Source organism: Neobacillus sp. S1115, from assembly GCF_055385565.1.
Genome location: NZ_AP038275.1, coordinates 6,061,387 through 6,119,057, shown reverse-complemented (window position 1 = coordinate 6,119,057; position 57,671 = coordinate 6,061,387). Strand labels below are relative to the sequence as shown.

Sequence of the window (57,671 nt, the reverse complement as noted above, 5' to 3'; positions counted from 1 at the left end):
AATCATCGAAACCGACGGAACCGGTGATGATTTGGCGGACCTTGCCAGCATATTGGCGGCCAATCATGCCGTGGCTTCGCATTAGATTGCGGCGCTCCTCCATCGGCAGCATGTACCAGTTATCATTGCCCTGGCGGCGCTTATCCATTGGATAGAAGCAGACATACTGTGTTTTTGGCAGAGTAGGATACAGGCGTGCCAAAATTTGCGGGTTCTGGTACGGATCCTCTCCGGCAGGCAGGTAGTTGCTGAGCTCGACAACGGACACATAAGAATGAGCCGGCACGAGGAATTCAGCAAATTTGGTTTTGTTGAATTCGGTTTCAATTTGGTTCAGTTCTTCCATTGTCGGGCGCAGGATCATCATCATGAAATCTGCCTTTTGGCCTACGATTGTATATAAAGCATGGCTGCCTTCTTTGCGTTCTTGGGTGGTGTTCCATTTTTCAATCAGACTTAAAAACTCGTGAATCGCCGCTTGGCGCTCATCTTCAGAAAGCATCTTCCAGGTGGTCCAGTCCACAGTGCGGAAATCATGCAGGCAGTACCAGCCGTCAAGCGTTTGTGCTGCTTCACTCATTAAAATCACTCCTATGTAATCATTCTTCTTAAACAACCATAACTATACCATAGTTTGACCAAGGTTTCCCCAAATAAACCTTTAGTGGATATTTTTATGAAAAAAAGAGAATAGTAAAAAGTAGAGTGTCATTTTTTGAAAAAATAAACTTCTCAGTGAAAACGCTGTCTGTGATGAACATCGCTTGAAAAATTAATTTGGTAAAGTATCCTGATTTAAAGGAGTTTTTTTAAAGGAGTGTTTGGTGTGGATTTGTTTGAAGGATTGAAGAAAAAAATTTCCGGACGTGGCTTGAAAATTGTTTTCCCTGAAGGATTGGATGAGCGGATTGTCAGAGCGGCCAGCCGTTTGGCGGAGGAAAACCTGCTTACGCCAATCTTGGTTGGGAATATTGAGCAGGTTCAGGCAAAAGCGCAGGAGCTTGACGTATCCTTGGATGCTGCGGAAATTTATGACCCGGCGAACTACGCGGGAATGGATGAACTTGTGGCAGCGTTTGTGGAACGCCGCAATGGAAAAGCAACCGAAGAGGATGCCCGCAAGATTTTATTAGATGAAAACTACTTTGGCACGATGCTGGTATATACAAATAAAGCACATGGGCTTGTCAGCGGTGCTGCCCACTCAACTGCCGATACCGTCCGCCCGGCCTTGCAGATCATCAAGACAAAGGCTGGCGTGAAGAAAACCTCAGGCGTGTTCATTATGGTCCGCGAGGACGAGAAATATGTGTTTGCGGATTGCGCGATTAACATTGCACCTGACAGTATGGATTTAGCGGAAATCGCGATTGAAAGCGCGAAAACGGCGGAGAAGTTTGATCTTGAGCCGCGTGTTGCGATGCTATCGTTCTCAACGAAGGGCTCTGCGAAGTCGGAAGAAACGGAGCGGGTTGTGGCCGCTGTTGAAGAGGCGAAGCGCCGTGAACCGTCGCTTGTGCTCGACGGGGAATTCCAGTTTGACGCTGCCTTTGTTCCTTCTGTGGCAAAAAGCAAAGCGCCTGGCTCCGTGCTGCAGGGCGACGCGAATGTATTTATCTTCCCTAGTTTGGAAGCGGGAAATATCGGCTATAAAATTGCCCAGCGCTTAGGCGGCTTTGAAGCCGTCGGCCCGATTCTTCAGGGCTTGAACGCACCGGTGAACGACCTCTCCCGCGGCTGTAACGAAGAGGACGTTTATAAGCTGGCGTTGATTACGGCGGCACAGGGATTGTAATGATATTTTGAGGGCTGGTCCGAGGCTGGACTGGCTCTTTTTTTCGGGCCCGATTAGAATTTGTAGATATCTTGCGAAATTGTGTAGATATATCGTGAAAATTGTAGATATCTGAAAAATTTTTGTAGATAAGTTGCAGAAATTTGTTGATATAAGACAGAAACGTGTCGATATCCTCCTTTAAGAGAGCCCAAACTATTTTTTCCTGTAGCATTTTGATAAAATAACCCCATCATACCGTACAAGGAGCAACCAAAATGGAAGGTTTATTGCGACAAACACAGTGGCGGATTATTGACCAGTCCTCGGTCGGGCCGCATTTTCAGGCGCTTCAGTCTTTTGGCATTGATGACACACTGTGTGCCTCGGTCGGAGCGGAACAGGCCCCGGCAACAGCGCGCACGTGGGTGCATTACAACACGATCGTCCTCGGCATACAAGATACAAAACTGCCATTCTTACAGGAGGGCATTCAATTTTTACAAGAAAAGGGCTATCAGTCTATCGTCAGGAATTCCGGCGGACTTGCCGTGGTTCTCGATGAAGGAGTCCTTAACATCTCGTTGATTCTTCCGGAGGCGGAAAAAGGAATCGACATCAACCGCGGCTATGATGCGATGTGGGTGCTAATCCAGCGGATGTTTGCTGATTACACGCAGCAAATTGAAGCGAGGGAAATCGTCGGTTCCTACTGCCCGGGCAGCTATGACCTCAGCATCGGCGGGAAAAAATTTGCCGGCATCTCGCAGCGCCGTTTGAAAAAAGGGGTGGCAGTCCAGATTTATCTTTGTGTAAACGGGAGAGGGTCGGAGCGTGCCGAACTCGTTCGCGAATTTTATCAGATTGCCAAACGGGATGAGCAAACTAGGTTTGCATATCCGGAAATCGTCCCGGAAGTCATGGCCTCACTGTCAGAACTGCTCGGAGTTGAACTTAGCATAGGAGATGTCATGCTCAGGCTCTTAACGGAGTTGAAAAATAACAGTGACAGGCTGTTTGCCGGCACGTTAAATGAATACGAGCTGGAGCTTTTGCCTGGCTACCACCAGAGAATTGTCGAGCGGAATGAAAAGCTGGCGGAGATGTAGCGAATCCGGCAAAGCCTGCTGCCGTTACAGCTTTCCGCCAATGGTGGGCCTTATCCGCAAGTTGGAAGGCTCTATCCGCAAGTCAGCGCGCTTTATCTGCAAGTTGGCAGGCCCTATCCGCAAGTTGGAACTGGCGTGGAGTGGATTCACGGAGCTTATTTTTCAAACCAAGCAAAAAAGCCGTCACATCTTTTGTTAAAGAATGTACGGCTTTTTTTGATAAAGATGCTGTGCGTCTCTCTCCCAGTGCTTTCTGTCTAGAGAATTATTCGGCTACCTTTTCGAGGTTCCCGTTGCGGTCCATTTTGAACTTTGTTGCCGGACGTTCCTCTTCCTCAAAAAGAACAAGCTTGCGGGCGCGGTTCATGATCTTCATGAGGGTCTCGTAATCTTCCTGCATCGTTTCGCGGTTATCCTCAAGATCCCTGACTTTCGAGCTCAATTCCTCATTCTGCTGTCTCAGGTCAGCAATTTCTCTTTTTAATCTTTCATTCTCAGTTTTTAATACATCATTTTGCAGATTGGAATGTTTAAAGTTTTCCAAGAAAGCAATGATGGTATCCATTGTGAGACCTGATGCGGATGTTGTCACGGCTGGCCTGTAGGTCTGTACCGGCGCTGTTTGCGCTTGCGTCTGCACCAATGCTTCTACTGCCATTTCAACCGTCATGTCCTGCATTTCAGCAGGGGCCTCAGGCATCACTTCACTCTGAACGTTTAAAACTCCTAAATCTTCGGAGACTGGAACCGGCGGATTGTAGAGAAGCTTTTTCTTGCCGCCCTGATCCTTTCCTAGGATTCTTTGTCTTTGTTTGCGCTGTTTTTTCGCTAATTGCAACGCTTTTTCATAGCGATGGCGGACAACGGCGTTCCATCTGAAACCGCAGGCTGCGGAGGTCCGGTTCAATTTGTCTCCTACCTCTTCAAATGCGTTCAGCTGGGTGCTGCCCTCCCTCACGTGTCTGAGGACGGTTTCAGCCAATAGCAAATCGTCTTCATCTGTCCATGCATCTTGACGAACTTTCATATGTTTTCATCTCCCTAACATAATTTCCAAATGATTTGCCGGGCAAATTCCGGCGAAATTATAAAAAGTTCTAGTCTTATGATGGACAAGTTTTCTAGGCTTTATACCAAAATGGTTAAAAGGATAATAGATTTTTTTGCTAATAGGTAAATATAAAGCAGCGATTTGGGTGATTGCTTTAGTTATGCCGATTAGCGGCTGTTGTGTGGCGGTTTATTGAGAAGTAGAACCCTAATTGCTAAACTTTGCAACTTGCATTGAAAACAGAGAAAATGTAAAATACGTTAGTAGTTCAATGTGCGGAACTGAGGTTTTAAATTTTTTTCAAAATGTGATTTTTCTCATTGTAATTTCAATATGGTAGTTGGTTAAACTATTATTTATAGATTGTTTTTGTAGAAAGGGTTGTAATAAATGTCCAATGAATTTCGCGTGTGCGACGATTGTCAAGCCGTAAATTTAAAGACATTGATCCCTCGTCTGAAAGAGATTGACCCGAATGCCGAAATCAAAATCGGCTGCCAGTCTTACTGCGGACCCGGCCGAAAAAAGACGTTCGCCTTTGTCAATAACCGCCCGCTCGCGGCCCTGACAGAAGAGGAATTAATGGAGAAAATCAATAAAAAGCTAAAATAATCACCTTTGAACACTGGGCTAAGGTGATTTTTCTTTGTGTGAACGGCAGATGTCCACCCGACGGACAATGTCCATGGGCGGTACCTGACACCACAGCCTTGTCGAAAAATACTGAAGAAAATTGTTGAATTTTGGATGATTTACCCTTTTAGTGGGGATATAATAGAAGCAAGAATATCAGGAAGAGGGAAATCAATGGTGTATTCGGCGGAAAAATTGAGCGAAGAAAAAGTGTTTAAGGACCCCGTCCATCGCTATGTCCACGTCCGCGACCGGGCAATTTGGGATTTGGTCGGGACGAAGGAGTTTCAGCGTTTAAGACGCATTAAGCAGCTGGGGACGACCTTTTTGACCTTTCACGGTGCAGAGCACAGCCGATTCAACCATTCCCTTGGCGTTTACGAAATTGTCCGCCGGATTATCGATGACGTGTTCGAAGGAAGACCGGAATGGAACGACGATGACCGACTTCTCACGCTTTGCGCGGCCTTGCTGCACGACCTCGGCCACGGTCCGTTTTCCCACGCCTTTGAGAAAGTGTTCGGCTTTGACCATGAGGACTTCACCCGTGCGATTATCCTCGGAAGCACAGAGGTAAACAGGGTCCTCCAAAGAGTCAGCCCGGAGTTTCCTGAGCAGGTAGCCGAAGTAATCGCGAAAACCTCGGAAAAGAAGATGGTCGTCAGCCTGATTTCCAGTCAAATAGACGCCGACCGGATGGATTATCTACAGCGCGATGCCTACTTTACCGGGGTAAGTTATGGGCAGTTTGACATGGAGCGGATTTTAAGGGTGATGCGCCCGCGCGAGGACCAGGTCGTCATTAAAAAGAGCGGCATGCATGCGGTCGAGGATTATATCATGAGCCGCTACCAAATGTACTGGCAGGTTTACTTCCACCCCGTCTCGCGCAGTGCGGAGGTTATTTTGACAAAAATCCTCCACCGCGCCAAGGAATTATTTAAGAAAAACTATTCTTTTAAACATGAACCGATTCACTTTATCTCTTTTTTCACGGAGCAAGTGACGTTAGAAGACTATTTAAAATTAGATGAATCTGTGATTATGTACTATTTTCAGATGTGGCAGGAGGAGGCCGACCCCATTATAAGCGACCTCTGCCGCCGTTTTGTCAATCGGAATTTATTTAAGTATGCCGAATTTGATCCTGCCAAGGAATATAAAAAGCTCGCCGAATTAACGTTGCTTTTTGAAAAAGCAGGCATTGATCCCGAATATTACTTGGTGGTCGATTCTTCATCAGATCTGCCATATGACTTTTACCGTCCAGGTGAGGAAGAGGAACGGCTGCCGATTCATCTGTTGATGAAAAATGGGGACTTGCGGGAGCTTTCACGTGAATCGGAAATCGTCGATGCAATTTCGGGAAAACGCAGAACGGACCACAAGCTTTACTATCCGGCTGATTTTCTTGAGGACACTGCCATTGGTGCAGAGTGGAAAAAGAAAATTCGCGCCCTTTTACAATAAGTATTGTTAAATGGAGTAGGAGATGACGAACATTGCTGAAAGATCATGCCAAACTGATGCAGGCAATTCTAGTTTCCGGTGAAATAATCGGAAGAAAAAAGCTGCAGAAGATGATATATATTGCTAAAAAAATTGATTTTCCGTTTCAAGACCGCTTCCAATTTCACTTTTACGGCCCATACTCTGAGGAATTGACCACTCGTGTGGAGGAGCTTTGCAATATGGGGTTTCTTAATGAAGTGAAGGAGAAAAAGGGCGGATATTATCAATATCGCTATACATTGACCGATTCAGGCAAGGAGTTTTTGAGTCTAAACGAAGTGGACATGCCTTGCTTGGAGGATTGCCTGACCGATATGAATGACCAGAATGCTAGATTCCTTGAACTGGTTTCGACGGTTTTATATTTTGATAATCTTCCAAAGGAAGAGGTTGCCCAGAAGGTGTTCACTTTAAAAAGCAGCCAGCGCTACACTGAGGAAGAAGTCGATGAGGCTTATCGGTATATTGAAGTATTGAAAAAAAAAGTAATCGAATAAGGATTGTAGGTTGAAGCGCTTGGACCCGTTTAGGATGTCCAGGCGTTTTTTGTAGGGAATTTTTATCTTGTCCATATCCATTTTTGTTAAAATTTGTTATGATTTGACTATCAGAATGGGTGATGGAGGAATGGAACGTGGGTGATTTTACAGGATTGGTGGCAATTATAATGTCACTGGGGATCCCAATTGTAGCGATTGTTGGGGCATTTTCAATAAAGAAAACAAAATTGCACGCCGAGATGGTAAAGGATCAGTTGGAACTTGAAAAGGTTAAGCACCAAAACTACTTAATTGAAACGGAAAAAATGAGGCTCGAACTCGAAAAAATACAGCTGGAAAGCCCAAAAAACGACTTTAAACTATAAGTATAAAAAATAAAGTGTGAATCCAAAGCAAGACTTAGCGGATTCACACTTTATTGATTTTATTCGGGGTAGTGTCCACCCAAGGCGGACAAAAGTCAGCAAGCGGTGCCTGAAACCCTATTTGTCGCTGAAGCGAACTCCTGCTCTTGCGTAGTGGTTTTTGCTCATTTCTTCGATGAAGATGGTGATGTTTTCTTTTGGTGCGCCGGTGGTTTCGCTGACAGCGTCGGTTACTTTTTCAACGAGCGCTTTCTTTTGATCCTCAGTGCGACCTTCAAGCATTTTAACAGTTACATATGGCATACTAACTTCCTCCTTTTAATGGGTCATGATTGTAGTGTTCCACAAACAGCCAAAATGTGCAAGAATCGTCGGCACATTTGGTTTTCTTTTTCCATGCGGTTTCATGTATACTTAAAGGAAACTAGAGAGATACCAAGCTGTTTTTTCACGAGAGAGGAGAAACCCATTTGGAAGGTTTTAGTCGCTTTTTCGCATACCCGTTGGAGCTGGTTCCCTACGTCGCGATTACGCTCGTGTTTGCCTTTACATTTCACGAATTTGCCCATGCTTATGTTGCCTATAAATTCGGCGACCACACTGCCCAAAAGCAAGGCCGCCTGACGTTAAACCCGCTGCAGCATCTTGATCCATTCGGGACCATTTTAATTTTTATCGCTGGCTTTGGCTGGGCCCGTCCTGTTCCGGTCAATCGCTTTTTCTTTAAAAAGCCGCGCCTTGCCGGAGTGCTTGTGTCAGTCGCCGGGCCGCTAAGCAATTTGGTGCTGGCTTGCCTCGGCTTTATCATCGCCTATGGGCTGAACCGGTTTGGGGTCAATGCACCAGATCGTTTATATGATTTTTTTGAAATCTTTATTCAGCTCAATGTGGTATTGTTTATTTTTAATCTGCTTCCCCTGCCGCCGCTTGACGGCTACCGGATTGTCGAAGATTTGGCGCCCAATGAAGTCCGGGCCAAAATGACACAATATGAACAGTATGGGATATTAATTTTTCTGATATTAGTCATCACACCGCTCGACAGCTATACGATTCAGCCGATTTTTAATGTTGTCGTCCCGTGGGTGGCTGGTGGATTAAGCAATTTCTTTTATGGTTTGTTTTTTTAAAGGAGGTTTATAGCATCAATGGAAGAAAACAAGAAAAAACTAGGTTTTAATATTATTAAAAATGACCCGACGGACGGGCACAAGGGCTATGGCAAGGGTGCGTTGAGCCTTGATAATGTATCGCCGGTCATTATTGACGTCAATGCCGGAGAAGCAGAGATTGATGTCGGTGCGATGCATGCCCGCAGCGTCGTTGAAAAAGGGATCAAATTCCTCCCGAATCAGGACGATGTGCCAAACGGCAAGCCCTATTGGCTTGTGTGGGTGACAGTTGACCGCAAGCCTGAAGGTCCTTATTATGCTGGAGTGACGGCCTGTTATATGACTGTTGACCGTGAAATCCGCCGCGGCTACAAGTCGCTGCCAGAGCACGTTAACCGCATGGATAAATCGCTGAAGCGCCACATTATCGTCGACCATATGGACGACAAATCGAAAAAGGTGCTAGCCGATTTCTTGCGCGGCCATAACGAAGATTTATGGAAGAATTCGACCGATGAATTGAAAAACGGCTTGCAGGCAGAATAGTATATTTTGGAAAAATCAAGCCCCTTTTGAACACTAATTATGAACATTTTTTTACAAAAATAAATGATGTCAAACTCTTGTAGTTTTTTTCAAAAATGGGTAGTATTATAAGAAGTGTGAAAACACTGTAAGACTAGGACAGGAAAAAGCTCCGGGGCTGAACCCGGAGCTTTTTCCGTTCATTTAGCTAATATGAAGGTATAAATTCAACTACGCCTCATGAACAGTCCTATCGGACTCGCCAATCGGCAAGTTTTCATTTAACTCCATGGAAGAATGCGTTTGTACCATGGGGTTTTTTGGTCATCGCCATTCTTATCATGCTTTTTCGAACCGCCCTTGCCGATATGCTCGGTACAATATTCGGTTGGTTCCGTGCCAGTCACGTAGTAGGTGAAGCGGCGGACTGGACAATCCCTGGTCGCCAGCTTGCCGTTCGTCGGGTCGACGTAAAGCCCGATGACACCCTCTTTTGGCGGCTTGAATGCTTTGACGGGCTTGCCGTCCAAAGCCTCCTCCATGAAATTCGCCCAAACGTTCTTCGCATACGTTTTTTCGGCAGTAACATCAAGCGGTTTGCCGATATCATAGCCTGCCCAAACGGCGGTCACCAGCTGTGGCGAGAAGCCGATCATCCAGCTGTCCGTTTCCGTCGAACCGGATTTTCCGGCATAGGGGCGGGTCAAGTCGTTGATGATAGTGCTTCCCGTAACCCTGGCATAGCCGCTTAGCTTTGGATCGAACACGCCGGTCATCATTTGCGTCATGACGAATGCTTTGGCTGGGTCCAACACCTTTTCCTCTTTATTTTCCTTTTCATAAATGACATTGCCATTAAAGTCTTCCACTCTCGTAATCAAGTTCGGGCTGACCTTTTTGCCGCCATTGGCGAACATGCTGTAGGCGTTCGCCATTTCAATCACCCGGACGCCTGAGGTGCCAAGCGCAAGTGACGGCACTTTCGACATTTTGGTCGACAGGCCGAATTTCTTCGCTGTATCAATTAACGTTTCTTCCCCTAAAAAGAGGTGGGTTTTTACGGCAAAAATATTATCAGAAACCGCAAGGGCCTGGGCAAGGGTAATCTCGCCGTCGGCATACTTATTGTTAAAATTATGCGGCGTATAATCGGCCTGGCCGTCGTCAAATTGGAATTTTGTAAACTCGCTCCGCATCGTTGACGATGGCGTGAAACCGTGCTCAAGGGCAGCGTAATACAGGAGCGGCTTGATGGTCGAGCCAGGCTGGCGGACCGCCTGAACGGCCCGGTTGAACGGACTTTTTTCATAATCCCGGCCGCCTACCATCGCCTTAACATTGCCGTTTTTCGGGTCCATTGCGACAAGGCCGATTTGAATTTCCGAAGACTTCGATACATATTTATTGACTTGCTGCTCTGCCGCCTCTTGCTGCTTCATGTTCAGTGTCGTATAGACCTTTAGGCCGCCGAGGGCGATCGTCCGGTCATCAAGATGAAGCTGATTTTTCAAGGCCTTTTTGACCGCATCTTGAAAATAAGGGGCGGTCCTGGCTTTGTGCGTCGGGTATTCTCCCACAAAAATAAGGCGCTGCCCGGCCGCAATTTGGGCTGCATCTTTCTTGATGTATCCGTTTTTCACCATGCTTTGCAAAATAATGTTTTGCCGAGCTTTCGCGTTTTCGATAGACCGGAGCGGTGAATAGATGCCCGGCCCCTTCGGAATGCCGGCGAGCAGGCTTGCTTCTGCCAGCGAGAGGTCGGCTGCTTTTTTACCATAATAATATTGGCTTGCTGCTTCGACCCCATAAGCGCCGTTGCCGTAATAAATCGTATTTAAATAGCCTTCGAGAATTTGTTGTTTAGAATAGTTCATCTCGAGGCGGATCGCATAAAAGGCTTCAGTCAGCTTTCGTGTCCAAGTTTTGTCATGCTCGAGGAAAAGGTTCCGAGCGTATTGCTGGGTGATGGTACTTGCCCCCTGAACCTTGGCGAAGGCCTTGATATCGGCGAGAACTGCCCCGGCAATCCGCTTATAATCAAACCCATGATGCTCGTAAAAATTTTTATCCTCAATCGCGATGGTCGCATTGACGAGATCGGGAGAGATATCGTTAAGCTTTGCCCAGTAGCGCTTCTGGCCGTTATTGCTTTCGCCGATCAGCGTTCCGTCGTCAGCGAAGAATAAAGTCGACTGCGGAACGGCGAGCGGCGGCGGTCCTAGTATTTTCGCATAGGCGAGGACGCCGAGGAAAAGTACAAGCATACAAATCATGCCAATCAAGCTGATGATGATTAGAGCACGCAAATATTTAACTGTTTTTCGAAAACCGTGATTCGTCATGACTTCCATGCTAACTTCACCCCCTGTTTGTTTGTAATACCGTTCTGACGGGAAATTTTGGATTTTGGAAAAAACCGATAGTAATAGTATTGAAAAAATAGACTCTTTTTAAACAATTTTTTGCAGGAATTTGAAACATTTTTGCTAGACTTTTTCATGTGTTTGTAATTCAATAGTTTGGGTAGTATAAATTTGAAGTGTTTATTAGAAAAAAGAGGAAAGGAAGATGGTTAGATGGGCGGACTTTGGTTTACGGAAAAGCAGACCGAGAACTTTGGGATTACGATGAAAGTGAATCAAACTTTACATACAGAACAAACCGAGTTTCAAATGCTGGAAATGGTAGAAACAGCCGAGTGGGGCAACATGCTCTTGCTAGACGGCATGGTCATGACTTCGGTAAAAGATGAGTTCGTTTACCATGAGATGGTCGCACATGTGCCGTTATTTACGCATCCGAATCCGGAGAATGTGCTGGTGGTCGGCGGCGGTGATGGCGGTGTCATTCGCGAGGTGTTGAAGCACCCAAGTGTGAAAAAGGCGACGCTTGTCGATATCGACGGGAAAGTAATCGAGTATTCGAAGAAGTTCCTGCCTGAGATTGCCGGCTGGCTGGACGATCCTCGTGTCGATGTCCGCGTTGATGATGGGTTTATGCACATTGCCAATAGTGAAAATGAATACGATGTCATTATGGTAGACTCGACTGAACCGGTTGGACCCGCCGTGAACCTGTTTACAAAGGGCTTCTATGCCGGGATTTCTAAGGCATTGAAAGAAGACGGAATCTTCGTGGCCCAGTCAGACAACCCGTGGTTTAAAGCGGATCTGATTCGCAATGTGCAGCGTGACGTCCGTGAAATTTTCCCGCTGACCAACCTTTATATTGCCAACATCCCAACCTATCCAAGCGGCCTGTGGGCATTTACCATCGGATCGAAAAAATACGATCCGCTCGCAGTCAGCGACGACCGCTTCCACGACATTGAAACACGATACTACACAAAAGAACTTCACAAGGCAGCCTTTGTTCTGCCGAAATTTGTGGGGGATTTGTTGAAATAAAATGATCCGGTGATGTATTGGGGGGCGTACCCCCGTTAGAAAGGGGAATAAATGATGCGTTTTGATGAAGCGTATTCGGGGAATGTGTACATTAAGAGCCACCCGAATTTTGAGGAGAGTCAGGTTGTATTATATGGAATGCCGATGGACTGGACGGTAAGCTACCGCCCGGGTTCCCGTTTCGGCCCGGCACGGATTCGCGAGGTGTCGATTGGGCTTGAGGAGTACAGCCCGTACCTCGACCGCGAGCTTGATGAAGTAAAATATTTCGATGCGGGCGATATTCCGCTTCCGTTTGGGAATGCCCAGAAGAGCCTTGATATTATTGAAGATTTCATTGACCAGGTATTGGCTGCCGAGAAGTTCCCGTTTGGCATGGGCGGGGAGCACCTAGTTTCCTGGCCGGTTATGAAGGCTGTTTTTAAAAAATATCCGGATTTGGCGATTATCCATATGGATGCCCATACCGACCTGCGTGAAAATTATGAGGGTGAGCCGTTATCGCACTCTACACCAATTCGTAAAATCGCTGAGCATATTGGGCCGCACAACGTGTATTCTTTCGGCATCCGTTCCGGGATGAAGGAAGAATTCGAGTGGGCCAAACAAAACGGCATGCATATTTCCAAGTTTGAAGTGCTTGAGCCGTTAAAGGAAATCCTGCCGAAGCTTGCAGGTCGTCCGGTTTATGTCACAATCGATATCGACGTCCTCGATCCGGCGCATGCGCCAGGAACTGGTACCGTCGATGCGGGCGGAATCACCTCAAAAGAGCTGCTTGCTTCAATTCATGCGATTGCCCGTTCCGAGGTAAATGTGGTCGGCTGCGACCTTGTTGAAGTGGCGCCAATCTACGATGTATCCGAGCAAACAGCGAACACAGCGAGCAAATTGATTCGCGAAATGCTGCTTGGCTGGGTGAAATAAGTAGTGGGGGTCATCTGGCTCCGATGAAGTAACGCGAAAAAATAAAGGGGAACTGACCCCTACAAGATGCCTGCCCTAGTTTTGGGTAGGCTTCTTTTGATTTGCAGGCTTTCCAAGTTTATAATAGGAAAAGTATGCGAAACGGCGTGTAAGTCAATGTTATAGACATGGACAGAGAAAAATGAGCTTATCAAAGTTCCTTTTTAAAAAGAAAAAGGAAGTGCAACATGGAGATTCCGGTAAAGGTTAATGTAAAGACGACGATTGATGAACAGGAGACGTTTGAACTGACGGTGTTTGGCCGCTACTTTCAAAAAGATCAGGCATCCTACCTGCAGTATGAGGAAGTGCTGGAGGAGGGGACGGTGCGCACGATTGTGAAAACATCTCAAGACGAGGCCCTGATCCTAAGAAGCGGCCCTTTGAAGATGCGCCTGCCCTTTCAACTGAATCGGAAGCTTCGCGGCAGTTATGAGCTGGCGTTTGGGACATTTGAGACAACGACAAAGGCGCGGAAGCTGGACTATTCATACGACAATGGCAACGGACAAATTAGCATCCTATATGATTTTGCCATGCAGGGGACGCCTGCCGGTACATACCATTTAGAAATAAGTTTTCAGGAGGAACAAAAATGAATATTGTGGGACAAGTGCAGCAAAAGATTAAGGAGGAAATTCGGGCGGCGGTGCTGAAGGCAGGGCTTGCGTCCGAAGAGCAGATTCCGGATGTGATTCTCGAAACCCCGAAGGAAAAGGCGCATGGCGATTATTCGACCAACATGGCGATGCAGCTGGCACGGGTGGCGAAGAAAGCGCCGCGGATGATTGCCGAGGCCCTTGTAGAGAACTTCGACCGTTCCAAGGCTTCTATTGAAAAAATGGAAATTGCCGGGCCGGGGTTTATTAATTTTTACATGAATAATTCGTATTTGACTGAGCTGATTCCGACGATTTTGCAGGCTGGGGACAAGTATGGCGAGACGACAGTTGGCGGCGGCCAGAAAATCCAAGTGGAATTCGTGTCGGCGAATCCAACGGGCGACCTTCACTTAGGACATGCACGCGGTGCGGCGGTCGGTGATTCTTTAAGCAACATTTTGGCCAAGGCTGGCTATAATGTGTCCCGCGAATACTATATCAATGATGCGGGAAATCAGATTAACAACCTGGCGCTTTCTGTTGAAGCGCGCTATTTCCAAGCGCTTGGTCTGGAAAAAGAAATGCCGGAGGACGGCTACCATGGTGCGGACATTGTGGGGATCGGCAAGCAGCTTGCGGAAGAGTTTGGCGATAAATATGTAAATGTCTCGGAAGAGGAGCGGTTTGAATTTTTCCGGGAGTATGGCTTGAAATATGAAATGAAAAAGCTTCAAAGGGACCTCGAGGACTTCCGTGTCCGCTTTGATGTGTGGTACTCGGAAACATCCCTTTATAAAAATGGAAAAATTGACACGGCGCTGGCGGCATTGCGGGAGAGCGGCTATATCTATGAGCAGGACGGGGCAACCTGGCTGCGTTCCACCGAACTTGGCGACGACAAGGACCGCGTGTTGATTAAGCAGGACGGCTCTTACACGTATTTGACGCCGGATATTGCTTATCATAAGGACAAACTAGAGCGCGGCTTTGAAAAATTGATCAATATTTGGGGAGCGGACCATCACGGTTATATACCAAGGATGAAGGCGGCGATTCAGGCGCTCGGCTATGACCGCGAAGCGCTCGAGGTTGAGATCATCCAGCTTGTTCATTTGTATAAAAACGGCGAGAAGATGAAGATGTCGAAGCGGACCGGAAAGGCTGTCACGATGCGGGATCTGGTCGATGAGGTCGGCCTCGATGCGACGCGTTATTTCTTTGCGATGCGCAGCTCGGATACGCATATGGATTTTGATTTGGATTTGGCGGTGTCGCAGTCCAATGAAAATCCGGTGTATTATGCGCAGTATGCTCACGCGCGGATTTGTTCAATTTTGCGGTCTGGCGAGGAGCAGGGATTTGCAGTTGATTCCGGCGCTGATTTTTCAATGGTGGCTTCTGAAAAGGAAATCGAATTGTTGAAAAAGTTGGGCGAGTTCCCGCATGCGGTTGGCGAAGCGGCGTTGAAGCGCGTGCCGCACCGAGTTACCAATTACATTTTTGAATTGGCTTCGACGTTCCACAGCTTTTACAATGCGGAAAAGGTGCTCGAGGCTGGTGAGCCTGAGCGGACTAAGGCACGCCTTGGATTGGTGAACGCTGTGCAGATTACGTTACGGAATGCGCTGGCGTTGATTGGGGTAAGCGCTCCGGAGAAGATGTAAGGTTTGTGAATATTCGAATTGCCTCCTTTTTTGAAAAGGGGGCCTTTTTATTGGGGCTGGCGAGTAAATGGGGGATTTTGGCGAGTAAATGCCAGAAACTGACGAGTAAGCAAAAAATGACGCACAAAATTAGATTAACGGCCCTTGATTTTTATTAAATAGTCCCTAAAAATATGAATACCCTCCAAAAAAATGCAAATAGTAATAGTGTACTTATTTGTGAGGAGTGAACCGAACGCATGAATGTAGGTAGAGCGAAGGAAATTTTGGAATCCGCGGATATGATTAATGTGACCTATGAAGGGACACCGGTCATTATCCAGCATGTGGATGAAACATCGAAAATGGCGCGGATATATTCCAGGACGGACCCTGAACACGAGCAGGACGTTCCTGTCTTAAACTTAATTGAAGAATAAAAGAGTCTCCGGGGTCGGGGACTCTTTTTACTGGAGTTATTTAATTTCAAGCGCACCTCCGCTAATCCGTTTAAAGCCGCGAATCTTGCTTAAATCCTCCACCAATTTCAAACAGGCTTGATCCTTCGCTTTTGCCTCAATCATGAAATCAACATCCTGCCCAGCCTCTTTCAGCAATTTTAAAAATGGCATGATAAACTCCGGGTCGACGAAATCCGCATGGGAGCGGAATTCTTTTTCCGACTTGGGAGAGGAGATGTGTACCTTTGGCAAGAGGCTCGGCCGCTGGGACCAGGTTTGGAAAATGCTTGATATCAGTTCCTCAAGCGGCTTGGCACAAGGATTGGCCATATGGTGATGGTAATCAAAAACGAACGGAATCGTCTCTTCTTCACATACAGCCAGCGTCTCTTCTGCGGTATACGTTTTGTCGTCATTTTCTAAGGTCATAATATTTTTTATATGAGCAGGCAAGGCTTTCAGGTTTTGATGAAAACGGGAAAGGGCCTGCTTTTTGTCACCATAAGCACCACCGATATGGATGTTAATCAAGCTGTCCGCCGCAACTCCCATGGCGTCCAGCATTTGAAAATGGTAGGTCATGTCGATCACTGCGTTTTCCGTAATTTGCGGCTTTGGCGAGGTAAACAAGGTAAATTGGTTCGGGTGAAAGCTGACCCTTAGGTTGTGCTTTTTCACAAGGTCGCCAATTTCCTGCCACTCACTGCGAAATGGGGTGACGAAGTCCCAGCGCACCTCCGGGTGGGTGGCAAGCGGAACAATCGAGCTGGAGCAGCGGTACAGCTCCAGTTCATGAGCCACATTATAATGGAGCATCCGCAGTGTGTGGTTCAGATTTTGTTTTGTAATCTCGAGGAGCTTGGCCATCCGCTCCTCAGAGCTTAGCTGCTGATATCGCGTAAAAGTAAGTGTCTTGGCCGGAGAGGCATCCCATAAACTAATCGCATGCGAAACATACCCAAAGCGAATTCTCATTATTACCACCTCCCATAGAAATAGTTCAACCCCCACTGTCAACAAAGCCGTGCCTGAAACCTTATAAAAAGTAAGAAACCACTCCAGCAACAGCTTCTTTCATCGATCTGGCCAAGTTTGGTTTGTTCAGTTGCTCGAGTGTGAGCCGGGTGGAGTCGTGGACGTCTTTGTCCAGTATGCCTTTTATTCGGTCAATAAAGTTTGGGTCGTAGATGTAGCAGTTGATTTCTTGGTTTAAAAAGAGGCTGCGTTTGTCAAAGTTGGCGGTACCGATGTCAGCGACCTTGTCATCAATGACGATGGTTTTGGCATGGTAAAAACCTTTATTATACTCATAAACCAATGCGCCTTCGCGAAGCAGCGTTCGTAAATACTTGAACGACGCCTCTTTTACGAGTGCGTGGTCAGAAACTGCCGGTACAATGATTGTCAGACAGACGCCCCGCTGCACCGCCTTCTGCAGCTCCGTAAAAATCTTCCTGCTTGGAATAAAGTAAGGTGTGCCGATGGTAATTGATTTTTCGGCCAATTGGATAAGACTGATGAACATACATTCCAGCTGATCGGCTTCTGTCGGAATAAATTGCTGACGGACGGCGCCCTTAGGCAATTTCGGGAAATATTTGGACTCACCTTGCAAGTCAACCCCCGTGCATCGCTCCCAATCAATCAGAAACTCACTTTGTAGAAAATTGACGCTTTCACTGCTGATTTTTAGATGATAATCACGCCATGGGCCAAGGCTTGGTTCTTCGTCAATATATTCCTTCCCGATATTAAACCCGCCAAGATAGCCAATTCGCCCATCTATAATCGAAATCTTACGGTGGTTCCGGACCTGCATCGAGTAAAAAAGATAGGGGAGCTTCACCGGATTGCTGAAGGCAAACTCGACCCCCGCCGCGCGTAGCTCTTTTATCTCAGCTCCTTTTACTTTCCAGCTGCCAAGCCGGTCCAGCAGCAAGCGAACCTCAACTCCGGTCCGTGCTTTTTCTTTTAAAATTGAAAGAAATTCCTGACTAAAGGCATCATCCTTTACAATATAAAACAACACATGGATATGTCTTTCTGCCTCGCGAAGCACGGAGAAGTAGTCGTGAAACAGTTCCTTGCCATGAGGAAAAATGTCAAAATCACCATGCAGGATGGGAGTTTCCATTTTTCTTACAGAAGAATGATGCTTATGTCGCCCTAGACAAAAGTCCAGAATAAGCCATATAATGAAAAGTAAGACAATTCCGAAAAAAATGACGAAAAAATTCATTGGAAAACCTTCCTCCAATCAGTTTCGTTAGTTTTTCCAACAACAAACATTTCTATAAGTTAGTAAAAATGGATTGACTGAATGCTCATTCATATTATAATAGAGTTAAGGTAAGTTCAGAAAATTTGTTATTTTTAACAACAAGTAAAAAACTTAGGGGAGAAATCAACGAAAGGGGCTTTTTACATGAATGGACTTTTATGGGTCAACCTTATTGCCTTCTTGGCCGTAACCGCTTACGCGCTCAGCCTGTTCGTCTATGTTGTCAAAACACGGATCGAATATATGAAGCTTGGCAAAAAGGAAGAGTTTGACAACAATGTCAAAGAACGTATGCGAAAAATCTGGGTTATGGTATTCGGGCAGAAGAAGCTTTTAAAGGATAAGAAGAGTGGTGCCATCCACGTTATGTTCTTCTACGGCTTCCTCCTCGTCCAATTTGGGGCGATTGATTTTATTTGGAAAGGGATTGCACCAGGCTCACATCTTCCGCTTGGTCCGCTTTATCCCGCATTTACATTCTTCCAGGAGATCGTCACTTTAGTCATTTTAGTGGCAACTTTCTGGGCATTTCATCGCCGTTATGTTGAGAAACTTGTCCGCTTAAAGCGAGGCTTTAAATCAGGTCTTGTCTTAATTTTTATCGGCGGCTTAATGATTTGGGTGCTTTTAGGAAATGGAATGGACCTGATCTGGCATGGAGAAGAACCTTCTTGGTCAGAACCAGTTGCATCGCTCATTTCAATCATCTTCGCCGGTATCGGCAAAACAGCAGCAGTATCCATCCTTTATGTGGCATGGTGGCTGCACTTGATTTTCTTATTGGGATTCTTAGTATATGTGCCGCAAGGAAAACACGCTCACTTAATTGCCGGTCCTGCAAACGTTTACCTGAATCGTTTGGATAAAGCAGGCAAACTGAGAAAGATTGACTTTGAAGACGAATCCGCAGAATCATTTGGCGTTGGAAAAATTGAAGACTTCACACAACTGCAAATGGTTGACTTCTATGCCTGCGTAGAATGCGGCCGCTGTACAAATATGTGTCCGGCAACCGGCACAGGCAAAATGCTGTCACCGATGGATTTAATCGTGAAAATGCGTGATCACCTCACCAACTATGGTGCGGCTGTGACGCAAAAGCAGCCATGGGTGCCGACATTTGCATTCGCTGGCACCAAAGGTAACCAGATTGCACTTGCCGCAGCAGGCCAAGGCGCTTCTGAAACTGCAGCAACTTCCGTCTATAGCCCAAGCCTGATCGGCGATGTCATCACCGAAGAAGAAATCTGGGCTTGTACAACCTGCCGTAACTGTGAAGACCAATGTCCGGTTATGAACGAGCACGTTGAAAAAATTATTGATCTTCGCCGTTACCTAGTTTTAACAGAAGGAAAATTGGACGCTGATGCACAGCGCGCGATCACGAACATCGAGCGTCAGGGCAACCCTTGGGGCTTGAACAGAAAAGAGCGCGAAACATGGCGCGAAGCCCGTGAAGATGTTGAAGTTAAAACTGTAAAAGAAATGAACAAAGCTGGCGAAGAGTTCGAGTACCTGTTCTGGGTTGGCTCAATGGGCTCTTACGACAACCGCAGCCAGAAGATTGCGCTGTCGTTCGCGAAGCTGTTAAATGAAGCTGGCGTCAAGTTCGCTATCTTAGGAAACAAAGAAAAGAACTCTGGCGACACGGTCCGCCGTTTAGGTAACGAGTTCTTGTTCCAAGAGCTTGCTAACAATAATATCGCTGAAATTGAAAAGGCAGAAGCGAAGAAGATCGTGACGATTGACCCGCACGCCTACAATATTTTCAAAAATGAATACCCTGATTTTGGGTTGCAGGCTGAGGTTTACCACCATACGGAGGTCCTTTTCGAACTTGTCCGCGATGGCCGTTTGAAGCCAAAGCATGCCGTAAACGAAACGATAACGTTCCACGATTCTTGTTACTTAGGACGTTACAACGACGTTTATGATCCGCCGCGTGAAATCTTGAAGGCCATCCCAGGCGTGAAGCTGGTGGAAATGGAACGGAACCGTGACAAAGGAATGTGCTGCGGCGCCGGCGGCGGCTTGATGTGGATGGAGGAAGAAACAGGACACCGCATCAACGTGGCACGTACAGAGCAGGCATTATCGGTGAACCCATCTGTCATCAGCTCCGGCTGTCCATACTGCTTGACAATGCTGTCAGACGGTACGAAGGCGAAAGAGGTTGAAGACAAGGTTGCTACCTACGACGTGGCTGAGCTTCTTGAAAAAGCTGTCTGCGGCGAGCCTGCGGCAGTTGCATCGTAAGACTGAAAATTGAATTTTAAAATAGCAGAGGTTGATTGCATACACGCGAAAAAATTTTAGGAATTTTGTGTAAAACAATTCAACTTCTGCTATTTTTTTTGTAAAATAGAATAAGTGGATTAAAACGCTTACATTTCCTTTTTTAATTAAATGCGTGGGCAGGGTGATCCCCTGGACCTGCGTTAGTTTTTGCAGCCGTGTTGAGCGAGCGTTCAGTCGATGATGAAATCAGCACGCTCCCATTTTTTTATGTACCTGTGACTGAAAATTGGGAAAAGGCATAATTGTTTTTTGAAATAAAAACAGGGGAAAGGGATGTTTTGAATGAGCAGAACGGTTATCTTAAGCGGGGTTAGAACGCCTTTTGGCAAATTGGGCGGAGCATTGAGCGGCTTTAGCGCTTCTCAGTTAGGCGGTATAGCCATTAAAGAAGCGTTACAACGTGCTAATGTGAATCCGGAAGACGTGCAAGAAGTGATATTTGGATCAGTCCTGCAGGGTGGACAAGGGCAAATCCCATCCCGCCAAGCTGCGCGGGGCGCTGGGTTGCCATGGGAAGTGAAAACAGAAACGATTAACAAGGTCTGTGCATCAGGCTTACGCAGCGTCACGCTTGCTGACCAAATCATCCGCGCCGGCGATGAAGAAGTGATTGTTGCAGGCGGTATGGAATCAATGTCAAATGCACCGTACATTTTGCCAAAAGCAAGGTGGGGCCTAAGAATGGGCGACGCGGCAGTTCAGGATTTGATGATTCACGATGGATTGAGCTGCAGCTTTACCGGAGTGCATATGGGAACGTACGGAAACTCGACTGCTGAAGAGATGTCGCTTAGTCGCGAAGCACAGGATGAGTGGGCATTAAGAAGCCACCAGCGGGCAATTGAAGCAATCGAGAGCGGCAAGTTTGCCGAAGAGATTGTGAAGGTGGAGGTGCCGCAGCGCAAAGGGGCACCGGTAGTAGTCGAGCATGATGAAGCGCCGCGGAAAGATACCTCGTTGGAAAAATTAGCGAAGCTTGGACCGGCGTTTAATGGCGAAGGTACCATCACAGCCGGAAACGCACCAGGGGTCAATGATGGAGCCGGTGCACTCGTGTTGATGAGCGAGGAACGTGCAGAGCGTGAAGGCCGGCGGGTGGAAGCGGTCATTATCGGCCAAGCTGCGATTGCGGTCGAAGCCAAGGACTTCCCGCAAACACCGGGACTTGTTATCAATGAAATTTTGCGAAAAACAGGCCGAAGCCTTGAGGAAATTGACTTGTTTGAAATTAACGAAGCGTTTGCGGCCGTAGCGCTGGCAAGCGGTCAAATCGCCGGCTTGGATCCGGAAAAAGTCAATGTCAACGGTGGTGCGGTTGCCCTTGGCCATCCAATTGGCGCAAGCGGAGCGCGCATCATCATTACTTTGTTGCATGAGTTAAAGCGCCGCGGTGGCGGGATTGGCATCGCGGCCATCTGCAGCGGCGGCGGCCAGGGCGATGCGATTATGATTGAGGTGCCGAAGAGGTAACTGGTGAGGCTGGTGGAGGCTTACTCGCGGATAGAGTGGGTTTACTCTCGGATAAGAGCGAGATACTCTCGGATAGAGTGGCCTTACTCGTGGATAAGGGAGAAATACTCTCGATAGAGTGGCCTTACTCTCGGATAAAGAAGAAATACTCTCGGATAGAGCGAACATACTCTCGCATGAGAGGGAATTACTCTCGAGTAAAAAAAATAATACAAAAAATCGCAGCCGGTTTCCGTCTTTCGGCCGCGAATCGGAGGGGAAAACATGAAGGTTGAAAAGGTAATGGTAATTGGGGCTGGACAGATGGGCTCGGGAATCGCCCAGGTATGTGCACAAGCTGGTTATAAGGTTATTTTAAACGATTTGAAATTGGAATTTGTTGAGCGAGGACTCGGAGTAATCAACAAAAACCTATCCCGCAACGTTGACAAAGGCCGCTTGACCGAGGAGCAAAAGCAAGAGGTGCTTAGCAACCTGACTCCATCAACAGACCTGCAAGATGCATCCGGCGTGGATCTTGTCATCGAAGCAGCTGTTGAAAACATGGAAATCAAAACAAAAATCTTTGCTCAGCTGGACGAAATTGCACCGGCGCATGCGATTTTAGCAAGCAATACCTCCTCGCTGCCGATTACGGAAATTGCAGCAGCAACGAAGCGCCCGGAAAAGGTCATCGGTATGCACTTCATGAATCCGGTGCCTGTCATGAGGCTGGTAGAAATCATCCGCGGCTTGGCAACGGCTGACGAAGTGTATCAGGTCATCGAGGACATGACAAAAACGTTATCCAAAGTGCCCGTAGAGGTAAACGACTTCCCTGGCTTTGTTGCCAACCGCGTGCTGATGCCGATGATTAACGAGGCAATCTATACATTGTACGAGGGCGTAGCCACGAAGGAAGCCATCGACGAAGTAATGAAGCTTGGCATGAATCACCCAATGGGACCATTAACGCTCGCTGACTTTATCGGTTTGGATACCTGCCTTTACATCATGGAAACATTGCACGAAGGCTTTGGCGATGACAAGTACCGCCCATGCCCGCTGCTGCGTAAATATGTAAAAGCAGGCTGGCTGGGTAAGAAAACTGGACGCGGATTTTATGTATACGAATAAGCTTTGAAGTCGTCGAATTTTACAAAAATAGAAAGATAGAGATAACGATATGGTCTACTCGGGAGAGAATTTTTTCAAGAATAGCAGTAGGGGTCTTAAAAATAGGAGCAGCAAGATTCAAGCAAAGAATACAGTATCCTCGAGAAAGGGGCTTTAAAAATGAGTTCGGTCACACTACTTTCTCCAAAAGGGGAGTTCAGCATGAATCTTACATTCACAGAAGAGCAAAAAATGATGCGTAAAATGGTGCGCGACTTTGCAACCAGCGAAGTTGCGCCGTTTATAGAAAAAATGGAAAAAGGAGAGTTCCCACGTGAAATTCTCCGCAAAATGGGCGGGCTTGGCCTGATGGGCATCCCGGTTCCTGAGCAATACGGCGGCGCTGAGATGGATTTCACCTCCTATATCATCGCCATCAACGAGCTGTCCAAGGTCAGCGCAACAATGGGCGTGATCTTGTCGGTGCACACCTCTGTCGGCACGAACCCTATTCTATATTTTGGCAGCGAGGAACAAAAGCAAAAGTACGTTCCAAAGCTTGCTTCAGGCGAGTATCTTGGGGCCTTCTGCTTAACTGAGCCGAGCGCTGGATCGGATGCTGCCAGCATGAAGTCGCGAGCGGTTCGCGACGGCGGCCATTATGTGATTAACGGTTCTAAGGTATTCATCACTAACGGCGGCGAGGCTGATGTTTACATTGTTTTTGCAAAAACAAATCCGGAATTGGGCGCCAAAGGGGTATCTGCTTTTATTGTTGAAAAAAATACCCCTGGACTGGTGATTGGCAAGGACGAGAAGAAAATGGGCCTGCATGGCTCGAGAACGGTGCAGCTTACGTTTGAAGATATGTGCGTTCCAGCTGAGAACCTGCTAGGCGCTGAGGGCGAGGGTTTCAAAATCGCGATGGCTAACCTCGATGCCGGCCGCATCGGAATTGCCGCCCAGGCGCTTGGAATTGCCGAGGCCGCACTGTCGGCCGCAACCGAGTATGCAAAGGGGCGCCATCAGTTTGAGAAACCGATTGCCGCCCAACAGGGGATCGGGTTTAAACTTGCCGACATGGCGACAAATGTGGAGGCTGCTAGATTACTAGTCTACCGAGCTGCAGATTTGCGTGGGCAAGGCTTGAAGTGCGGTATGGAGGCGTCGATGGCGAAGCTTTTTGCAACAAGAACAGCGGTTGAGGTGGCTACCGAGGCGATTCAAGTGTTCGGCGGCTACGGCTATACTGAGGATTACCCAGTTGAGCGCTACTTTCGCGATGCCAAGGTAACGGAGATTTATGAGGGCACGAGCGAGATTCAGAGGATTGTGATTAGCAAGCATCTTTAAGTATGGAATTGTAGATATCCTTTGGGATTTTGTAGATATATTTTAAAAATTGTAGATATCCCTTGGAATTTTGTAGATATATTTAAAAATTTGTAGATATCCAATCAATAATTGTAGATAAAACTGAGGAGGATACCCAAAATGAACTTCAAATTAACCGAAGAACATGAAATGATTCGCAAAATGGTGCGCGATTTTGCGCAAAACGAGATTGCTCCGACGGCCGCTGAGCGTGATGAGGAAGAGCGCTTTGACCGGGAGATTTTTGACAAAATGGCGGAGCTTGGTTTAACGGGAATTCCATGGCCGGAAGAGTACGGCGGCATCGGCAGTGATTATCTTGCTTACTGTATCGCGGTTGAAGAGCTTTCCCGCGTCGATTCGTCAGTCGGGGTTACCCTTTCTGCACACACATCTCTTGCCAGCTGGCCAATTTACAAGTTCGGTAATGAAGAGCAAAAGCAAAAATACCTTCGTCCACTGGCAGAAGGTACGAAAATCGGTGCATATGGCTTAACGGAGCCGGGCAGCGGCTCTGACGCAGGCGGGATGAGAACGATGGCACGTCTTGAGGGCGACCACTACGTGCTGAATGGTTCAAAAATTTTCATTACCAATGGCGGCGAGGCCGACATTTATGTCGTATTTGCACTAACCGATCCATCCAACAAGCAGCGCGGCACAACAGCATTTATCGTTGAAAAGGATTTCGCAGGATTCTCTGTTGGGAAAAAAGAAAAGAAACTGGGTATTCGTTCATCACCGACAACAGAAATTATTTTTGAAGATTGCAAGGTTCCGGTTGAAAATAGACTTGGCGAAGAGGGCGAAGGTTTTAAAGTGGCGATGATGACACTGGATGGCGGCCGTAACGGCATCGCGGCGCAGGCGGTCGGAATTGCTCAAGGCGCTCTTGATGCAGCAGTTGACTATGCGAAGGAACGCGTTCAGTTCGGCAAGCCAATCGCCGCCAACCAAGGCATCAGCTTCAAGCTTGCCGATATGGCGACAAACATTGAAGCAGCAAGACTATTAACCTATCAGGCAGCATGGCTTGAGTCCAACGGTCTTCCGTATGGTAAAGAGTCCGCTATGTCCAAACTGTTTGCAGGCGATACCGCGATGAAGGTAACAACAGAAGCAGTCCAGGTGTTTGGCGGTTATGGCTATACGAAGGATTATCCGGTCGAACGCTTCATGCGCGATGCGAAAATCACGCAAATTTACGAGGGCACTCAGGAAATTCAGCGCCTTGTTATTTCTAGAATGATTACGAAGTAAAACGAAAAGCGGAAGCGCCTTGACCAGGGGCACGAGGCTAGACGAGCCGGCGAGAAGGCTGCTTTTTAGCCTTCTTGACGGATTGGCTTATGACCCGAGCCCCTAGGCGCTGTAGCTAGACAAGGGGCGGTTCGAGCGTATGAATAAACGGGAGGTTCAGGCCTCGGTCAAAGACGAACGCCTTGTGCAAAAAAGGCGTGATCAAATGATCAAAGGGGCCGTTGCACTTTTTAAAGAAAAGGGGTTTCATCGGACAACGACCCGGGAAATTGCCAGAGCGGCGGGCTTTAGTATCGGGACGTTGTACGAATACATTCGGACAAAGGAAGATATTTTATATCTGGTGTGCGACAGCATCTATGATCATGTGAAGGAGCAGCTCGAGGAGAACCTTGATCACAAGCAAGGGACATTAGAGAGCTTAAAAGTGGGAATTGCAAACTTTTTCTATGTTATGGATGAATTGCAGGACGAAATCCTCGTCATGTATCAGGAAGTAAAATCCTTATCCAAGGATGCCCTTCCGTATGTGTTAAAAAAGGAATTAGAGATGGTCGCCATGTTTGAAAATATGCTCCATAAATGTGTGGAGAACGGCGAACTTGAGCTGTCGGAAAAACAAATCAAAATCATCGCCCACGATATTTTTGTCCAAGGGCAAATGTGGGGCTTCCGCCGCTGGGCGCTCCGGAAGCTGTTTACTTTGGACGAATACATTGAACTGCAGACGGAGTTTATTTTTAAAGGGCTTGGGGTAAAAAGAGACGGTTAAAAGAAGTCATTTAAGAATTTAAAAAAACAAGGGGGCCAAATTGAGATGAGTACAACCGGAAAATATCAGCCGAAGCATCATATTCGCTTTGTGACCGCGTCGAGTTTGTTTGACGGCCATGATGCTTCCATCAATATCATGCGGCGCATCCTTCAATCAAGCGGGGCCGAGGTCATTCACCTTGGCCACAACCGCTCGGTCGAGGAGGTTGTCAACGCCGCCATTCAGGAAGATGCCCAGGGCATTGCGATTTCCTCTTATCAAGGGGGGCATGTTGAATACTTTAAATACATGTACGACCTATTAAAAGAAAAAGGCGCATCGCATATCCGAATTTATGGCGGGGGCGGGGGCGTCATCATCCCAAGAGAAATCAATGAACTCCAAGAGTACGGCATTGCCGGGATCTTCTCGCCGGAAGACGGCCGAAAGCTCGGATTGCAGGGCATGATCGACCTGATGATTCAAGAGTGTGATTTTTCAACGGTTGCTTCAGAAAATATCCCAGAGCAAATCGAAAAGCTGCCGACGGGTGACACGAATGCCGTTGCCAAGCTGATTACAATTGCTGAAAATCATGTTGACCAAAAAAATGAGGCGGCTGCCACGGCTGAGCAGGTTCTTGAAAAAGTGAAGGAGCTTGAGAAGTCGATTCCGGTTATCGGGATCACCGGTACGGGCGGGGCCGGAAAAAGCTCGCTGACCGACGAATTGATTCGCCGTTTTGTCAACGAGTTTCCAGCCAAAAAGGTTGCGATCCTTTCAGTTGACCCAACCAAGCAAAAAACGGGCGGTGCGTTGCTTGGCGACCGAATCCGTATGAATGCGATTTTTTCACCAAACGTCTATATGCGCAGCTTGGCAACCCGTGCATCAAGGAGCGAATTGTCGCTGGCCATTAAAGACGCCGTAGCGGTCACGAAGGCAGCCGGCTTTGACTTGGTCATCGTCGAAACAAGCGGAATCGGCCAGGGCGACGCCGGCATCACGGAAATTTGCGATGTCGCGATGTACGTCATGACCAGTGAGTTCGGGGCGCCATCCCAGCTTGAAAAAATCGACATGATCGACTTTGCCGACCTGATTGTCATCAATAAATTTGAGCGTAAGGGCTCCGAGGACGCAAAGCGCCAGGTGCAGAAGCAGTACCAGCGCAGCCATATGCTTTTTGAAAAGGACCCATCCGAAATGCCGGTGTACGGCACAATCGCCAGCCAGTTCAATGACCCGGGCACGAATGCCTTATTTGCGGCTCTCGTTGAAAAAATCAATGAAAAAGCTGCGACCGATTGGGTGACATCATACAGCAAAGAGGCGAAGGTAGAAAAGCAAAACATCATCATCCCGACGGACCGCCGTTATTACCTACGGGAAATTTCCGAAACCGTTCGCGGCTATCATAAAAAAGCCGAGCAGCAGGCGAATATTTCCCGGAAATTATTCCAGCTGGAAGGCGCTATTGAAGCGGTGAAGGACCAGCCGGAAGTCGTTGCGGCCCTTGAAGCGGTTAAACAGCAAACCGAAGCGCAGCTGACACCGGAGTCAAAGCATATTCTTGACGGCTGGGAAAAAACAAAAGAAGCGTACACAGCTGATAAGTTCGTCACGAGAATCCGCGACAAGGAAATCATTACAATTTTAAAAACAAAGAGCTTATCAGGGCTTGATATTCCAAAAGTGGCTCTGCCGAAATACAAGGATTACGGCGAAATCCTGCGCTGGGTGTACCGCGAGAACCTGCCAGGCTCGTTCCCGTACACAGCAGGCGTATTCCCGTTCAAGCGTGAAGGGGAGGATCCAAAACGCCAGTTTGCCGGCGAAGGAACACCGGAACGGACGAACCGCCGTTTCCACTATTTATCGAAGGACGATTCGGCAAAACGCTTAAGTACGGCGTTTGACTCAGTAACCCTATACGGCGAAGACCCCGATTACCGTCCCGACATTTACGGTAAAGTCGGCGAAAGCGGCGTCAGCGTTTGTACGTTAGACGATATGAAAAAGCTGTACGATGGCTTCGACCTCTGTCATCCGTCAACATCCGTATCGATGACGATCAATGGTCCGGCACCAATCATCCTGGCGATGTTCATGAACACGGCAATTGACCAGCAGGTGAAACGTAAAGAAGCTGAACTAGGCCGCGTTCTGACCGTCGAAGAATTTGCTGAAGTCCGCGCCTACACGCTGAAAACCGTCCGCGGTACGGTCCAGGCTGATATTTTAAAAGAAGACCAAGGCCAAAATACATGTATTTTCTCAACAGAATTTGCTTTAAGGATGATGGGCGATATCCAGCAATATTTCATCGACCATCAGGTGCGTAACTATTATTCCGTATCGATTTCCGGCTATCATATTGCCGAAGCGGGCGCGAACCCAATTTCGCAGCTGGCATTCACTTTGTCTAACGGCTTTACCTACGTTGAGTACTATTTAAGCCGCGGCATGAACATTGATGACTTTGCGCCAAACCTGTCGTTCTTCTTCTCGAATGGTTTGGATCCGGAGTATACCGTGATTGGCCGGGTGGCGCGCCGCATTTGGGCGACCGTCATGCGTGACAAGTATGGTGCCAATGAGCGCAGCCAAAAGCTGAAGTATCATGTGCAGACATCGGGACGTTCGCTGCACGCGCAGGAAATCGATTTTAATGATATCCGCACCACGCTTCAAGCATTGATGGCGCTGCAAGATAACTGTAACTCGCTGCATACGAATGCATACGATGAGGCGATTACGACACCGACCGAGGAATCGGTCCGTCGGGCAATGGCGATTCAGATGATTATCACTAAGGAGCACGGCTTGACGAAGAATGAAAATCCGCTTCAGGGCTCGTTTATCGTAGAAGAGCTGACTGATTTAGTTGAAGAAGCTGTGCTTCAAGAATTCGAACGGCTGAATGACCGCGGCGGCGTCCTGGGCGCAATGGAAACCCAGTATCAGCGCGGCAAGATTCAGGATGAGTCGATGCACTATGAAATGTTAAAACATACGGGCGAACTGCCGATTATCGGGGTAAATACGTATTTGAATCCAAATCCTCCATCCGAGGAAGCGATTGATAATATGGAATTGGCTCGGGCGACGACAGAGGAGAAAGAGCTGCAGATTCACAATTTGCGTGCCTTCCAGGATGCGCACGCAGCAGAATCCGCTGCAGCGCTGAAGCGGTTGAAGGAAGCGGCCACAAGCGGCGGCAACGTCTTTGCCGAACTTATGGAAACCGTCAAAGTCGCCAGTCTCGGCCAAATCACACGCGCGCTATACGAAGTAGGCGGACAGTATCGCCGTAATATGTAATGAATGGAGACTTAATCAAAAGGGGGGCACTCCCCCTTTTTTGTTCTGTAAAAAATATTTTCCAATATTATGATATATCCTATATAATCAATATAGTATTTTACCTCCAGAGGTTATGGGCAGGTGTCAGCTTATGAGAGTCAATCACATAATCATGGTTTTAATAATTACAGCCTGGCCATTATATTATCTTTATGAACGCCAACTAGGTGCTGTTTCGTTCCTGTTGCTGGCCATCTTCTTTTTGTACATATCTCTTAAAGAGATAAAAATAGTAAGAGAACAGATTAAAAAGGATGAAGAGAAGCCAAAAAAGGAAAAAATCAAGTAAAACAAACAGCTAGAACTAGCATAAACCTCTGGAATTTGTTTATAATGAGGAATATGCGTTTTTAAGGAAAAACTTTGAAATAGCCGTTATTCACTCTACTAAGAGTGTTAAATAGAGAAAGGAAGTGCCGATATTGAGTTTAGCAATGTACTCAAAAGAGGAGCTGCAAGAGTTATCGCTCATCGAAATGGCTTATGAATTTATGAAAAATAGTAAGCAGCCAGTCGCCTTCGCAGATTTAGTGAAGGAAATTACCAAGGCTGCGGGTATTTCTGAATCAGAAATGCGTGCTCGTCTGGCACAGTTTTACACCGATTTAAATATCGATGGCCGATTCTTGACTTTAGGTGAAAACCGCTGGGGACTTCGCGTTTGGTATCCGGTTGATACCCAGGAGGAAGAAGTTGTCGCAGTCGTCAAATCGAAGAAGAAGAAGAAGAAGGTTGTCGAAGACGAGGATATCGATGAAATCGACGAATTTGAAGAAATCGATGACGAAGACTACGACGATGTCGACGACTTTGAAGAGGAAGATGATCTCCTTGACGATGAAGAGGAGAACCTTGACGAGATTGATGAAATCGACGACGAATTCGAAGATGAAGATGACGTTCTTGAGGATGACGAAGAACTTGAATTCGAAGATGATGAAGAACTTGAAGATGACCTAGAAGAGGAAGAAGAACTTGAACTAGAAGATGAGGAAGAGGACGAGGATCTCTAATCTTAAACATCTCATCTCGGGATGAATAGGCTTGACTTTTTCATCAGCCCCTTGTATCATCTTGTTTGGGCTCCTTAAAAAGGACCATTCGAACGAATGTATACGCGCTCCCTTACAATGCGTAAGAGGAGCGCTTTTTATTTTGATAAAAACCCAGCTTTTATGGGGTTTTTTATTTTTTGGAGCAGCAGAAAAATAATTTTTGCAAAAATACCCTTTAACATTCTGAATAATGCACAAACTGTATCTGAGGGGGAATATTTACATGACAAAGTATATTTTTGTAACTGGCGGTGTTGTTTCATCGCTTGGAAAAGGGATTACCGCCGCATCTTTAGGACGCTTATTGAAAAATCGCGGCTTAAGCGTGACCACTCAAAAATTAGACCCGTACATCAACGTTGACCCGGGAACAATGAGCCCGTATCAACACGGCGAAGTGTTCGTAACCGATGATGGTGCGGAAACCGATTTGGATTTGGGCCACTATGAGCGTTTTATTGATATTAACGTAAACAAGTACAGCAACGTGACAACTGGAAAAATTTATTCCACTGTCCTTCGCAAAGAGCGCCGCGGTGACTATCTTGGCGCAACCGTGCAAGTTATTCCGCACATTACTAACGAAATCAAGGACCGTGTCTTCCGTGCCGGCAAAGAAACAAATGCCGATGTGGTAATTACGGAAATCGGCGGTACTGTCGGTGACATCGAGTCCCTGCCGTTTTTAGAAGCAATCCGTCAAATTAAAAGCGATATTGGCAGTGAAAACGTCATGTATATTCACTGTTCACTTGTTCCTTATATTAAAGCGGCTGGTGAAATGAAGACAAAGCCAACCCAGCACAGCGTAAAAGAGCTGCGCAGCCTTGGCATTCAGCCAAATATTATTGTTGTTCGTACTGAAATGGAAATTTCGCAGGATATGAAAGATAAACTAGCGTTATTCTGTGATATTGATGCAAAAGCAGTCATCGAGTGCCGTGATGCCGATACGCTATACTCCATTCCGCTTGCTTTGCAGGAACAGAACATGGACCAAATCGTCTGCGACCATTTGAAGCTGCAAACTGGGGAAGCGGATATGACCGAGTGGAAAGCGCTGGTTGACCGTGTGTTGAATCTTGCCAATAAGACTCGTATCGGGTTAGTCGGTAAATACGTGGAACTTCAGGATGCCTATATTTCCGTAGTTGAAGCGTTGAAGCATGCTGGTTACGCGTTTGATTCCGATGTAGAAATTAAGTGGATTAATGCTGAAGAAGTGACTAGCGAAAATGTGGCGGAACTTCTTGATGAGGTAGATGGAGTGCTGATTCCAGGCGGCTTCGGTGACCGCGGTGTTGAAGGGAAAATTGAAGCGATCCGCTATGCGCGAGAGTCCAAAAAGCCATTGCTTGGCATCTGCTTAGGCATGCAGCTGGCGACCATTGAATTTGCCCGCAACGTGCTTGGCTATAAAGATGCTCATTCTTCTGAGTTCGTACCGGAAACTCAGCATCCGATCATTGACCTGCTTCCAGAGCAGAAGGATGTCGAGGATCTAGGCGGAACGTTACGTCTTGGTCTGTACCCTTGCCGTGTTGTTGAGGGAACAAAAGCCCATGAAGCGTACGAAAATAATGTCGTTTACGAGCGCCATCGTCATCGTTATGAGTTCAACAATCATTATCGTCAAGAAATGGAAGAGGCAGGCTTTGTCTTCTCAGGGACAAGCCCAGACGGCCGTTTAGTGGAAATCATTGAGTTGAAGGATCACCCATGGTTTGTGGCATCCCAGTTCCATCCGGAATTCATCTCTAGACCAAACCGCCCGCAGCCTTTGTTCCGTGACTTTATTAAGGCTACTTTACAGAAATAATTTTTTGAAATAATAAGACCAGTTATCCGGGCGCGGGACTGGTCTTTGTTTTTTGGTTAAAAATGGGCGGCGAGTAAATCAAAACGGCCCTCATTACAAGGACCGTTTCGCTTACATTTCGTATTCCGCTAAGATCTCTTCAATCGTAAATTTCAATCCATAGTACACAAACAAGGCAGCCATCGAGGACGGATAGCCAATTCGGTTCCCAAACTCGTCCGGCAGCAAGCCCTTTGTCAGTCGCAAATCAATATGAACATCAGCAATTTCTGCTAGTCCACCTGTAGAAACATCCATCACAGTGGAAACAGCCACAAACGGAATCCCTTTTTCCTGAAGTTGAGCCGCAATCGACAGAGCAGCCTCATCCGCAGAAGTCCGCGCGAAAATCAATACACGATCGGCGATATCCAGGTCAGCCGCAGACTCCATAGACAAAGCTCTCGCTGATTTTAAAGGCTCAGCACCATCCACCGCTTCAGCTGAAACAGCATTCATTTCTTTTTCACCATAAATATAAATAGAGCCGTCGCCGACAGGGGCCTGGGCAAGCAGGCGGGCCGCATCCTCAAACGCAAACTCTTCTTTTTCCTCTATTCTTTTAAATAAACCCATTAATTGAGTAGTGAACATTTTTAACATAAAAACCCTCCTCATATGCACTAATATTATAGACCTTTTTATAAAAATGCCAAAATAAATAAATTTCCATAAAATAACATGATGAGTTTCTAAAAATGATGCAGGATTTTTTCCTCGAGGAGGAGAATTTAATAATGATATATACATATTGAATCTATTAAATGAGGGAAGAGGTGGAAGAATGAAGGAGAAAATTTTAATCGTTGACGACCAGTTCGGCATCCGCATTTTATTGAATGAGGTTTTTCAAAAAGAGGGGTATCAGACCTTTCAGGCAGCCAACGGAGTACAGGCGCTGGAGATTGTGAAAACACATGACCCGGACCTCGTGCTGTTGGATATGAAAATTCCAGGCATGGACGGGATTGAAATTTTAAAAAGAATGAAAGTGCTCGACCCGGACATTCGTGTCATTATTATGACCGCTTACGGCGAACTGGACATGATTCAGGAAGCAAAAGACCTTGGCGCCATCACCCACTTTGCCAAGCCGTTTGACATCGACGACATTCGCGCTGCCGTCAGAAAACATATCCCGCAAAAAACGAATTAATATATTTTTGAAAAAAAGCAACGTCATATCGTTTGCTTTTTTTCATCCAGCGGAATGACGGCGTTTTCATTATGACACTTTTACAAAACGCTGTTAGATTAATAGCAATTCTTACTTTCTTTTGATATGATACATATTGAAAAATTGATTGGCTGCTATCTTTTGGAAACGATACATAATCAGCCATATGATGGGAAAAATCAATATGGATAAACTCATTTCTGAAAGATACCGACCGAATTTAAGGAGGAAGAGATATGCCATTAGTTTCCATGACAGAAATGCTCAACAAAGGTAAAGCAGAAGGCTATGCTGTTGGGCAATTTAACATCAATAACTTAGAATTCACACAAGCTATTCTTCAAGCTGCTCAAGAAGAGAATTCACCTGTAATTCTTGGTGTTTCTGAAGGCGCTGGCCGTTACATCGGCGGATTCAAAACCGTTGTGAAAATGGTAGAAGGCTTAATGGAAGATTATAAAATTACGGTACCAGTGGCTATCCACCTTGACCACGGTTCAAGTTTTGAAAAATGTAAAGAAGCAATTGATGCAGGTTTTACATCTGTTATGATCGATGCTTCACACCACCCATTTGAAGAGAACGTGGAAATCACTAAAAAGGTAGTAGACTACGCTCATTCAAAAGGTGTTTCCGTTGAAGCTGAACTAGGAACAGTTGGCGGACAAGAGGACGACGTTTCTGGAAGCATTATCTATGCAGACGCTAACGAGTGTGTTGAATTAGTTAAACGCACAGGTATCGACTGCTTAGCTCCTGCATTAGGTTCTGTACACGGTCCTTACAAAGGTGAACCAAATCTTGGTTTCAAAGAAATGGAAGAAATCGGTAACCTTACTGGTATGCCATTAGTATTACACGGTGGTACTGGTATCCCAACTAAGGATATCCAGCGTTCTGTTTCACTTGGAACTGCAAAAATTAACGTAAACACTGAAAACCAAATTGCTTCTGCGAAAACAGTTCGTGAAGTACTAGCAGCAAAACCTAACGAATACGATCCACGTAAATACTTAGGCCCAGCTCGCGATGCCATCAAAGCAACTGTTATTGGCAAAATGCGCGAATTCGGTTCTTCAGGCAAAGCCTAAGAAGCGCTTTTTTGTAGTTATGATAAAATAAAACCGCCCTACCAATAGGGCGGTTTCCGTGTGTTCAAAGTATATAGAAAATTTAGGCGAAAATGGAGGAGAGCAACATGAAATTTTTTATTGATACAGCCAACCTGGAAGAAATCCGCGAAGCGCATGACCTTGGTTTATTAGCAGGAGTTACGACAAACCCATCCCTTGTGGCAAAAGAAAAAGGCGTTTCCTTTCACGACCGTTTAAGAGAAATTACCGCCCTTGTACCTGGTTCAGTCAGCGCGGAAGTTATTGCCCTTGATGCAGAAGGCATGATCAAAGAAGGCCTCGAGCTTGCTGCCATCGCACCAAATATCACCGTCAAAGTTCCAATGACTCCAGACGGCCTGAAAGCGGTCCATGCTTTTTCAAAAAAAGGCATTAAAACAAACGTAACTTTAATCTTCAACGCGAACCAAGCTCTGCTTGCTGCCCGCGCCGGCGCAACCTATGTATCTCCATTCTTAGGAAGACTGGATGATATCGGCCAAAACGGCTTAGACTTAATTTCCACGATTGCTGATATTTTCGCCGTTCATGACATTAAAACGGAAATCATCGCGGCGTCTATCCGCCACCCACTGCATGTTACGGAGGCAGCATTAAGAGGTGCGCATATCGCGACCATTCCTTACAAAGTATTGATGGGACTTACTCAGCACCCACTAACAGACAAAGGGATCGAAGCTTTCTTGAAAGATTGGAATAACCGCCAAGAAGCGTAAGACTTTTATGGAAATTTCCGCCTTTTTAAAATGCTGAACTCCCTGTAAAAAAGGCATAATGGTTCCGCTGCTTTTCCATTTTCGTGTAAATTTTTTTATTTGTCATACATGAAAATATAATTTTCGTGTAAACTATAAATTAGACAACCTGTCGGAATTTGACTTATAATGTTGGAAAAATATACCTGAGGCCTTATTTTGGTTTAAAGGTGCTTTTTTTCGGGCAGTCTGCTAGAAAAGCTCGGTGAAAAAAAGACTTGCTTCACGGTCAAAAAGGTACCATTCCATTCAATCGATAAATCAATTTTTATATAGGGCTTAGAAGGGAGTCGAAAATGGAAAAACTTAAAATTGCGGGCGGATATCCATTAAAGGGAACTGTAAGGGTCAGCGGTGCCAAAAATAGTGCTGTTGCCCTTATACCTGCGACGATTTTAGCGGAATCACCCGTTACAATCGAAGGACTGCCTGATATTTCCGATGTTGAAATTTTAAAGGACTTGCTTGAGGAAATTGGCGGAACAGTGCGTATTACAGACGATGAAATGACGGTCGACCCATCGGCAATGATCTCCATGCCGCTGCCAAATGGCAAAGTTAAAAAACTGCGCGCTTCTTATTATTTAATGGGCGCGATGCTCGGCCGTTTCAAAAAGGCAGTGATTGGTCTGCCCGGCGGCTGTCACTTGGGACCAAGACCGATTGACCAGCATATCAAAGGCTTTGAAGCGCTTGGTGCTCAAATCACGAACGAGCAGGGAGCTATTTATCTGCGCGCGGACGAGCTTCGCGGTGCCCGGATTTATCTAGACGTCGTCAGTGTCGGAGCAACGATTAATATCATGCTGGCAGCGGTAAGAGCGAAAGGCAGGACGATAATTGAAAACGCCGCCAAAGAGCCGGAAATTATTGATGTTGCGACCTTGCTCACGAATATGGGTGCGAAAATCAAAGGGGCCGGAACCGATGTCATCCGGATTGACGGGGTGGACAGCCTGCACGGCTGCAGACACACGATCATTCCAGACCGGATTGAGGCCGGAACCTATATGATTCTTGGCGCGGCAATGGGCGAGGGCGTGCTGATTGATAACGTCATTCCACAGCACTTGGAATCGTTGATTGCTAAGCTTCGCGAAATGGGCGTGAATATCGAATCTGGCGATGATCAGGTGTTTGTCAACGGCCCTTCGAACCTGAAAGCCGTCGATATCAAAACGCTTGTTTATCCGGGCTTTCCAACCGACCTGCAGCAGCCATTTACAGCCCTGTTAACAAAGGCAGCGGGCTCAAGTGTGGTAACTGACACTATTTATGGTGCCCGATTTAAGCATATTGATGAATTAAGAAGAATGAACGCCAACATTAAAGTGGAGGGACGCTCTGCTATTATCAACGGACCGATCCAGCTCCACGGCGCCAAAGTCAAGGCGAGCGACCTTCGTGCCGGAGCAGCGCTGTTCATTGCCGGTCTGATGGCGGAAGGAATCACCGAAGTAACCGGTCTCGACCACATCGACCGCGGCTACAGCAACCTGGTCGAAAAATTAAACGGCCTCGGCGCCACCGTCTGGCGGGAGGCATTAACGCAAGAAGAATTAGAGCACCTTAAAAACACATAATGAGATATACTTATGAAGGAACGAAGTCTCATCAGAAAAAAATGGGGGATGGAGAACAATGGAAAGAAGTTTAACGATGGAGCTTGTCCGGGTAACTGAAGCAGCAGCGCTTGCTTCCGCACGCTGGATGGGCCGCGGTAAAAAAGACGAAGCAGATGGAGCAGCCACTTCGGCGATGCGCGATGTGTTTGACACCATTCCGATGAAAGGAACCGTTGTCATCGGTGAAGGGGAAATGGACGAAGCGCCAATGCTTTATATTGGAGAAAAGCTTGGGAATGGCTACGGGCCTCGTGTCGATGTTGCCGTTGACCCACTTGAAGGTACCAATATTTTGGCGTCCGGCGGCTGGAATGCATTAGCTGTTCTCGCTGTGGCTGACCATGGCTGCCTGCTCCATGCTCCAGATATGTATATGGAAAAAATCGCAGTCGGACCGGAAGCAGTTGGGCTAATTGATATCGACGCTCCTGTCATTGATAACCTGAAGGCTGTCGCGAAAGCAAAGAATAAAGACATTCAAGACGTGGTAGCGACTGTGCTGAACCGTCCGCGCCACGAGCATATCATTGCCCAAATTCGTGAAGCGGGTGCCCGCATTAAACTGATTAATGACGGTGATGTGGCTGGGGCCATCAATACTGCTTTTGATAATACCGGTGTTGATATTCTGTTCGGTTCGGGTGGTGCACCTGAGGGTGTTATTTCAGCAGTCGCCTTGAAATGCCTTGGCGGTGAACTCATCGGCAAATTGCTGCCGCAAAATGATGCTGAGCTTGAACGCTGTAAAAAAATGGGCTTAGACGTGAGCCGCATTCTCCGCATGGAGGATTTGGTCAAAGGCGACGACGCTATCTTTACGGCAACAGGCGTAACGGACGGGGAACTGTTGCGCGGTGTCCAGTTCAAGGGCTCTCATGCTTCGACCCATTCTGTTGTTATGCGGGCAAAGTCCGGGACTGTTCGTTTCATCGACGGCCGACACAGCCTAAACAAAAAACCAAATTTAGTACTATAGGTAGCGAACATCGGGTGGTGCCTTCCACCACCCGAAATTTGCAGAAATCTCCCCATTCTCCATGAGGATTCCTTCCAGAAAATATTTCCAATAAGGGATGTTTGAAAAATAAGTTGATTAACTTTTCGCTGAGAGGGTAAAATAGAGATTGTTTTATCATGCAAGTTTTCTGCCAATCTATTCATTTCTATCAACTTCTATTCATTTCCTCAACTCTATTATCTTACTATCATTTCTCGCTCCTAATTGACAGCGGATATGAAGGAAAAATTTAAAAGCGTGGTGTACACATTGGAATTAACGATTTCAAGTTTAGAAAATATGAAGCTGAAGGAGCTTTATGAGCTTGCGCGCGAATATAAAGTGACCTATTACAGCAAATTAACGAAAAAAGAATTGATTTTTGCGATTTTAAAATCCCGTGCCGAGCAGCAGGGCTATTTCTTCATGGAAGGCGTTCTGGAAATTATCCAGTCAGAGGGCTTCGGCTTCCTGCGCCCGATCAACTATTCGCCAAGCTCTGAGGATATTTATATCTCGGCATCGCAGATTCGCCGTTTCGACCTCCGCAATGGGGACAAGGTATCCGGTAAGGTTCGTCCTCCGAAGGAAAATGAGCGTTATTTTGGATTGCTTCATGTAGAAGCCGTTAACGGTGAAGATCCGGAATCTGCGAAAGAACGCGTTTATTTCCCGGCGTTAACGCCTTTATATCCGAACCGGATGATGAAGCTCGAAACAACGCAAAAGCATTTATCAACCCGGATTATGGACCTTGTGGCACCAGTTGGTTTTGGCCAGCGCGGTCTGATTGTTGCGCCTCCGAAGGCTGGTAAAACAATGCTTCTGAAGGAAATTGCTAACAGCGTTACCACAAACCACCCGGATGTCGAGTTAATCGTCCTGTTGATCGACGAGCGTCCGGAAGAGGTGACCGACATCGAGCGTTCTGTTGCCGGTGATGTGGTCAGCTCGACGTTTGATGAGGTTCCCGAGAACCATATCAAGGTTGCTGAGCTTGTTTTGGACCGGGCGATGCGTCTTGTTGAGCACAAACGCGATGTTGTTATCTTGATGGATAGCATCACTCGCTTGGCGCGTGCCTATAACCTAGTGATTCCGCCAAGCGGCCGGACATTGTCCGGTGGTATTGACCCGGCTGCGTTCCACCGTCCGAAGCGCTTCTTCGGGGCGGCCCGTAATATCGAAGAGGGCGGCAGCTTGACGATCCTAGCGACGGCGCTGGTTGACACCGGTTCGCGTATGGATGACGTCATTTATGAAGAATTTAAAGGTACTGGTAACATGGAACTGCACCTTGACAGACAGCTTGCAGAACGCCGCGTGTTCCCGGCGCTTGATATCCGTCGTTCCGGTACGCGTAAGGAAGAGCTTCTTATTCCGAAGGATCACTTGGATAAATTATGGGCGATTCGCAAATCAATGTCAGATTCCCCAGATTTTGCCGAGCGCTTCTTGAAAAAGTTGCGTCAGACGAAGTCCAACCAGGAGTTTTTCGATCAGCTTGGTGAGGAGCTTAAGGCGCGCCGCTCTTAGGTTTTGAGTTGGGGGCGAGGTCTCGAACGAACCCGATATTTTGGTTTTGTTTTTTCAAAAAGGCTGAAAATCCCAGCTTGCAAACAATTAGTCTGGCTGTTATAATGTGGTCAGTGTGTTTTTTGTAATTCTGTGACTTGTTAAGACAAGCACTGTATATAACTCTGTTTCGAATGATTCAGGGCGGAAGGAGATGAAAAGAATGAAAGCAGGAATTCATCCAAATTTTAAAACAGTAATGGTGACTTGCGCATGCGGCAACACTTTCGAAAGCGGTTCTGTAAAGAACGAGATCCGCGTTGAGACTTGCTCTGAGTGCCACCCATTCTATACTGGTCGTCAAAAATTCGCTGAAGCAGGCGGACGTGTTGACCGTTTCAACAAAAAATACGGTCTTAAGAATCAACAATAATTCGCGCAAAGACAGGCAAGATGCAACATTGGCTTGCCTGTTTTTTATTGGCTAATAATAAAAATATGATTTTGTATATGATAAATAGAGATGGTTTCGTTTGAGGAAGGAGACGCCGTTAATGTATGTTATGACGCAAAGCGGATGGGTTGAGGTTATCTGCGGCAGTATGTTTTCTGGAAAATCAGAGGAGTTAATTCGGCGCGTGCGGCGTGCCCAGTTTGCTAAACAAAAAATAGCTGTATTTAAACCGAAAATCGATAATCGCTATCATGACCAGTCTGTTGTTTCCCATAATGGCACTTCTTTTGAGGCGAAGCCGATTTCCCATTCGATTGAGATTTTGCATCATGTGGAAGCGGATATGGATATTGTCGCAATTGATGAGGCGCAGTTTTTCGATGAAGGCATCGTAAGGGTTGTCCAGCAGCTGGCGGATTCCGGCCACCGCGTGATTGTTGCGGGGCTTGATCAGGATTTCCGCGGCGAGGCGTTCGGACAGATGCCGAAGCTGATGGCAATTGCCGAGTCAGTGACGAAGCTGCAGGCTGTTTGTGCTGTTTGCGGATCACCGGCAAGCAGGACGCAGCGTTTGATTGACGGACATCCGGCTTCCTACCATGATCCGGTGATTTTGGTTGGTGCTTCGGAAGCGTATGAGCCGCGCTGTCGTCATCATCATGAAGTGCCTAGGACTGCGGCGGTGCGCCAGGCGGTTGAAGAGGGCGTATAAGTTTAGGTTTTGATTTTTGAAGGGTGTCAGTGTCGCCATGTTCGCGTGGTGCCGGGCACCTTTTTGTTGTTTTTAGGAGGCGGGCGGCAATGGCTGGGTAGAGTGACAGGTATTTATGTGAAATTTTGTAAAGGTGCCTGTTACCTTTTGCTGTATTAAGACTGTGTTTAAGGTTGGAAAGAATTCACTCGGAATGGCTGCGTGTGGCAGGGCATGCTAGTACCATGGAGGTGTAATTCGATGAAAAAGTGGATGTTTCTTGTCGGTGTCATGCTTTTGTTGGCGACGGGCTGCCAAAATGGCCGCAGTGCTGATGATGATGCGGCTAACGACTTGCGCGGCGACCGACAGACGAGGAATCTTGTGTCCAATCACGATATCAACGACCAGCATATGGTCGAGGACGATGTGACCAACCAAAACCCGAACTTCCTTGACCTAACGGGGACCGGAAGCGGCAGCGAAGCCGGTGCTAACAACCAGGGCAACGATATCGCCAAGGCCAAACAGGTGATTGCAGACACGCATGAATTTGTGACGGATTCTGTTTGGATTAATGGCGACAGAATGTGGGTGAAAGTTTACAAAAAAGGGATGCTTTCTAGTGGTGACAAACGGGATGCAGAGGCTAGGCTGCATAAGAAGCTGATGCGTGCGTTGCCGCGTTATAATATTGAAGTTAATGTACAGGAAGATAGGAGATAATGGGCATGCTCTGGGGACCAGGGCATGTTTTTTTGATGTGATGTGTGTATATTTGGAGATTTTAGAGGTAATTTATAGAGTTAAATAAGGGGGTTTTTTAAAAAAAGTATCTTACTCGCATGATTTAGGGATTTACTGGTCTGGTTTGGCGGTTTACCCGCCCAAATTTAGAATTTACTCGTCATTTTTATCTATTTACTCGCCAACTTTTAAAATTTACTCGCCAGCTAACACAATTCTGATATTGGAAGTGCCTCTTTTGTACCCTTTTGATGCACGAGATCCGTCCTGTGCATCAGAATTACCAGTTATTTGGATATACTTTCCGATATGGGGCGTTTACTTTCCAATTCAGAGTGGGTACTTTCCAATTTGCCGGTTTTACTTACATTTTTTGAACAAATACTTTCCAACTTTCCTATTTTACTTTCCTGGAGTATCAGTTCGGATACGATACAGAAATTGTGAGGCATGAGAACCGTCCCTGTGCATCAATTTGTGAGGCACAAGAACCGTCCCCATGCATCACCCATGCATCACATTGACGCGGGTTTTTAGCTATACTATAATTAGAATGTTATGGACAATTTTCGGCCCGGTGTTGCGGGTGTTTAGATAGAAGTTTTGAATTTAATTTGAGGTGAATGACTGTGTTTGATCGTCTACAATCGGTAGAGGACCGTTATGAGCGGCTTAATGAGCTGCTGAGCGATCCGGAAATTATAAATGATTCTAAAAAGCTTCGTGATTATTCGAAGGAACAGGCGGACCTGCAGGAGACTGTGCAAGTGTACCGCCAGTATAAAGATGCAAAAACTCAGCTGCAGGACGCAAAGGTGATGCTTGAGGACAAGCTTGATGCGGAAATGCGCGAAATGGTCAAGGAAGAGGTCAGCGAGCTTGAGGCGCAGATTGAAGAGCTTGAAGGGAAGCTGAAGATTTTGCTTGTTCCGAAGGATCCTAACGATGACAAGAACGTTATCATGGAAATCCGCGGCGCAGCAGGCGGTGAAGAGGCGGCCCTATTTGCCGGTACGCTATACCGCATGTACAGCCGATATGCGGAAGCGCAGGGCTGGAAGACGGAAGTGATTGATGCCAACGAGACTGGACTTGGCGGCTTTAAGGAGATTATTTTCATGATTACAGGCCATGGCGCGTTTTCCAAATTGAAATTTGAAAATGGCGCACATCGGGTGCAGCGTGTGCCTGAAACCGAGTCTGGCGGCCGAATTCACACTTCAACTGCTACGGTGGCAGCCCTGCCGGAAGTCGAAGAATTTGATATTGAGATTCATGATAAAGACATCCGTTTTGATACGTTTGCATCAAGCGGTGCGGGCGGACAGAGCGTTAACACCACAATGTCAGCGGTTCGTTTGACGCACATTCCAACCGGTATTGTCGCAACATCTCAGGACGAACGTTCGCAGCATAAGAACAAGGATAAAGCGATGAAAATTCTGCGTGCACGGGTTTACGATAAATTCCAGCAGGAAGCCCAAGCTGAGTATGACCAAGTGCGGAAATCTGCCGTTGGTACCGGTGATCGTTCCGAGCGGATTCGTACGTACAACTATCCGCAAAATCGGGTGACTGACCACCGCATCGGGTTAACAATCCAAAAGCTTGACCAAATTATTGAAGGTAAGCTCGATGAAATTATTGAAGCTTTGGTACTCGATGACCAAGCGAGAAGATTGGAAAATGCATCAAATGAGTAAAAAGGTATTCGAAGCTCTGAAATGGGCTTCTTCTTTTTTAGTTGAAGCAGGACGGGATGAAAATGCGGGGGAATTGCTGCTAAGGCATTTTACCGGCATGACGCGGTCGCAGTTGTTTGCCAATGTGCGCGAGGAGTTGGAGCCTGAAGTGTGGGAGCTTTTTGAAAAAGTAGTCCACGAACACGCTGCGGGAGTTCCGGTGCAATATATTATTGGCACGGAGGAGTTCTATGGTCGGACGTTTGTGGTTACGCCGGAAGTGCTCATTCCAAGGCCGGAGACGGAGGAGCTGGTCTACGGGACATTGCAGCGGATCGGCCGGCTATTTAGTGAGCGCGAGGAAATTAGGCTTGCTGATATTGGAACAGGTAGTGGAGCAATTGCCATTACCTTAAAATTGGAGCAGCCGTCCTTAAGGGTTGCTGCTACTGATATTGCACAAGCCTCTCTAGATGTTGCGAAAGAGAATGCCCGCCTGCTTGGCGCGGAGGTCCAATTCATCCAAGGTGACTTATTGCAACCGTTTATGGCGGCCGGTGAGATGCTGGATGTAGTGGTGTCGAATCCTCCGTATATTCCGGTTGCTGACATGGCTGAGATGTCCGAGGTAGTGACGGAGTATGAGCCGCACCGGGCACTCTTTGCTGGAGCGGACGGCTTGGATTTTTACCGCCGCTTTATGGTGGAGCTGCCGCAGGTGCTCGCGCCGGGCGCGCTGGTATGTTTCGAGATTGGGGCCGGTCAGGGCGAAGCGGTAGCGGAGCTTTTTCGAAAAGCATTTGAGAATGTTTTGGTTGAAGTAGTGAATGATATTAACGGCAAGGACCGGATGGTGTTTGCGGAGATTGGCTTCGGGGGCTGAGGACCCGGGGCTTTTTTTGTATCTTAAAAATAGTAAAATTTAATAGTTTAAGATTCTGGCATTTTGTCCACAATGGTAAGGCAAAGGGAAGGGACGGTGCTAGAGATGAGAGGGAAACTGGTAGTTTGGGGATATTTGGTGGTTTTATCGTTAGCGACAATGCTAAATTTATATATGCCGAAAACAGAAGCAGCTCAGAAGGAGTCGATTGTGATTCCAGGAGAGGCGATTCGCTTAAGGATTTTGGCTAACAGCGATTTTGAAGAGGATCAGGCGATTAAGCGCAAGGTCCGCGATGCGGTGAACGCACAGATTACACTGTGGGTGCAGGATTTAACTTCGATGGAAGAGGCTCGCAAGGTGATCAAGGGGCATCTGCCAGAGATTCAAGGGATTGCCGAAAAGGTGGTTAGCGATTCAGGTTCGGATCAGTCGGTCAAGGTAGAGTTTGGCAAGGTGCAGTTCCCGACGAAGCTGTATGGTCAGTTTTTGTATCCTGCAGGAAAGTATCAAGCAGTGTTAATTACGTTGGGTGCGGGTGAAGGGGCGAACTGGTGGTGCGTGCTGTACCCGCCGCTATGCTTCCTAGATTTTTCAAATGGGGTAGCTGTCAGTGAAGGGTTTGAGGAAAAAGAAACGGCTGCTGTTGCGGAAGCGAAAGAGGAAGCTCCTGTAGCCGTCCGGGTGGAAGAGAAGCGGTCCGGTGTGAAAACAAAGTCTGTGGAAGGAAAAAAGGAAGTAGCTTTTCAGAAAGAGAATACTGAGGTAAAAAAGGTGCAAAGGCCGGACTTTGACGAGACGCGTTCAGTTAAGGATACTGATGATATACCTGTGATGAAGAGCAGGGATTTTGAAAAAACGGAAACGGCTGTGGTGAAGAAGCAGGATTCAGAAAAGGCTGAAGCAACTGTGGTTAAGAAACCAGTAAAGAAGGATAAGCCAGTTTACGTTTCGGAGGACGAGCAGCCGGTAAAAGTGAAATTCTTTGTGGTTGAGATGTGGAATAAGCTTTTTAACTAACAGCTCTGTGAGGGGGCTGTTTTTTTGTGTGTATGAGGACAAATGGATTGGAAAATTGAGAGGAAGTGTTCTCATATAGGGTTCATGAGGACACCTCTGCTTCTTTTTCAAGCGGTTTCGTCCGAAGGGTGCATTGGTTCGGACACTTCTGCCGCTTTTTAAAGTGATTCTGTCCGAAGGTTGGACTGGTTCGGACACTTCTGCCGCTTTTTCAAGTGATTCTGTCCGAAGGTTAGACTGGTTCGGACACTTCTGCCGCTTTTTCAAGTGATTCTGTCCGAAGGTTAGACTGGTTCGGACACTTCTGCCGCTTTTTCAAGTGATTCTGTCCGAAGGTTGGACTGGTTCAGACACTTCTGCCGCTTTTTCAAGTGATTCTGTCCGAAGGTTGGACTGGTTCGGACACTTCTGCCGCTTTTTCAAGCTATTCTGTCCGAAGGTTGGACTGGTTCGGACACTTCTGCCGCTTTTTCAAGCTATTCTGTCCGAAGGTGAACTGATCCGGACATTCCTGACTAAAAATTGAATAGAGTTGTCCCCATACTCTCTCTCCTAGGTCCGAATGTCCAAAAAATATGCTAGAAATAGCCCCAAACTGTTCTACTTTTTCTATTTTTTCATATTCATAGAGTAGAATCTGAAAAATGGGAGTGGATGGGATGCAGGCGTTGATTCGCAAGGCAACTAAAGGGGATTTGGACAGGCTGAGGAACTTTCTTACGAGGGCTAATCTTGGGACGGATGGGCTGACTGATGAAACGATAGAATGGTTTTTGTTGCTAGAGGACGAGCAGGAAGAGCTGGTCGGATCGCTTGGAATGGAGGTTTGTGAACAGTTTGGGCTGCTGCGCTCGCTTGTGGTCACGGCGGGGCAAGCTGAAAAGGAAATCTTCGTTCTGTTTGACCAAATGGTGAAGCTCGCTAAAGAAAAGGGAATGGAAAGCTTGTTTTTGGCCACAAATAAGGGGGCGGCGTTGCCGTTTTTTGAACTGATGGGGTTTGAGAAGATTGGGCGGGGGGAACTGCCGGTCGGGTTTTATCAATCTGAGCACATTCGACACGTTTTAAATGTGGATAACTCGTTGTTTTTGAGACTAACGATATAATATTGTGGATATATCGCCAAAGTTATCCACTTTTTCGGGTAAGTTATGCACAATTTGTGGATATCACTTGTGTTTAGGTCTGCCTTCTTTTATACTTTCAAACGTATCATGCGAAAAATATGAGTCTATACGCCGAAATTCGTCAAAATTCGATAAAAAACGAGATAGGTTTTGAAGGTGGATAAAATGAACACAAAAGTCTGGAAAGTGGATAAGTATGTGGATAATTTAGAAAATAATCCACATATTGTGGATGCCGCCCATTTTTTGCGGGAAAATGAAGTCGTCGCGATGCCGACGGAGACAGTTTATGGGTTGGCCGGGAATGCCGAGAATGATGAGGCTGTCGCGAAAATTTTTGCAGCAAAGGGGCGGCCGGCGGATAATCCCCTGATTATCCACATTGCTGAACAGGAACAGTTGAACCGCTTTGTGGCAGAGGTTCCTGAGAAGGCGGCCATCCTAATGGATAAGTTTTGGCCTGGGCCGCTGACGATTATTTTTAAAATGAAGGAAGGCGTGCTGTCGGAAAAAGCATCAGCGGGTCTCGGGACGGTTGGAGTGCGGATGCCGGACCACCCGGTGGCACTGGCGCTGCTCCGAACCTGCGGGCTGCCGATTGCCGCACCAAGTGCGAATTCCTCGGGTAAACCGAGCCCGACAACGGCCGGGCATGTGCTGGATGATCTTGAAGGAAAAATTGCCGGCGTGGTGGACGGAGGTCCGACCGGAGTCGGTGTCGAATCAACTGTCATCGACTGTACGGAAACCTTTCCGGTCATATTAAGGCCAGGCGGGGTGACCAAGGAGCAGCTTGAGGAGGTAATAGGAGAGGTCCACATCGACCCAGCTTTAAAAAATGAAGCGGCAAAACCGAAGGCGCCGGGTATGAAGTACCGCCACTACGCGCCAAATGCACCGCTCTATTTGGTGTCAGGCACCCGGGAATTTTTGCAGGGGCTTGCTGCCGAAAAACGTACGGAAGGTTTGCGTGTCGGGGTGCTGACGACAGAGGAGCATGCAGACGAGTACGAAGCTGATGTCGTCCTCACCTGTGGAAGACGCGCTGAGCTCGAGACCGTCGCAGCTGCGCTTTACGATGTTTTGCGTCGATTCAATGAGCAGCAGGTCGATGTGATTTTCAGCGAAATGTTCCCGTATGAAGGCGTGGGATATGCCATTATGAACCGGTTGGAAAAGGCGGCCGGGAATAAAGTGATCAAGGAATAAAAAATAACCATCTAGACCAGTTCTCTTTAAATGGAGGACTGGTCTTTTTTTAAAAAAAGGCTTTCCGCTAATTTCCCAGCTTGGCTTCTAAACCTATTTGGACGTGCATATGCTGAAATAGTTAGTCCAAGGGGGAGAAGTCAGAATGTCTGAAATGGTTGGGGAAATTATCACACTCATGTTGATGGCAGCGGCTCTAGGAATGGATGCTTTCTCAGTCGGCCTTGGCATGGGGATGTACAAATTGCGGCTTCGAAAAATATTTGAAATAGGAATTATCATTGGAATCTTTCATGTGTTGATGCCGCTAGCTGGCATGACGGCTGGAAGATTTTTATCGGAACAATTTGGAGCGCTGTCCTCCTTTATCGGCGGCCTGTTGTTAATCCTTTTAGGGGTGCAGATGATTTGGTCGAGCCTGAAGGACGATGATGAAAAGGTGATTACGCCGGTCGGCTTTGGCCTTTTGTTTTTTGCGTTGAGCGTAAGTCTGGACAGCTTTTCCGTCGGTTTGACGCTGGGGATTTATGGGGCAAAAACTGTTTTGGTCCTGATTTGTTTCGGTGTTATGGCCACCGTGCTGACATGGGCAGGCCTGCTTTTGGGCAAAAAAGTCCGGAGCTGGCTCGGTGCCTACAGCGAGGCGCTTGGGGGAGCGATTTTACTGGCGTTCGGCATTAAGCTGATGGCTGCGTTTTTATAAGAAATTTTTGTAAAAGGGACATTTGCAACGGTTTGAATGTGGAAAATTGTTCTATAATAGGTGGGGAAGGGGGCGTACATATGCAGCGGATATTATTTGTTTGTACAGGAAATACCTGCAGGAGTCCGATGGCGGAGGCCATTTTAAAAAATAAACAGCTGGACGGAATCGAGGTCAAGTCCGCCGGAATTTATGCCGCAAGCGGAAGCGATGCCTCGGCGAACGCAAAAGAGGTGCTCGCGAACAACAAGATTACGCAAAATCACCGCTCCACCTTGCTGTCTGGTGATGAGGTCGACTGGGCAGATTTGATTTTAACCATGACAACCTCGCATAAGTTCGCCATCCAGCAGCAATACCCAAAGGCGATTGAAAAAGTGTTTACATTAAAGGAATTTACAGGAGAAGATTTCGACCACGACGTCACCGATCCGTACGGCGGCAGCCTCTCTATCTATGAAGAAACCTACCAAGAACTCGATAAGCTGATTGACAAAGCGATTGAAAAAATAAAGCCATAGAAAAAGGTCAGGAGTGTTTTACTCTTGGCCTTTTTCTATGTTAGGTAAAGGGACCAAGCATGGACAAATTGTCATTTTGTCCATGTGGAATGGACACATTTTTTTCCATTGTGAGAATTCTATTGTTTTTCGTAGGGTTTTTTACTATTTGATTTCGTTGCGGTGTTCTTGCTTTATATTTTTAAGGCTGTATGTCAAAATTAAGTACAGATTGATGTTATGAATAGGGGGATTTTTGAGATGAGAGTGGCTTTAGCGTCTGACCATGGCGGCATGAATATTCGTAAGGAAATTGCCAGCTTGCTTGAGGAATTAAAGATTGAGTATGTGGATTTTGGCTGCGAATGCGAGTCGTCTGTTGATTATCCGGATTATGCCCTGCCTGTAGCGGAAAAGGTAGCGAGCGGCGAGTTTGACCGCGGGATTTTAATTTGCGGGACAGGAATTGGCATGAGCATTGCCGCTAACAAGGTGAAAGGTGTCCGTTGTGCACTTGTGCACGATACTTTTAGTGCAAAAGCAACACGTGCCCACAATGACAGCAATATCTTGGCGATGGGCGAACGCGTCATCGGTCCTGGACTGGCCCGTGATATTGCCCAAATATGGCTCACTGGCGAATTTGAAGGTGGACGTCACTCCAACCGCGTCGGTAAAATCACGGATTATGAGGATAAACACCAATAGAAACCACATCGGATTAAGCAGCGGAGTGGCTGGAGAAAGGTCCCCCAAGAGAGTAATATTAAAGTGGCGGGGCCAGGACTCTTGGAACATGAATGATGGGAGGTCAATGGGTATGATTCAGCAATGGGAGAACGAACTTGAAGCAATTTTAACGGAATTTAAGGAGCAGGCATCCTTGAGTCCGGGGCAGCTTCTCGTGATCGGCTGCAGCACCAGCGAGGTAATTGGCGAGCGCATCGGAACGGCCGGAACGATTGAAGTAGCCGAAATGATTTTTCGCCAAATGCAAAAATTCCAAACTGAAACTGGAGTTCACCTAGCCTTTCAATGCTGCGAGCACTTGAACCGGGCACTCGTGGTGGAACGGTCGGTTGCCATAGAGCGAGGCTTCGAAGAGGTTTCGGTCGTCCCGGTCCAGAAGGCAGGCGGAGCGATGGCAACATTTGCTTTTGAAAAAATGAACGACGCCGTTGTGGTCGAGTTTGTAAAGGCGGAGGCAGGCATTGACATTGGCAGCACCCTGATCGGCATGCACCTGAAACATGTTGCCGTCCCCGTCCGCGTTAAACAAAAGTTCCTGGGACATGCCCATGTGACGCTGGCTAAAACAAGACCAAAACTTATCGGCGGGGCCCGCGCGGTTTACGAACGGACCGACGCTAATTCAAGCTGCAGTTAGAAATATTTGACTAAACACGAACGATTTAGCTGTAGTGTAACTTATTTGTTATGTAAAACACGAACGATAAAAATAACAAAAATGAAATCTTACGTGTTTACATAATAAAAAAACATGTTACAATAAAGAGGAAATTTTCTAACGTCTTTTATTTACATATGAGGGGGAATGAATCATGAACCATTTACCTAAAGCCGATGAACAGGTTTTTCAAGCAATCCAGCAAGAATTGGGCCGTCAACGTTCTAAAATTGAACTGATTGCCTCCGAAAACTTTGTCAGTGAAGCCGTAATGGAAGCCCAAGGCTCCGTTTTAACGAATAAATACGCAGAAGGCTACCCTGGACGCCGTTACTATGGCGGCTGCGAATATGTTGATGTTGTTGAGGATTTAGCTCGCGAGCGCGCTAAGCAAATTTTTGGAGCAGAATATGTCAACGTTCAGCCGCACTCTGGTGCACAGGCAAACATGGCCGTTTACTTCACCGTCCTTCAGCAAGGTGACACCGTGCTTGGCATGAACTTATCCCATGGCGGCCACTTAACACACGGTAGCCCAGTTAACTTCAGTGGTGTTCAATATAACTTCGTTGATTATGGTGTCGACAAAGAAACACACCGCATCGATTATGCTGATGTTCGTGCGAAAGCCCTTGAGCACAAGCCAAAGATGATTGTGGCCGGTGCCAGCGCGTATCCAAGAGAAATCGATTTTGCGAAGTTCCGTGAAATCGCTGATGAAGTTGGCGCATACCTAATGGTCGACATGGCGCACATCGCCGGTCTTGTTGCGGCAGGTCTGCACCAAAACCCAGTGCCATATGCTGATTTCGTCACAACGACTACTCATAAAACCCTTCGCGGTCCACGCGGCGGGATGATTCTAACCTCTGAGGAATGGGGCAAGAAAATCGATAAGTCGATCTTCCCTGGAATCCAGGGCGGTCCGCTTATGCACGTTATCGCTGCAAAAGCTGTTGCTTTTGGCGAAGCGCTTCAGGACAGCTTTAAGGAATATGCGGGTCAAATCGTGGCGAACGCTCAGCGTTTAGCAGAAAGCCTGCAAAAAGAAGGCTTGAAGCTTGTTTCCGGCGGTACAGACAACCACTTAATGCTTGTGGATGTGACAAGCCTTGGTTTAACCGGAAAAGTGGCTGAAAAAGTGCTTGACGAAGTCGGCATTACCGTTAACAAAAACACGATTCCGTTCGACCAGAACAGCCCATTCGTAACAAGCGGTGTCCGCATTGGTACAGCTGCAGTAACAAGCCGCGGCTTCGGGTTGGAAGATATGGACGAAATTGCTTCCATCATCGCCTTCACGTTGAAAAATCACGAAGACGAAGAAAAGCTTGAAGAAGCACGCAAACAAGTTGACGCATTAACAAGCAAATTTACCCTTTACCCTGAATATTGATGCATGGGGACGGTTCTCCTGCCTCACTTTTGTGAGGCAGAAAGAACCGTCCTTTTGTTTCAGAAAAATCTAACATCAGTCTGCGAGTTGCTCGCGGGCTTTTTTTTCTGTAAAATGAGACGACTGCAAAAATTAAATCTTTAAAAAAGGGGCGATCGCTGTGGCAAAGGTATATGTTTTTGACCATCCACTCATTCAGCACAAGCTTACTTACATACGTGATAAACATACAGGAACAAAGGAGTTTCGCGAGCTGGTCGACGAAGTGGCAACCCTGATGGCGTTTGAAATCACAAGAGACATGCCGCTTGAAGAAACTAACATCGAAACACCTGTGTGTCCGGCAAAATCGAAAATTCTTTCTGGTAAAAAAATCGGCCTTGTGCCAATTTTACGCGCTGGTATTGGCATGGTGGACGGAATCTTGAAATTAATCCCGGCTGCAAAAGTGGGCCATATCGGTCTATACCGCGATCCGGAAACGCTAAAGCCGGTTGAATATTACGTCAAGCTTCCAAGTGATGTTGAAGAGCGCGACTTCATCGTAGTTGATCCGATGCTCGCAACTGGCGGCTCAGCCGTTGAGGCGATTCACGGCTTGAAAAAGCGGGGAGCTAAAAATATCAAATTTATGTGCTTGATTGCCGCACCAGAAGGCGTTGAAGCTCTGAAAGAGGCGCACCCTGACGTCGACATTTACATCGCTGCCCTTGACGAGAAGCTGAACGACCATGGCTACATCGTACCAGGACTTGGTGATGCTGGAGACCGGTTGTTTGGGACGAAATAATTCTATAATAATTACCTGAGTCAGGCTGAACGCCTGGCTTTTTGTGTGGAATTCCACGTGAAAAAATGGGGTTGGAAAGTAAGATAGGGATTTTGGAAAGTATTTCGCTAAAAAGTGTAAGTAAAAGGCATTAAAGTGGAAAGTATCCGATTTAATTTGGAAAGTAAATCTCCCAATTTGGAAAGTATATCCAAATAAATGGAAATTCTTCAAAAAAGGTAATTGAAAAGTTACCTGAGCCAGGCTGAACGCCTGGCTTTTTGTGTGGAATTCCACGTGAAAAAATGGGGTTGGAAAGTAAGATAGGGATTTTGGAAAGTATTTCGCTAAAAAGTGTTAGTAAAAGGCATTAAAGTGGAAAGTATCCGATTTAATTTGGAAAGTAAATCTCCCAATTCGGAAAGTATATCCAAATAAATGTAAATTCTTCAAAAAAGGTAATTGAAAAGTTACCTGAGCCAGGCAGAACGCCTGGCTTTTTGTGTGGAATTCCACGTGAAAAATGGGGTTGGAAAGTAAATAGGGATTTTGGAAAGTATTTCGCTAAAAAGTGTAAGTAAAAGGAACAAAATGGAAATTATCCGATTTAATTTGGAAAGTAAATCTCCCAATTCGGAAAGTATATCCAAATAAATGTAAATTCTTCAAAAAAGGTAATTGAAAAGTTACCTGAGCCAGGCAGAACGCCTGGCTTTTTGTGTGAAATTCCACGTGAAAAATAGGGTTGGAAAGTAAAATAGGGATTTTGGAAAGTATTTCGCTAAAAAGTGTAAGTAAAAGGCACAAAGTGGAAAGTGTCCGATTTAATTTGGAAAGTAAATCATAAAAATCGGAAAGTAAATCCAAAAATTGCAAATAACCAACAAAAATAACGAGCTAGAATCCAAGGCTACCTGCATACTTTCCCCTTCCAAAGAAAACGATATGGAAAAAAGGGGGATTTTCACATGAAATTGGTACTCGCACTGCTCCTCACCTTCGGAACTATTAATGTTGGGACCACCGGCATCCCGGCCATACCGAAAATCCTAATCCATCCCCCAATCCAAAAATCAACAAAAGATACCGTCGCCATCGTTATGCTTGACCATCCGAAAACAGAACAGGAAATCAAGCAGCTGCTCGCACCCTATAAAGACATCAAGCTGCGCCGGGTCTACCAAAAGGCCATTAACGGTTTCTCGATTCAAGGGCCGCCAAGTGCAATCGCCCGTCTAGATGCCCAGACCCGGAACCGCCAGCAAACACAAATCCAGCATGTCTCCCCGGTAACAGAGTATCGGGTCGAGACCGAGGAAAGCGTGAAAATCATTGGCGGCGAGGCGGTGCGCGGTTTTTTTTCAAAAAAGAATGAACGTCTGACCGGCCGCGGTGTGACGGTCGGGGTTATCGATACCGGGGTGGACTACACCCATCCGGACCTTGCCCGGAATTATGCGGGCGGCCATGACCTTGTCGATAACGACCAAGACCCGATGGAAACACTCACGCAAGGCCGGGCTACGATCCACGGTACCCATGTCGCCGGCATCATTGCCGCCAATGGAAAAATCAAAGGCGTGGCCCCGGAGGCAAAAATTGTTGCGTACCGCGCGCTTGGTCCAGGCGGCGGGGGAACGACGGAGCAGGTGCTGGCAGCGATTGACCAGGCCATCAAAGACAAGGTCGACATCATGAACCTCTCACTTGGCAACAGCATTAACGGTCCCGACCTGCCAATCAGTCAGGCGCTCGACCGTGCTGTCGAAAATGGGATCGTCGCCGTTGCGGCATCGGGCAATTCCGGACCAAATGTGTGGACGGTCGGTTCTCCGGGAACATCCGCGAAAGCAATTTCGGTCGGCGCATCAACGCCTACCATGGAAATTCCCCAACTATTAATAGAAGGAATGCAAAATCCGCTCCGGATTCAGCCAATGGAGGGGTCGGGGAATTGGGCGCTTGACCGGACGCTCCCAATCGTCGACGGCGGCATCGGCCAACCCAGCGAACTCGAGAACGTTCAGGGGAAAATCGTTCTAATGAAGCGCGGCGAATTGACTTTTTCGGAAAAAGCAAAAAATGCCCATGAAGCCGGGGCTAAGGCCGTCGTGGTCGCCAACAATCTAAAGGGCACGTTTATCGGCAATCTCGATGCGCCTGCTGCTATACCGATTGGGTCGATTACCAAAAGCGAGGGGGAATTTTTACGAAAAAAACTGAAAAACACCAGTGTGACGGCAAGACTCAAAATAAATGAAGAAATTGACCGGCTTGCTGACTTCAGTTCCAGGGGTCCCGTCACGGATACATGGGATATCAAACCGGACCTCGTTGCCCCAGGGGTGGCCATCAATTCGACGATTCCTGGCGGCTACTTAAGCCTGCAGGGGACGAGCATGGCGGCACCGCATGTAGCCGGCGCCTGTGCACTGATCAAGCAGGCCCATCCGGATTGGACGCCGGAGCAGATTAAGGCGGCGCTGATGAATACCGCCAAACCGCTGGCAAAGGAACCTGGTGAGCCAAGCAGCAGCATGAGCCCGGGAACAACGCGGAAACCAATCGAAATCGGTCCAATCGGCAAGAACCAAAACAAAACCAAGATTAGCCCCGGACCCTACTACCGCACATACGAGCAGGGGGCCGGCCGCATCCAGGTCGATGACGCGATCCAGACGGAATCGCTGGTCATGCCGGGCAGCATTCGGTTTGGAAAGTTTAGCAGCCTGAAAAATGTTCATAAAGCCCAATTAAAAGTTGAAAATATCAGCGACAGTCCAAAACGCTACACGTTTGACATCCCGCAGCACATCGACGGCTTGGAGTGGCGTTTCCCGCTCGCGTTCACACTTGAGCCGAAAGAAACAAAAGAAATTACCGTGGAGCTCGCCGTCGACCCGCAGATTTTCAAAGGGAAAATTCACGATGGTTTTCTAACCTTACATGCTGGGAGCCAGTCCATCCATATCCCGTTTTTGTATGTTCTTGAGGAGCCGGGATACCCTCGGATTATGGGCTTTGATTTTGCAGAAGGAGATGAGCCAGGCACTTACCAGTATGAGGTCTACGTACCGGGGGGAGCGGAGGAATTTGGAATCGCCTTATTCAACCCTGACGATTACCGCTTTGTCGGCTTTCTTGACACAAGCACCGATGTAAAGAAGGGACTGATCCGTAAAGCCTTCAAAGCTGAAGACCTTCCATACGAAGGGACCTACCGAGCCAAAGTCTTCGCCAAAAAGGCGGGCAAAGAGGATTTTATTGAAACGATGATTTCTATTTATAAAAATTAAGACAAAAATTAGGGCGGCAAACGAAGTGAGAATGCCGCCTGAAATTCCACCTAACCTTTGGGAAATTTTTTAAAAAGTCAGAAAGAAATGTTCACAAAATGGACACAAAATAGCCAAAAAAACTTCAAAAATTACAATACAATAAGAGTGTTGACTTTCACTTCCAAATCGCAAAAAAATTGGGAAATTGTTTGTGGAATAATTCACGTAAATTCATTGACAATGCATGGTGCCTATTGTATGCTAACAAAGGGTGTGCATGGTAGGGTTTTCATCAAAATTTAATTTGACAAAATCCCGCGCATGATTTATCATAATCACCTTTTGTTTTTCATTCTCTACGCAGTGAGGATGATTTTATTATGCAAAAGAACCGCAATCCTTTTCAAGCCATGGCTTTAATGTCTGCTATTGTTTCCCAGTTGGTCGGCTCCATTCTGATTGGCATTTTTGCCGGAAGGTGGCTGGACGGAAAATGGGGTACAGAACCAATATTCTTAATAATCGGACTGCTCCTGGGTCTTGCGGCAGGGGTTTATTCTATGCTTGTCTCAATCCGCCATTTCTATTCAGGAGATAAATAACCATGCCAGATTTCAGAGAAATGTACAACAGGCAGAGAAAATGGATGTTTTACTTGTTGTCCATTTATGTTCTTGGCTGGGGCTTCACTACATACAAAACGACTTTCCTTGGGTTGATCCTTGGGACATGCTTTAGCTTCATTATGCTTTGGATGTTAGTGAGAAAGACAGAGAAATTCGACAAAGCCGTTTCGGCAGGGAAAAAGGTCAAATCATTGGGCTCGCTGCAAAGAATGGCGATCTCGGCAATAGCGGTAATGATTGCGTTAGAATACCCTGATTATTTTCAAATAGTTAGTGTTGTTTTGGGACTAATGACAGCCTATATTGTCATTATGATAGATTATTTTTATCATGCTCTGCATGCTCAAAAGTGAAGGGAAGCGAGGTGAGTTTATATGCATCATGGGGCTCCTGAGTTTGAATTGTTTGGTCTCTGGTTTAACGGGGCAAACGTTCTTATGATCACAATTGCAAGTGCAATTGTATTTCTTATTGCCGTATTAGCAACCCGCAAGCTGGCAATGAAACCTACGGGGATGCAAAACTTTATGGAATGGGTGATGGACTTTGTAAAAGGCATCATCAACAGCACAATGGATTGGAAAGAAGGCGGGCGATTCCACATCCTGGGGATTACATTAATCATGTATATTTTTGTATCAAATATGCTGGGTCTTCCTTTCGCAATCGTCGTTGACGATAAGCTTTGGTGGAAATCACCGACAGCTGACCCGATTATTACGTTAACCCTAGCGGTCATGATTTTGGGTCTTACCCACTATTACGGCGTCAAGCTAAAGGGCGCAAAAGGATATGGAGAAGGCTTCTTCACTCCAATGAAATTCTTATTCCCGTTAAAGATTATCGAGGAATTTGCGAACACATTGACGCTTGGTCTGCGTCTTTACGGTAACATTTACGCTGGTGAATTGCTTCTATCGCTCTTGGCAGCGGGATTAGCACACCAAGGAATCGCCGGCACAATCGCCGCCATTCCGCTTACACTTGTATGGCAAGGCTTCTCAATCTTCGTCGGATCCATCCAAGCGTACATCTTTACTATGTTAACGATGGTTTATATGGCACACAAAGTGAGTCATGACCATTAATATAATTTTTTATAAAAAATAAAACATATTTATACATTTTAAGGAGGAACAAAATAATGAATCTTATAGCAGCAGCAATTGCAATTGGTCTAGCAGCAGTAGGCGCAGGTATTGGTAACGGTCTTATCGTAGGACGTACAGTTGAAGGTATCGCTCGTCAGCCAGAAGCACGTGGTTTACTACAAACTACAATGTTCATCGGGGTTGCGTTAGTAGAAGCATTACCGATCATCGGCGTTGTTATCGCGTTCATGGTCTTAAACCGATAAAATTAAAAAACTCCAAATGGCGAAGCGGACTTTTAAGAGACAACCTTCGCCATTCTATTATGTCTGTTTTTGCATAGTGAGCAACTCTTGAAAGGAGTGAACCCAGGGTGTTAACAAGCAGTTTAGTATTAGGTGCAGCCGAGCATAG

Annotated in this window: 56 protein-coding genes (2 of these 56 only partly in view); 49 read left to right on the top strand and 7 right to left on the bottom strand. The window is 46.7% G+C overall.

What is annotated here, in order from left to right; genetic code table 11:
* A protein-coding gene (hemQ, locus tag ACZ5B7_RS29690) for a hydrogen peroxide-dependent heme synthase (RefSeq protein ID WP_423800152.1) crosses the window boundary here: on the bottom strand, nucleotides 1–580 show its 5' portion. The gene continues 164 nt to the left of window position 1, outside the view; only the first 580 of its 744 coding nucleotides appear in the window; the start codon lies at nucleotides 578–580; its stop codon lies off the left edge, out of view.
* Nucleotides 581–826: 246 nt separating this feature from the next.
* On the opposite strand from hemQ, the gene pta reads away from it, so the two are divergent.
* A complete protein-coding gene (gene pta, locus ACZ5B7_RS29685) occupies nucleotides 827–1,795 on the top strand; it encodes a phosphate acetyltransferase (RefSeq protein WP_464492112.1) in 969 nt (322 codons plus the stop codon).
* 257 nt (nucleotides 1,796–2,052) lie between these two features.
* On the top strand, nucleotides 2,053–2,883 hold the full coding sequence (gene lipL / locus ACZ5B7_RS29680) for an octanoyl-[GcvH]:protein N-octanoyltransferase (protein WP_464492111.1): 831 nt from the start codon (nucleotides 2,053–2,055) through the stop codon (nucleotides 2,881–2,883).
* 265 nt (nucleotides 2,884–3,148) lie between these two features.
* On the opposite strand, the gene ACZ5B7_RS29675 is transcribed toward lipL, so the two are convergent.
* Complete coding sequence (locus tag ACZ5B7_RS29675) at nucleotides 3,149–3,910, bottom strand: RsfA family transcriptional regulator (protein WP_213147938.1); 762 nt, start codon at nucleotides 3,908–3,910, stop codon at nucleotides 3,149–3,151.
* Between the two features lie 414 nt (nucleotides 3,911–4,324).
* Here ACZ5B7_RS29675 and ACZ5B7_RS29670 point away from each other — a divergent pair, with 414 nt between their 5' ends.
* The 4 genes from ACZ5B7_RS29670 (at nucleotide 4,325) to ACZ5B7_RS29655 (ending at nucleotide 6,944) form a co-directional block, all read left to right on the top strand.
* Nucleotides 4,325–4,546 (top strand): YuzB family protein, encoded by a 222-nt coding sequence (locus ACZ5B7_RS29670; protein ID WP_213147939.1) that lies wholly within the window; start codon nucleotides 4,325–4,327, stop codon nucleotides 4,544–4,546.
* Nucleotides 4,547–4,741: 195 nt separating this feature from the next.
* Nucleotides 4,742–6,037 (top strand): HD domain-containing protein, encoded by a 1,296-nt coding sequence (locus ACZ5B7_RS29665; protein WP_464492110.1) that lies wholly within the window; start codon nucleotides 4,742–4,744, stop codon nucleotides 6,035–6,037.
* A 32-nt stretch (nucleotides 6,038–6,069) separates the two neighbouring features.
* Nucleotides 6,070–6,576, top strand: a complete 507-nt coding sequence (locus ACZ5B7_RS29660; RefSeq protein WP_464492109.1) for a YwgA family protein — start codon at nucleotides 6,070–6,072, stop codon at nucleotides 6,574–6,576.
* Between the two features lie 137 nt (nucleotides 6,577–6,713).
* Nucleotides 6,714–6,944: a hypothetical protein gene (locus ACZ5B7_RS29655; protein ID WP_464492108.1), complete on the top strand. Its 231-nt coding sequence runs from the start codon at nucleotides 6,714–6,716 to the stop codon at nucleotides 6,942–6,944.
* A 117-nt stretch (nucleotides 6,945–7,061) separates the two neighbouring features.
* Here the strand turns inward: ACZ5B7_RS29655 and ACZ5B7_RS29650 are convergent, their stop codons facing one another.
* On the bottom strand, nucleotides 7,062–7,247 hold the full coding sequence (locus ACZ5B7_RS29650) for a 2-hydroxymuconate tautomerase (RefSeq protein ID WP_423800147.1): 186 nt from the start codon (nucleotides 7,245–7,247) through the stop codon (nucleotides 7,062–7,064).
* Between the two features lie 167 nt (nucleotides 7,248–7,414).
* On the opposite strand from ACZ5B7_RS29650, the gene ACZ5B7_RS29645 reads away from it, so the two are divergent.
* Together ACZ5B7_RS29645 and ACZ5B7_RS29640 are read left to right on the top strand one after the other, a co-directional pair.
* Nucleotides 7,415–8,074 carry a site-2 protease family protein gene (locus tag ACZ5B7_RS29645; protein ID WP_464492107.1) on the top strand — a complete coding sequence of 220 codons (660 nt, stop codon included), beginning with the start codon at nucleotides 7,415–7,417 and terminating at the stop codon, nucleotides 8,072–8,074.
* A gap of 18 nt (nucleotides 8,075–8,092) precedes the next feature.
* On the top strand, nucleotides 8,093–8,602 hold the full coding sequence (locus ACZ5B7_RS29640; protein WP_464492106.1) for a YwhD family protein: 510 nt from the start codon (nucleotides 8,093–8,095) through the stop codon (nucleotides 8,600–8,602).
* Between the two features lie 260 nt (nucleotides 8,603–8,862).
* Here ACZ5B7_RS29640 and ACZ5B7_RS29635 read toward each other — a convergent pair whose 3' ends face one another.
* Entirely contained in the window at nucleotides 8,863–10,932 is a 2,070-nt protein-coding gene (locus ACZ5B7_RS29635) for a transglycosylase domain-containing protein (protein WP_464492105.1), read from the bottom strand.
* Nucleotides 10,933–11,157: 225 nt separating this feature from the next.
* Between ACZ5B7_RS29635 and speE the strand changes: the two genes are divergently transcribed.
* The 5 genes from speE (at nucleotide 11,158) to ACZ5B7_RS29610 (ending at nucleotide 15,639) form a co-directional block, all read left to right on the top strand.
* Nucleotides 11,158–11,988, top strand: a complete 831-nt coding sequence (gene speE / locus ACZ5B7_RS29630; protein WP_464492104.1) for a spermidine synthase — start codon at nucleotides 11,158–11,160, stop codon at nucleotides 11,986–11,988.
* Between the two features lie 54 nt (nucleotides 11,989–12,042).
* Nucleotides 12,043–12,915 carry an agmatinase gene (gene speB / locus ACZ5B7_RS29625; protein WP_213148108.1) on the top strand — a complete coding sequence of 291 codons (873 nt, stop codon included), beginning with the start codon at nucleotides 12,043–12,045 and terminating at the stop codon, nucleotides 12,913–12,915.
* A 227-nt stretch (nucleotides 12,916–13,142) separates the two neighbouring features.
* Nucleotides 13,143–13,553 (top strand): YwiB family protein, encoded by a 411-nt coding sequence (locus ACZ5B7_RS29620; RefSeq protein WP_464492103.1) that lies wholly within the window; start codon nucleotides 13,143–13,145, stop codon nucleotides 13,551–13,553.
* On the top strand, nucleotides 13,550–15,220 hold the full coding sequence (argS, locus tag ACZ5B7_RS29615) for an arginine--tRNA ligase (protein ID WP_464492102.1): 1,671 nt from the start codon (nucleotides 13,550–13,552) through the stop codon (nucleotides 15,218–15,220). Before ACZ5B7_RS29620 ends, argS begins: the two co-directional genes overlap by 4 nt.
* Before the next feature lie 239 nt (nucleotides 15,221–15,459).
* A complete protein-coding gene (locus ACZ5B7_RS29610) occupies nucleotides 15,460–15,639 on the top strand; it encodes an H-type small acid-soluble spore protein (protein WP_464492101.1) in 180 nt (59 codons plus the stop codon).
* A 36-nt stretch (nucleotides 15,640–15,675) separates the two neighbouring features.
* On the opposite strand, the gene uvsE is transcribed toward ACZ5B7_RS29610, so the two are convergent.
* Together uvsE and cls are read right to left on the bottom strand one after the other, a co-directional pair.
* Complete coding sequence (uvsE, locus tag ACZ5B7_RS29605; RefSeq protein ID WP_464492100.1) at nucleotides 15,676–16,635, bottom strand: UV DNA damage repair endonuclease UvsE; 960 nt, start codon at nucleotides 16,633–16,635, stop codon at nucleotides 15,676–15,678.
* Between the two features lie 61 nt (nucleotides 16,636–16,696).
* Nucleotides 16,697–17,899, bottom strand: coding sequence for a cardiolipin synthase (gene cls, locus ACZ5B7_RS29600; RefSeq protein WP_464492099.1), 1,203 nt, complete (start codon nucleotides 17,897–17,899; stop codon nucleotides 16,697–16,699).
* Nucleotides 17,900–18,085: 186 nt separating this feature from the next.
* On the opposite strand from cls, the gene ACZ5B7_RS29595 reads away from it, so the two are divergent.
* The 10 genes from ACZ5B7_RS29595 to ACZ5B7_RS29550 all read left to right on the top strand — a co-directional run bounded on the left by ACZ5B7_RS29595 (nucleotide 18,086) and on the right by ACZ5B7_RS29550 (nucleotide 32,432).
* Nucleotides 18,086–20,197, top strand: coding sequence for a (Fe-S)-binding protein (locus tag ACZ5B7_RS29595; RefSeq protein WP_464492098.1), 2,112 nt, complete (start codon nucleotides 18,086–18,088; stop codon nucleotides 20,195–20,197).
* A 324-nt stretch (nucleotides 20,198–20,521) separates the two neighbouring features.
* Entirely contained in the window at nucleotides 20,522–21,709 is a 1,188-nt protein-coding gene (locus ACZ5B7_RS29590) for an acetyl-CoA C-acetyltransferase (RefSeq protein WP_464492097.1), read from the top strand.
* Nucleotides 21,710–21,973: 264 nt separating this feature from the next.
* A complete protein-coding gene (locus ACZ5B7_RS29585) occupies nucleotides 21,974–22,825 on the top strand; it encodes a 3-hydroxybutyryl-CoA dehydrogenase (protein WP_464492096.1) in 852 nt (283 codons plus the stop codon).
* A gap of 201 nt (nucleotides 22,826–23,026) precedes the next feature.
* Complete coding sequence (locus tag ACZ5B7_RS29580) at nucleotides 23,027–24,157, top strand: acyl-CoA dehydrogenase (RefSeq protein ID WP_464492095.1); 1,131 nt, start codon at nucleotides 23,027–23,029, stop codon at nucleotides 24,155–24,157.
* 141 nt (nucleotides 24,158–24,298) lie between these two features.
* Nucleotides 24,299–25,438 carry an acyl-CoA dehydrogenase gene (locus ACZ5B7_RS29575; protein ID WP_464492094.1) on the top strand — a complete coding sequence of 380 codons (1,140 nt, stop codon included), beginning with the start codon at nucleotides 24,299–24,301 and terminating at the stop codon, nucleotides 25,436–25,438.
* Nucleotides 25,439–25,577: 139 nt separating this feature from the next.
* On the top strand, nucleotides 25,578–26,210 hold the full coding sequence (locus ACZ5B7_RS29570; protein ID WP_464492093.1) for a TetR/AcrR family transcriptional regulator: 633 nt from the start codon (nucleotides 25,578–25,580) through the stop codon (nucleotides 26,208–26,210).
* Between the two features lie 45 nt (nucleotides 26,211–26,255).
* Nucleotides 26,256–29,516, top strand: a complete 3,261-nt coding sequence (icmF, locus tag ACZ5B7_RS29565) for a fused isobutyryl-CoA mutase/GTPase IcmF (RefSeq protein WP_464492092.1) — start codon at nucleotides 26,256–26,258, stop codon at nucleotides 29,514–29,516.
* Nucleotides 29,517–29,649: 133 nt separating this feature from the next.
* Complete coding sequence (locus ACZ5B7_RS29560) at nucleotides 29,650–29,847, top strand: hypothetical protein (RefSeq protein WP_464492091.1); 198 nt, start codon at nucleotides 29,650–29,652, stop codon at nucleotides 29,845–29,847.
* Between the two features lie 133 nt (nucleotides 29,848–29,980).
* Nucleotides 29,981–30,571: a DNA-directed RNA polymerase subunit delta gene (gene rpoE / locus ACZ5B7_RS29555; protein ID WP_464492090.1), complete on the top strand. Its 591-nt coding sequence runs from the start codon at nucleotides 29,981–29,983 to the stop codon at nucleotides 30,569–30,571.
* A gap of 265 nt (nucleotides 30,572–30,836) precedes the next feature.
* A complete protein-coding gene (locus ACZ5B7_RS29550; protein WP_423800128.1) occupies nucleotides 30,837–32,432 on the top strand; it encodes a CTP synthase in 1,596 nt (531 codons plus the stop codon).
* Nucleotides 32,433–32,543: 111 nt separating this feature from the next.
* On the opposite strand, the gene ACZ5B7_RS29545 is transcribed toward ACZ5B7_RS29550, so the two are convergent.
* Entirely contained in the window at nucleotides 32,544–33,074 is a 531-nt protein-coding gene (locus tag ACZ5B7_RS29545) for a DUF2529 domain-containing protein (protein WP_464492089.1), read from the bottom strand.
* Between the two features lie 181 nt (nucleotides 33,075–33,255).
* On the opposite strand from ACZ5B7_RS29545, the gene ACZ5B7_RS29540 reads away from it, so the two are divergent.
* From ACZ5B7_RS29540 to ACZ5B7_RS29415, 26 genes are all read left to right on the top strand, one after another.
* A complete protein-coding gene (locus ACZ5B7_RS29540) occupies nucleotides 33,256–33,627 on the top strand; it encodes a response regulator (protein WP_213117113.1) in 372 nt (123 codons plus the stop codon).
* A gap of 257 nt (nucleotides 33,628–33,884) precedes the next feature.
* A complete protein-coding gene (locus ACZ5B7_RS29535) occupies nucleotides 33,885–34,739 on the top strand; it encodes a class II fructose-bisphosphate aldolase (RefSeq protein WP_464492088.1) in 855 nt (284 codons plus the stop codon).
* A gap of 107 nt (nucleotides 34,740–34,846) precedes the next feature.
* Entirely contained in the window at nucleotides 34,847–35,497 is a 651-nt protein-coding gene (gene fsa, locus ACZ5B7_RS29530; RefSeq protein ID WP_423800125.1) for a fructose-6-phosphate aldolase, read from the top strand.
* Between the two features lie 335 nt (nucleotides 35,498–35,832).
* Nucleotides 35,833–37,119 carry a UDP-N-acetylglucosamine 1-carboxyvinyltransferase gene (locus ACZ5B7_RS29525; protein ID WP_213147960.1) on the top strand — a complete coding sequence of 429 codons (1,287 nt, stop codon included), beginning with the start codon at nucleotides 35,833–35,835 and terminating at the stop codon, nucleotides 37,117–37,119.
* 58 nt (nucleotides 37,120–37,177) lie between these two features.
* The gene (gene glpX, locus ACZ5B7_RS29520; protein WP_213147961.1) at nucleotides 37,178–38,137 is read left to right on the top strand and encodes a class II fructose-bisphosphatase; all 960 of its coding nucleotides are present in this window, start codon (nucleotides 37,178–37,180) and stop codon (nucleotides 38,135–38,137) included.
* 291 nt (nucleotides 38,138–38,428) lie between these two features.
* Nucleotides 38,429–39,694 carry a transcription termination factor Rho gene (gene rho, locus ACZ5B7_RS29515; protein ID WP_213147962.1) on the top strand — a complete coding sequence of 422 codons (1,266 nt, stop codon included), beginning with the start codon at nucleotides 38,429–38,431 and terminating at the stop codon, nucleotides 39,692–39,694.
* 202 nt (nucleotides 39,695–39,896) lie between these two features.
* Nucleotides 39,897–40,106, top strand: coding sequence for a 50S ribosomal protein L31 (gene rpmE, locus ACZ5B7_RS29510; protein WP_423800124.1), 210 nt, complete (start codon nucleotides 39,897–39,899; stop codon nucleotides 40,104–40,106).
* Between the two features lie 121 nt (nucleotides 40,107–40,227).
* Nucleotides 40,228–40,839 (top strand): thymidine kinase, encoded by a 612-nt coding sequence (locus ACZ5B7_RS29505; protein WP_213147964.1) that lies wholly within the window; start codon nucleotides 40,228–40,230, stop codon nucleotides 40,837–40,839.
* A 240-nt stretch (nucleotides 40,840–41,079) separates the two neighbouring features.
* Entirely contained in the window at nucleotides 41,080–41,544 is a 465-nt protein-coding gene (locus tag ACZ5B7_RS29500) for a hypothetical protein (protein ID WP_423800123.1), read from the top strand.
* A 650-nt stretch (nucleotides 41,545–42,194) separates the two neighbouring features.
* Nucleotides 42,195–43,268, top strand: coding sequence for a peptide chain release factor 1 (prfA, locus tag ACZ5B7_RS29495; RefSeq protein ID WP_464492087.1), 1,074 nt, complete (start codon nucleotides 42,195–42,197; stop codon nucleotides 43,266–43,268).
* A complete protein-coding gene (gene prmC / locus ACZ5B7_RS29490; RefSeq protein WP_464494594.1) occupies nucleotides 43,261–44,130 on the top strand; it encodes a peptide chain release factor N(5)-glutamine methyltransferase in 870 nt (289 codons plus the stop codon). Before prfA ends, prmC begins: the two co-directional genes overlap by 8 nt.
* Nucleotides 44,131–44,235: 105 nt before the next feature.
* Nucleotides 44,236–45,150, top strand: coding sequence for a stage II sporulation protein R (spoIIR, locus tag ACZ5B7_RS29485; protein ID WP_464494593.1), 915 nt, complete (start codon nucleotides 44,236–44,238; stop codon nucleotides 45,148–45,150).
* Nucleotides 45,151–45,809: 659 nt separating this feature from the next.
* Nucleotides 45,810–46,256: a GNAT family N-acetyltransferase gene (locus tag ACZ5B7_RS29480; protein WP_464492086.1), complete on the top strand. Its 447-nt coding sequence runs from the start codon at nucleotides 45,810–45,812 to the stop codon at nucleotides 46,254–46,256.
* 186 nt (nucleotides 46,257–46,442) lie between these two features.
* On the top strand, nucleotides 46,443–47,486 hold the full coding sequence (locus tag ACZ5B7_RS29475) for an L-threonylcarbamoyladenylate synthase (protein ID WP_464492085.1): 1,044 nt from the start codon (nucleotides 46,443–46,445) through the stop codon (nucleotides 47,484–47,486).
* Between the two features lie 145 nt (nucleotides 47,487–47,631).
* Nucleotides 47,632–48,189, top strand: coding sequence for a manganese efflux pump MntP (locus ACZ5B7_RS29470; protein ID WP_464492084.1), 558 nt, complete (start codon nucleotides 47,632–47,634; stop codon nucleotides 48,187–48,189).
* A gap of 80 nt (nucleotides 48,190–48,269) precedes the next feature.
* Nucleotides 48,270–48,710 carry a low molecular weight protein arginine phosphatase gene (locus tag ACZ5B7_RS29465; RefSeq protein WP_464492083.1) on the top strand — a complete coding sequence of 147 codons (441 nt, stop codon included), beginning with the start codon at nucleotides 48,270–48,272 and terminating at the stop codon, nucleotides 48,708–48,710.
* Between the two features lie 240 nt (nucleotides 48,711–48,950).
* Nucleotides 48,951–49,397, top strand: a complete 447-nt coding sequence (gene rpiB / locus ACZ5B7_RS29460; protein ID WP_464492081.1) for a ribose 5-phosphate isomerase B — start codon at nucleotides 48,951–48,953, stop codon at nucleotides 49,395–49,397.
* 112 nt (nucleotides 49,398–49,509) lie between these two features.
* Entirely contained in the window at nucleotides 49,510–50,076 is a 567-nt protein-coding gene (locus tag ACZ5B7_RS29455; RefSeq protein ID WP_464492080.1) for a TIGR01440 family protein, read from the top strand.
* Nucleotides 50,077–50,251: 175 nt separating this feature from the next.
* Nucleotides 50,252–51,493 carry a serine hydroxymethyltransferase gene (gene glyA, locus ACZ5B7_RS29450; protein WP_464492079.1) on the top strand — a complete coding sequence of 414 codons (1,242 nt, stop codon included), beginning with the start codon at nucleotides 50,252–50,254 and terminating at the stop codon, nucleotides 51,491–51,493.
* A gap of 160 nt (nucleotides 51,494–51,653) precedes the next feature.
* The gene (upp, locus tag ACZ5B7_RS29445; protein WP_213117131.1) at nucleotides 51,654–52,283 is read left to right on the top strand and encodes a uracil phosphoribosyltransferase; all 630 of its coding nucleotides are present in this window, start codon (nucleotides 51,654–51,656) and stop codon (nucleotides 52,281–52,283) included.
* A 947-nt stretch (nucleotides 52,284–53,230) separates the two neighbouring features.
* Nucleotides 53,231–55,558, top strand: a complete 2,328-nt coding sequence (locus ACZ5B7_RS29440; RefSeq protein WP_464492078.1) for a S8 family serine peptidase — start codon at nucleotides 53,231–53,233, stop codon at nucleotides 55,556–55,558.
* A gap of 359 nt (nucleotides 55,559–55,917) precedes the next feature.
* Nucleotides 55,918–56,142, top strand: coding sequence for an AtpZ/AtpI family protein (locus tag ACZ5B7_RS29435; RefSeq protein WP_378586938.1), 225 nt, complete (start codon nucleotides 55,918–55,920; stop codon nucleotides 56,140–56,142).
* A 2-nt stretch (nucleotides 56,143–56,144) separates the two neighbouring features.
* The gene (locus ACZ5B7_RS29430; RefSeq protein ID WP_213147975.1) at nucleotides 56,145–56,519 is read left to right on the top strand and encodes an ATP synthase subunit I; all 375 of its coding nucleotides are present in this window, start codon (nucleotides 56,145–56,147) and stop codon (nucleotides 56,517–56,519) included.
* Between the two features lie 21 nt (nucleotides 56,520–56,540).
* The gene (gene atpB, locus ACZ5B7_RS29425; protein ID WP_213117134.1) at nucleotides 56,541–57,254 is read left to right on the top strand and encodes a F0F1 ATP synthase subunit A; all 714 of its coding nucleotides are present in this window, start codon (nucleotides 56,541–56,543) and stop codon (nucleotides 57,252–57,254) included.
* 56 nt (nucleotides 57,255–57,310) lie between these two features.
* Nucleotides 57,311–57,523, top strand: coding sequence for a F0F1 ATP synthase subunit C (atpE, locus tag ACZ5B7_RS29420; protein WP_027323467.1), 213 nt, complete (start codon nucleotides 57,311–57,313; stop codon nucleotides 57,521–57,523).
* Between the two features lie 107 nt (nucleotides 57,524–57,630).
* Nucleotides 57,631–57,671 carry the start of a F0F1 ATP synthase subunit B gene (locus tag ACZ5B7_RS29415; RefSeq protein ID WP_423800111.1) on the top strand. 490 nt of this gene lie beyond the right edge of the window, so 41 of the gene's 531 nt are visible here — the first part of the coding sequence; it begins with the start codon at nucleotides 57,631–57,633; its stop codon lies off the right edge, out of view.

Excerpts from the sequence above, each read along its gene's own strand:
- lipL (WP_464492111.1), top strand. The coding sequence starts at position 2,053 with ATGGAAGGTTTATTGCGACAAACACAGTGGCGGATTATTGACCAGTCC.
- ACZ5B7_RS29675 (WP_213147938.1), bottom strand. The coding sequence starts at position 3,910 with ATGAAAGTTCGTCAAGATGCATGGACAGATGAAGACGATTTGCTATTG.
- ACZ5B7_RS29670 (WP_213147939.1), top strand. The coding sequence starts at position 4,325 with ATGTCCAATGAATTTCGCGTGTGCGACGATTGTCAAGCCGTAAATTTA.
- ACZ5B7_RS29665 (WP_464492110.1), top strand. The coding sequence starts at position 4,742 with ATGGTGTATTCGGCGGAAAAATTGAGCGAAGAAAAAGTGTTTAAGGAC.
- ACZ5B7_RS29650 (WP_423800147.1), bottom strand. The coding sequence starts at position 7,247 with ATGCCATATGTAACTGTTAAAATGCTTGAAGGTCGCACTGAGGATCAA.
- ACZ5B7_RS29640 (WP_464492106.1), top strand. The coding sequence starts at position 8,093 with ATGGAAGAAAACAAGAAAAAACTAGGTTTTAATATTATTAAAAATGAC.
- ACZ5B7_RS29635 (WP_464492105.1), bottom strand. The coding sequence starts at position 10,932 with ATGGAAGTCATGACGAATCACGGTTTTCGAAAAACAGTTAAATATTTG.
- speE (WP_464492104.1), top strand. The coding sequence starts at position 11,158 with ATGGGCGGACTTTGGTTTACGGAAAAGCAGACCGAGAACTTTGGGATT.
- speB (WP_213148108.1), top strand. The coding sequence starts at position 12,043 with ATGCGTTTTGATGAAGCGTATTCGGGGAATGTGTACATTAAGAGCCAC.
- ACZ5B7_RS29620 (WP_464492103.1), top strand. The coding sequence starts at position 13,143 with ATGGAGATTCCGGTAAAGGTTAATGTAAAGACGACGATTGATGAACAG.
- argS (WP_464492102.1), top strand. The coding sequence starts at position 13,550 with ATGAATATTGTGGGACAAGTGCAGCAAAAGATTAAGGAGGAAATTCGG.
- ACZ5B7_RS29610 (WP_464492101.1), top strand. The coding sequence starts at position 15,460 with ATGAATGTAGGTAGAGCGAAGGAAATTTTGGAATCCGCGGATATGATT.
- uvsE (WP_464492100.1), bottom strand. The coding sequence starts at position 16,635 with ATGAGAATTCGCTTTGGGTATGTTTCGCATGCGATTAGTTTATGGGAT.
- cls (WP_464492099.1), bottom strand. The coding sequence starts at position 17,899 with ATGAATTTTTTCGTCATTTTTTTCGGAATTGTCTTACTTTTCATTATA.
- ACZ5B7_RS29595 (WP_464492098.1), top strand. The coding sequence starts at position 18,086 with ATGAATGGACTTTTATGGGTCAACCTTATTGCCTTCTTGGCCGTAACC.
- ACZ5B7_RS29590 (WP_464492097.1), top strand. The coding sequence starts at position 20,522 with ATGAGCAGAACGGTTATCTTAAGCGGGGTTAGAACGCCTTTTGGCAAA.
- ACZ5B7_RS29585 (WP_464492096.1), top strand. The coding sequence starts at position 21,974 with ATGAAGGTTGAAAAGGTAATGGTAATTGGGGCTGGACAGATGGGCTCG.
- ACZ5B7_RS29580 (WP_464492095.1), top strand. The coding sequence starts at position 23,027 with ATGAATCTTACATTCACAGAAGAGCAAAAAATGATGCGTAAAATGGTG.
- ACZ5B7_RS29575 (WP_464492094.1), top strand. The coding sequence starts at position 24,299 with ATGAACTTCAAATTAACCGAAGAACATGAAATGATTCGCAAAATGGTG.
- ACZ5B7_RS29570 (WP_464492093.1), top strand. The coding sequence starts at position 25,578 with ATGAATAAACGGGAGGTTCAGGCCTCGGTCAAAGACGAACGCCTTGTG.
- icmF (WP_464492092.1), top strand. The coding sequence starts at position 26,256 with ATGAGTACAACCGGAAAATATCAGCCGAAGCATCATATTCGCTTTGTG.
- ACZ5B7_RS29560 (WP_464492091.1), top strand. The coding sequence starts at position 29,650 with ATGAGAGTCAATCACATAATCATGGTTTTAATAATTACAGCCTGGCCA.
- ACZ5B7_RS29550 (WP_423800128.1), top strand. The coding sequence starts at position 30,837 with ATGACAAAGTATATTTTTGTAACTGGCGGTGTTGTTTCATCGCTTGGA.
- ACZ5B7_RS29545 (WP_464492089.1), bottom strand. The coding sequence starts at position 33,074 with ATGTTAAAAATGTTCACTACTCAATTAATGGGTTTATTTAAAAGAATA.
- ACZ5B7_RS29540 (WP_213117113.1), top strand. The coding sequence starts at position 33,256 with ATGAAGGAGAAAATTTTAATCGTTGACGACCAGTTCGGCATCCGCATT.
- ACZ5B7_RS29535 (WP_464492088.1), top strand. The coding sequence starts at position 33,885 with ATGCCATTAGTTTCCATGACAGAAATGCTCAACAAAGGTAAAGCAGAA.
- fsa (WP_423800125.1), top strand. The coding sequence starts at position 34,847 with ATGAAATTTTTTATTGATACAGCCAACCTGGAAGAAATCCGCGAAGCG.
- ACZ5B7_RS29525 (WP_213147960.1), top strand. The coding sequence starts at position 35,833 with ATGGAAAAACTTAAAATTGCGGGCGGATATCCATTAAAGGGAACTGTA.
- glpX (WP_213147961.1), top strand. The coding sequence starts at position 37,178 with ATGGAAAGAAGTTTAACGATGGAGCTTGTCCGGGTAACTGAAGCAGCA.
- rpmE (WP_423800124.1), top strand. The coding sequence starts at position 39,897 with ATGAAAGCAGGAATTCATCCAAATTTTAAAACAGTAATGGTGACTTGC.
- ACZ5B7_RS29505 (WP_213147964.1), top strand. The coding sequence starts at position 40,228 with ATGTATGTTATGACGCAAAGCGGATGGGTTGAGGTTATCTGCGGCAGT.
- ACZ5B7_RS29500 (WP_423800123.1), top strand. The coding sequence starts at position 41,080 with ATGAAAAAGTGGATGTTTCTTGTCGGTGTCATGCTTTTGTTGGCGACG.
- prmC (WP_464494594.1), top strand. The coding sequence starts at position 43,261 with ATGAGTAAAAAGGTATTCGAAGCTCTGAAATGGGCTTCTTCTTTTTTA.
- spoIIR (WP_464494593.1), top strand. The coding sequence starts at position 44,236 with ATGAGAGGGAAACTGGTAGTTTGGGGATATTTGGTGGTTTTATCGTTA.
- ACZ5B7_RS29480 (WP_464492086.1), top strand. The coding sequence starts at position 45,810 with ATGCAGGCGTTGATTCGCAAGGCAACTAAAGGGGATTTGGACAGGCTG.
- ACZ5B7_RS29475 (WP_464492085.1), top strand. The coding sequence starts at position 46,443 with ATGAACACAAAAGTCTGGAAAGTGGATAAGTATGTGGATAATTTAGAA.
- ACZ5B7_RS29470 (WP_464492084.1), top strand. The coding sequence starts at position 47,632 with ATGTCTGAAATGGTTGGGGAAATTATCACACTCATGTTGATGGCAGCG.
- ACZ5B7_RS29465 (WP_464492083.1), top strand. The coding sequence starts at position 48,270 with ATGCAGCGGATATTATTTGTTTGTACAGGAAATACCTGCAGGAGTCCG.
- rpiB (WP_464492081.1), top strand. The coding sequence starts at position 48,951 with ATGAGAGTGGCTTTAGCGTCTGACCATGGCGGCATGAATATTCGTAAG.
- ACZ5B7_RS29455 (WP_464492080.1), top strand. The coding sequence starts at position 49,510 with ATGATTCAGCAATGGGAGAACGAACTTGAAGCAATTTTAACGGAATTT.
- glyA (WP_464492079.1), top strand. The coding sequence starts at position 50,252 with ATGAACCATTTACCTAAAGCCGATGAACAGGTTTTTCAAGCAATCCAG.
- ACZ5B7_RS29440 (WP_464492078.1), top strand. The coding sequence starts at position 53,231 with ATGAAATTGGTACTCGCACTGCTCCTCACCTTCGGAACTATTAATGTT.
- ACZ5B7_RS29430 (WP_213147975.1), top strand. The coding sequence starts at position 56,145 with ATGCCAGATTTCAGAGAAATGTACAACAGGCAGAGAAAATGGATGTTT.
- atpB (WP_213117134.1), top strand. The coding sequence starts at position 56,541 with ATGCATCATGGGGCTCCTGAGTTTGAATTGTTTGGTCTCTGGTTTAAC.
- atpE (WP_027323467.1), top strand. The coding sequence starts at position 57,311 with ATGAATCTTATAGCAGCAGCAATTGCAATTGGTCTAGCAGCAGTAGGC.